A 57,671-nucleotide genomic window follows, 5' to 3' on the forward strand; every position below is an offset into this window, starting at 1 on the left:
ACGAGTCGGTCACCCTGGCGCACGGCTGCGTGTCGTGCACCCTGCGCGAGGACGTCCTGCCCACCGTCGCCCGGCTGGCCCGCACCCACCCCCGGCGGGACCTGGTGCTGATGCTGCCCGAGGTGGTCGAACCCGAGGCGGTGGCCGCCGCCTGCGCCCACCACCTGCTCGACGGAGTGCCGTTCGCCGACCTCGTACGCGTCGACTCGTACGCGACCGTGGTCGACGCCGAACACCTGCTCGACGGCCTCGGCAGCACCGACGACCTGGTCACCCTCGGCATCGAGGCCGCCGAGGACGACGACCGTGCACTCGCCGACGTGATCACCCGACAGATCGAGTACGCCGACACCGTCGTGCTCTGGGGACGGTCCCCGGACGGCGCGTACGACAGCGACCGGCTGGCGATCCTGCTGCACCGGATCGCGCCGTGGGCCGTACACGTCACCGCCGCCGAGGACGGACTCGTCGACGCCACCGCGTTGAGCCGGCAACTGCGGCACACCCACCGGCACCGTCCGGAGACGCCCGGCGTACTGGCCCGTGGCATCGAGGGCTATCCGCTCGGCGTACACGAACCACTGGCCGACTCCGGTGTGGTCTCCGCGGTCTTCCGCGCCCGCCGCCCGTTCCACCCGGACCGGCTGCACGACGTGCTGGAGACGGTGACCGGGGAGGCGCTGCGCTCACGGGGCCACCTCTGGCTGGCCAGCCAACCGGAGACCGTGGTCGCGTGGGAGTTCGCCGGCGGTGGCCTGAACCTCGGCACCCTCGGTCGCTGGCTGGTGAACCTGCCGCCGGAACGCTGGACCGGGGCGAGCGACCAGCGCCGGCTCGCCGCCGACCTGGACTGGGACCCCTACTACGGGGACCGGCACAGCCACCTGGTCTTCATCGGGCTCGACCTCGACCCGGTGGAGATCCACCGGCTGCTCGCCGGCTGCCTGCTCAGCGACACCGAGTTGGCCGACGGGGAGTTGGAATGGATGACCTATCCCGACCCGTTCGCCGGCTGCTTCCCGCTCCCCGACGAGGAACGGGAACTCGAATCACCTTCGGAAGGAACCGAACCACAGTGAAGCCCAACATCCACCCCGAGTACCGCTACGTCGTCTACCGCGACCGCAGCGCCGACTTCGCCTTCCTCACCCGCTCCACCGGGAACAGCGACCGGACCATCGAGTGGACCGACGGCAACACGTACCCCGTGATCGACGTCGAGATCTCCTCCGCCAGCCACCCCTTCTGGACCGGCCGCCAACGCCTCCTGGACACCGCCGGCCGAGTAGAAAAATTCCGCGCCAAATACGCCCGCCACAACCAGTAACCCCCACCCCACCCCACCCCCACCCCCCGCGACCCTTCCGTTGATCATGAAGTTAGCGACGAGATCTGGCGCTTGGCGGGTCGCTAACTTCATGATCAACGCGGTGGGGGCGGGTGTGGTGGGGGGAAAGGTTCGGGGGTGGGGAACTAAAGGTGGGTGGGGGGCGACTATCGGTGCGGGCGTCCATTGCGGTACGTCCGCGCACGGCCCGAGCCGCCACGCCGACGGTTGGCTCCGGGTCCGGGGTCCCGTCCGGCGGCGCGTGGGATCACGGAGTGCGCACCTGAGTCGATCGACGACAGGAGCCGACCCGTGTCCACCGCTGCCGACCTCCAACCACCCGCCGGACCGGATGACAGACCACCGCACGAGTTGTCGAAAGAGCTGTTTGACGGGCTGCCGACCGTGCTGGCCGACGAGCCAGCGCACGAGCTGGCAGACGATCCGTCGGACGGGGCGGGCGGCGGAACGCGGCGGACCCGGGAGCGGGCCTGGTTCGCCGTACCGCTGCTGCGACGGTTGCACTTCTACGCCGGGGTGCTGGTCGCCCCGTTCCTGGTCGTGGCCGCGCTGACCGGCCTGGCGTACGTGTTCACCCCGCAACTCGACAGCCTCGTCTACGCCGACGAACTGCGGGTCGCCGCCGTCGCCGGACCGGCCCGGCCGTTGGCCGAACAGGTGGCCTCGGCACGGGCGGCACATCCCACGGGCACGCTCACCACGGTCATCCCGGCCACCGCGCCGGACACCACCACGCAGGTGGTCTTCGCACTGCCCGAACTCGGCGACAGACAACACACCGTGTACGTCGACCCGTACACCGCGCGGGTCCGGGGCACCCTGGTCACCTGGTTCGGCTCGACCCCGCTCACCACCTGGCTCGACGACCTGCACCGCAACCTGCACCTCGGTTGGTTCGGTCGGATGTACTCCGAACTGGCGGCGAGCTGGCTCTGGGTGCTGGTCGCCGGTGGACTGGTGCTCTGGCTCCGGCAACACCGACGGGGTCGGTCCCGCCTGCGGCGCGCACTGCTGCCGGACCTGGCCGCGCGCAACGTACGCCGTACCCGGGGTTTGCATGCCGCCACCGGGGTCTGGCTCAGCGTCGGCCTGCTGGTCCTCTCCGCGACCGGTCTGACCTGGTCCCGCTGGGCCGGCGCCCACTTCGACACCGCGCTGACCGCGCTCGACGCGAAATCCCCGACGCTCGACCTGGCCCTGCCCGAGGGTGCGCCGGGTCCGCACGGGCAGCACCATTCGGCCGGGGCGGACCCGACGGCAATCGACCCGGCCACGGTGGAGCGGGTCCTCGGACACGCCCGCCAGGCCGGGCTCACCGGGCCGGTCGAGATCATCACGCCGGCCGAGCCGGGTCTGGCCTGGACCGTGACCCAGGCGGACTACACCTGGCCGGTACGGCTCGACCAGCTCGCCGTCGACCCGGTCACCGGACCGGTCGCCCGCAGCGACTTCGCCGACTGGCCGCTGCTCGCCCAGCTCAGCAAGCTGGGCATCCAGGCGCACATGGGCCGGCTCTTCGGCTGGGTCAACCAGGTGCTGCTCGGCGCGCTCGCGATCGGTCTGCTCTGCGTCATCGTCTGGGGGTACCGGATGTGGTGGCAGCGTCGACCCACCCGGTCCGACCGGCGTACGTTCGTCGGCCCGCCACCGGAACGCGGGACCTGGCGCCTCCTGCCCCGTCCCCTGCTCGTCCTCGCCCTGCTCCTCGTGGCCGCCCTCGCCTGGGCGCTGCCCACCTTCGGCGCGACCCTGCTCGCCTTCCTGGTCCTGGACGCCCTCCTCGCCAGGAGACGCGCCACCGTGACACCCGCGCCGCCCGCGCCACCCGCCGGCCGGGAGTGAACGGTCTCGATCAGGCACGCATCGCCCCAGCGCAGCGGAGAGAGCGGGAGAGCGCAGCGGAGAAAGCAGGAGGTAAGGGGCATGAGGGGGTGGGGAGGGGGTAAGTGGGGGCGTGGATTGGTGGAGGACGGCTGGTGGGGGGCTCGAGGCGGGCCCGGCGGCGGTTGACTCCGGGCCCGGTGCCACCCCCGGGCCCGGCGGGCCGACGGCATGAACGGTGGTCAGCGCCGGTCGGGGCGGCGGGCGGCGCTGATGGCCACGCTCGGCGCGGTGGCGAACGCCGTACCGGCGGTCACCGTGCTGCCGAGCCTGCGCCTGCGGCTCTTCCCCCGGCTCAGCGGATTCGGAACCACCGACCATGTGGCGCTGACCTTCGACGACGGGCCGGACCCGGCCTCCACGCCACGGTTCGCCGAGGCACTCGCCGCCCACCGGGTACGGGCGACGTTCTTCCTGCTCGGTTCCACCCTGGCCGACGCGCCGTCGGTGGGGCGGGACCTCGCCGCAGCCGGTCACGAGGTGGCCGTGCACGGGTGGGCGCACCGGAACCTGCTGCTGCGCGGGCCGTACTCGACCCATCATGACCTGCTGCGGGCGCGGGACCTGGTCCAGGAAACCACCGGCCAGACGCCCCGTTTCTACCGCCCGCCGTACGGGGTGCTCAGCGCGGCGGCCCTGCTGGCGGCTCGCCGGCTGGCCCTGAGCCCGGTGCTCTGGACCTGCTGGGGGCGGGACTGGACCCGTACCGCCACACCGGCTTCGGTGCTCGCCACGCTGCGTACCGGGCTGAACGGAGGCGGGACGATCCTGTTGCACGACTCCGACTGCGCCTCCGCCCCCGGTGCCTGGCGGTCGAGTCTGGCGGCGCTGCCGTACCTGCTGGACGAGTGCGCCCGGCGGGGGTGGCGGGTCGGTCCGCTGGGCGAGCACGGGCTGCCCCCACGTCGGCCGGGGCGGGACCGGACGGGACGTACCGCAGGCTCGGACGGGCGGCGAGATGGTCGCTTCAGCGCACCCGGTCCGGCAGCTCCCCGGGATTGACCTTCTTCCGGGGTACGACCACCTCGCCCGGAATGGAGACCTCACCTGCCGGCCAGACCCGGGACGTCGCCGCCGGATGTACGCCCGCACCGCTGCGCACCGGCGTACGCCGACGGGCCAGTACGCCGCCGACCCGGTTCGCCCGGCGCAACGCCTCGAACAGCCGGTACGCCCCACCCGCGACGAGCCGGTGCTTGATCCCGGCCGCGCCCGGCGGCACCTGGTACCCGGTCACCGGCCGGTGCTTGCGGAACCGTACGACCATGCCGGTGAAGAACTCCCGGCGGCGGGCTGCCGGCACCCGCTGGGCGTGCCCGAGCACCTGCAGGAAGTGCCAGATCATCCGCTGGAAGATCTGTCCGCGCAGCTCGGCGGGGATCTCCGGGCGCTCGGCCAGGAATGCGAAGACCCGGTCCCAGTGCGGGAAGAGTTCGAAGTGGCGACCGCTGACCGTGTGGGTGATCCCGCCGGTACGGCGCTGCCGGTAGACGTAGCAGTCCCGGTCGAGCAGGCTGATCCGCTCGGCCGCGATCATCAGCGGGAAGCTGAACGAGACGTCCTCGTACCAGCCGTCGGCGAAGGTGAGCCCCAGGTCGGTGAGGAACCGGCGCCGAACGATCTTGTTGCAGGCGATGTGCAGCACCGAGAGCAGGGCGGGTCGGTCCCGCAGCGCGAACACCGGTGGCGAGCCGGGCGGCCCGGCGGCCCTCGACACCGACTCGATCCGGACCCGGCCGTCCCAGTAGACCCGGCTGAACCCGGTGACCAGCAGGTCGGGGCGGGTCTGGGTGAGCCGGTTGGCGACCGCGGTCAGGGTGCCGTCCGGCAGCCAGTCGTCGCTGTCCACGAACCAGACGTACGTTCCGGTCGCGCTCGCCAGACCGGCGTTGCGGGCGGCTCCCAGCCCCTGGTTGTGATCGAGGGTGACCACCCGGAGTCGGGGCTCGGTGGCCGCGTACCGGGCCAGGATCTCGGCGCAGCCGTCGTCCGAGGCGTCGTCGACGGCGACCACCTCGAGGTCGGTGAACGGTTGCCGCAGGACCGAATCCAGACACCGGGTGAGGTACTCCTCGACCCGGTACACCGGGATGATCACACTGAGCAGAACCACCGGTCTCGACCTCCGGGGAGCACGGGCCGGGATGGTCAGACCCCGACTGGCCTGGAATCAGGCACATGCTTAACGACCGGCACGCCCACAACGTTGCGCGGTCGTCCGGTTGCCGACAGCGTATTGATCGGACCCCGTCGCCGCTGTCCCGTCGATCCGCTCGGGCGGATCCGCCCAACGCGGTGCTACTTCACCGGAGGATGTCGACCGGTCAACCGCTCCCCGTCCGACGGCGGGGTACCTTCATGGTCATCGGCAGCCACGACGGGGAACCGGAGATGAGACGACATGGGCGAGGTAGCGCGCAGGCTCGAATCCCTGGGACTTGTCCTGCCGCCGGCGATGCAACCCCCACCCGGGGTGCAGTTGCCGTTCCAGCCCGTACGGGTCCTCGGTGACCGGGCGCTGATCTCCGGGCACTCGCCGCAGAATCCGGACGGTTCGATCGGCGGCAAGCTCGGCCGGTTGGGCCTCGACCTCGACGTGCCGGACGGTTACGAGGCCGCCCGGATGACCGCGCTGTCGATGCTGGGCAGCCTGCAACGCGCCCTCGGCGACCTGGACCGGATCCGGGCCTGGGTACGGATCTTCGGCATGGTCCGCAGCGCCCCGGAGTTCAACCAGCAGCCGGCCGTGATCAACGGTTGCTCCGACCTGATCCTGGAACTCTTCGGACCGGAGGTCGGGGCGCACGCGCGCAGCGCGGTCGGTATGGCGGAACTGCCGTTCGGCATCCCGGTCGAGATCGAGGCCGAGGTGGCCCTGCACGTCTGAGCGCGCGGTGACGGCGGGCGCCGGGCGCGGGCCGACTCGAACGATCCTCACCAGCCGGTCGTGCCGCAGACCTTGCAGGCGGGTGGAGCAGCGACCGGGCAGGTCCGTGGGTCAGAGACCCGCCACCCAGTTCCAGGCGTCGACCACCCACTCGGTCTGGCGCAGGTACGCCACCCCCACACCGGTCAGGAACACCCCGGCGACCAGGTGAGCGCCTCGGGCACTGCGCCGTACCCGGCCCAGTTGCCGCTCCAGCACCACCCGGCCGAGCAGCCGGGCCAGGGCGAACAGGCCCACCGCCACCAGCAGCGTCAGCAGGAAGGCCACCACCGGACTGGTGAAGTCTCCACGGGCCGAGATCGCCCAGATGCCCCAGCAGACGAACGCGAAGAGCCCACCGAGGGCACTCCAGTGCCCGCCGATACGCAACTGTCGCAGGTGGTACGCGAGCGGCAGCCGCTGCCGTGGCTCCTCGTCCACCACCGGCCAGCCGGTGCCGGTCTCCTCGTGCGGAGCGACCGGAAACGACTCGGTGCTGCGCTCGGTACGCGGGGCCCGCGGAGCGACCGGGGCCACCCCACGGCGGAAGCCGTCCCGCTGCGGTGGCACCTCGACGGTCTGCTCGGCCCACGGCTGCGTCTGGTCTGCCATCTGTCCCTGTCCTCCCCCATCGGGCCGGTGACCCGTCCCGATTCGAGGGTAACCAGCCCGCGAAGCATCCGCCGCGCCGGCATCGACGAACCACCGCCCCGTAGGGAAGATCGGGCGATCCGGGCGGCCCGCCGACCGTCCGCCTACCGGCTCGGAATCGGGGTTCATGGACCGCCCGGCGCTGGATCGCCCAGGTGGCCCGCCGGACGGGTACGGTCGGCAGATGGCTGATCCCGAGCGTCGGCGTCGCCGGCTCCGACACAATCCCGGCGGTCCCGACGGCAGCGACGAGCCAACCACCGAGGGCCGGACGGCGACCACCTCGGAGGTCCACGACCCGACCCCGGAACAGGACGTCCCCCGCCGCTGGTCCGGCACCGATCGCAGCGGTGGAACCGGCGGCACGGCCCACGGCCCCGGGACCGGCGGAAGCCGCAGCAGCACCGGCGGCCACGGCAGCAGTGGCGGGCACGGCGGCAGTGGCGGGCACGGCGGCAGCGGGCACGGCGGCGACGATCGGGACAGTGAGCGTGGGCTGCGCGGTCTCATCGGTTCGGGTGCCTCCCAGGTGGGCGTCAGCGCCGCGATGCGCGCCCGCGACGCCTCCCGCCCGACGGAAGCCGACCTGGCCGAGGCCGAACAGCGCGTGGTCGTGATCCGCCGCAACTGGGTCCCCCGCGAAGACCTCCCCCGCAACCCCCGCTAGCCCCGTCCCCCGTCCCCTCGCCCTCTGCTCCCCCGTCCCCTGCTCTCCCGTCCCGGCCCGTCGTCGATCTTGCAGTTATGGCTGTTCCCAAAAGCCGTGAAACAGGCGTTACCGGGAACCACAACTGCAAGATCGACGACGGGGCGGGCGGAGGGACGGGGAGGGCGGAGTGGGGTGGGGGGTGCGGCGCGCGGGCGATCGGGTGGGGTGGGGCGGCCGGTTGCCGGAGGGTGGGCGCCGATCGGGTCGGCTGGCTGTCGTAGATCGGTCACTCGTGTTGCCGTACGCGTCGTGACTCTGCGTAAATCCGATCCGTACGTTCCGCACAAAGTGGTGTCCCAAGCCCGTCCGAGCCGGACATTCCGGCGTGCCAATGGTGGTCGCTCTCCGGACCTGACCGGCACCCGCCACCGGCGCTGGGGCCAGGGGCCTCAGGCAGGGGGCACGGATGTCGGCTTCACAACCCAACCCCGGCGGGAACGGCGGTGGACTCTGGCGCTCGTACGCCGTGATGCTTGCCGCCGTACTCGCCGTCACGGCGCTGCCCGCGCAGGCCAGCGCAGAACCGGCCGGCCGTACCGAGGCGGGCGGACGAACGGTGGCCACCGGTACGCGGACAGCGGCGGCCCCGGTCAGCCCGGAGGTGTCGGCCGCGCTGGCGACCCGTACCAGCACCACCTTCCTGGTCTACCTGAGGGAGCGGGCCGATCTGACCGGCGCGGCCCGGCTCGGCAACCCGGACGTGAGGGCCGCCGAGGTGTACCGCCGGCTCACGGACACGGCCCGCAGCGCCCAGGGCGGCCTGCTCGCCGAGCTGGGCAACCGGAAGGCCCGGCACACCGCGTACTGGATCAGCAACACGGTCCGGGTCGAGGGCGACCGGGCGCTGGTCGACGCCATCGCGGCCCGCCCCGAGGTCGAGCGGATCGCCCCGTCGCGCAGCTACGAGCTGGTTGAGCCGAAACCGGCGAAGCCGGTCGCGCGGGCCGGGGTCGACGCCCCCGAGTGGGGTCTGACCAGCATCGAAGCGCCGAGGGTCTGGGACGAGTTGGGCGTACGGGGTGCGGACGTCGTGGTCGCCAACATCGACACGGGGGTGGACTACGAACACCCGGCGCTGGTCGGCAAGTACCGGGGCAACCTCGGCGGCGGCAGCTTCGACCACAACTACAACTGGTACGACCCGGCCAAGGCCTGCCCCGACGCCAACCCCTGCGACAACGATGGGCACGGCAGCCACACCATGGGGACCATGGTCGGCGACGACGGCCCGGAGAACCAGATCGGGGTCGCGCCCGGCGCGAAGTGGATCGCCGCCAAGGGCTGCGAGAGCAGTAGCTGCTCCGACGCCTCGCTGCTCGCCGCCGGTCAGTGGGTGCTCGCCCCGACCGACGCGAACGGACTGAACCCCCGCCCCGACCTGCACGCCGACATCGTCAACAACTCGTGGGGCGGCGGCTCCGGCGACCGCTGGTACGCCGACACCGTCGACGCCTGGCGGGCGGTCGGGATCTTCCCGAACTTCTCCAACGGCAACGCCGGCCCCGAGTGCGGCACCGCCGGCTCCCCCGGCGACTACCCCAACTCCTACTCGGCCGGTGCGTACGCCATCGACAACAGCATCGCCGACTTCTCCAGCCGGGGCGCGTCCACGGTCGACGGCGGCATCAAGCCGAACATCGCCGCCCCCGGGCAGGAGATCCGGTCCAGCGTGCCGGGCAACGCGTACGCCTACTTCAGCGGCACCTCGATGGCGGCCCCGCACGTCGCCGGAACGGTGGCCCTGATCTGGTCGGCGTCGCCGACGCTGCGCGGGGACCTGGCCGCCACCGAGGCGCTGCTCGACAACACCGCCACCGACGTGGACTCGGTCGAGTGCGGCGGGACCGTGGACGACAACAACACCTTCGGCGAGGGCCGGCTGAACGCGTACCAGGCGGTCAAGGCCGCCCCCCGCGGACCGGTCGGCCAGGTCACCGGGACGGTGACCGCGGCGGCCGACGGCGCCCCGATCGCCGGCGCCACGGTCAGCACCGCCGACCACACGGTCACCACCGGCCCCGACGGCCGCTACGTGTTGTCGCTGCCGGCCGGTCAGCACCGGCTGACCGCCGCCGCGTACGGCTTCGTCGCCCGGACCGAGCCGGTGACCGTTCCCGTCGACGGGTCCGTCAACCGCGACTTCGCCCTGGTCGCGGCGCCGACCGTGACCGTCTCGGGCAGGGTCAGCGACGGCTCCGGCCACCGCTGGCCGCTGTACGCCGCGATCGACATCCCCGGCCGTCCCGGCGGCCCGGTCTTCACCGACCCGTTCACCGGCGCGTTCAGCTTCACCGTGCCCGGCAGCACCACCTACCAGCTCACCACCACCGCCCGGTACCCCGGCTACCCGCCGGTCACCACCGCACTCCAGGTGGGCGCCACGGGCCGGACCGCGAACATCGCCGTGCCGGTCGGCGCGGACTGCACCGCCCCCGGTTACCGCGCCGCCGCCGGTGGGTGCGAGCCGGTGCCGGGCGGCCTGGTCGTCGGGTTCACCACCGACCACAACACCGGTACGGCGCTCAACGGCGTCCGGGTGATCCGGGCCGACTGGTTGCCCGGGCACCCGTACGGGCTGTCCGCGGCCACCCCGGACGACCCGAACCTCGCCGACGGGTTCTACTGGCTCTTCTCCGACCGTCTCGGCAGCCTCCAGTTCCGGGCCGGCCGGTCGGCGTACGCCACCGCGGGTGCGGGGGTGACCGTGGTCGCGAACGCCGTCAGGCGGGCCGACTTCGCGCTGCGGGCGGGCCGGCTCACGGTCAGCTCCGGCGGTGTCGAGGTGCACCAGCCGTACGGCAGCACCCGTACCGCCACGGTGACCGTGACCAACACCGGGACCGCCCCGGCGCAGGTGGAACTGTTGGAGCGGCCCGGCACGTTCGACCTGCTCTCCCGGCCCGGCGCCGCACTGGTCGAACGGAAGCTCACCGGCGTCAGTACGGCCTCCCGGATCAGCCGACCGGGCCCGTTCGCCTCCCCGGCCGCGCCCCGAGCCGGGGCGCGAACCGCGCCACGAACCGGAACGGCGGCGGAGGACGAGAGCTGGCAACGGATCGCCGACCTGCCGTCGGCCGGGTTCGACAACGCTGCCGCGGTGCTCGACGGGAAGGTCTATTCAGTCGGCGGTGGCATCGGGATCGGCAACGCCCGCCAGGTGACGGTGTACGACCCGACGGCCGACACCTGGAGTCCCCTGCCGGACCTGCCGATCGGACGGGCCAAGCCGTCGGTGACGGTGTACGGCGACAGGATCTACGTGGTCGGCGGCTGGGAGGAGGACGAGGACGACTGGAACGCACCCCCGCTGCCGGACGTCGTCGTCTACAACCTGAGCACTGGCGGGACCTGGCAGCGGCTTTCCGGGGTGACGAACCCGGCGCCCCGGGCCGCCGCCGGCACGGCGGTCGTCGACGGCCGGGTCTACCTGGTCGGTGGCTGTGTCGACGCGTCCTGCGAAAGATCGGCCGATCTGGTGATCTTCGACCCGGCGACGCAGGAGTTCCGCACCGGTGCCGCCTATCCCCGCGAGGTCTCCTGGGTCTCCTGTGCAGGCGTCGCGGGCAAGGTCTACTGCGCCGGTGGCAGCGCCGACGAACCGACCAACGACGCGTACGTCTACGACCCGGCGACCGACGCCTGGACCCCGTTGCCCGTACCACCGGTGGCCCTCTGGGGCTCCCAGTACGCCGCCGCTGGTGGGCTGCTGGTGATCAACGGTGGGATCCTCGCCGACCAGGACGCGATCACCAACCGCACCATCGCGTACAACCCGGCGCTGGGTAGCTGGCGGGAGCTGCCCTCGTCGCAGTTCGCGCAGTACCGGGGTGCGGGGGCGTGCGGGGCGTACAAGCTCGGCGGGATGCCGCAACCGTGGGAGCCGTCCGGGGAGGCGGAACGGCTCGGCGGGATGGAGTCCTGTGACGAGAACCTCGACGTACCGTGGTTGGCCCTGGCGCCGGGCGCCTTCGCCCTGGCACCGGGCGAGTCGAAGGTGGTGACGGTCGGCCTGACCGCCACCCCGGCGAACGGGGTCGACCAACCGGGCGGCTACGCCGCGGCGGTCGGGATCCGGGCGGACGTCCCCTACCCGACGCCGACCGTGGCGATCCGGACGAACGTCGCGCCGCCACCGAACTGGGGCAAGATCCAGGGCACCGTGCTCGGCCAACCCTGTACGGGCGACCCGGTGCCGGTGCCGGCGACCGTGCAGATCAACCTGGCCAGCGATCCGGGCACCGGCTACACGGTGAGCGCCGACGACCAGGGCCGGTACGCGATCTGGCTGCCCCGGGGCCGGTACGACATGATCGTCGCCCGGGACGGATGGAAGCCGCAGGGCAAGCGGCAGGTGGTGACCGCCGGCCTGGTCTCGACGGTCGACTTCACCCTGGACCCGGTACGCCCCTGCGGAACCCGCGTCGGCGGCCTCTGACGGACCGGGGGGCCTACTCACGGATGCCCATCCCCTCGACCGGCGGCGTACGCAGCACCCGGCCGATCGGCAGCATCGTGGCGACCAGCGCGAGAGTGACTGTGCCGGCGACGATGGTGATCCAGCCGGGGGCCGGCACGTACGGGATGCGCTGCCCGGCGACGGCGTTGACGATCGAGGAGAGGGTGACCGCCGCGATCGCCGCACCGATGGAGATCGCCACGCCGAGCAGGCCGGCCTGTTCGGCGTGGACCATCCGCCTCACCTGGCCTCGGGTCACCCCGACCAGCCGCAGCAGGGACAGCTCGCGGGTACGGGCCAGGGCCGCCATGCTCAGCGTGTTGGCCGCCGCGAGGACCGCGTACCCGACCAGCACGGTGATCAGCAGCTTGTTCAGCCAGGCGCTGATCGCCAGGTCCCGGGCGAGTTCACCGGTGAGCCGGTCGGTGCCGACCACGGTGCTCGCCGGGTATTCACCGGCGAGGTCGGCCAGGGCCGCGCCGACGTCGGCGCCCGGTGCGGTACGGATCAGGACGTGGTCGTCGAGGCCGGTCACGGTGTGGCCGGCGAGCGTCTCGGTGCTCAGGGTGACGTCACCGAATCCCCAGCCCCGGTCGTAGATCGCGACGATCCGCAGGGTGACCGGTGTGCCGTCGCCGAGCCACAGTCGCGCGTCGCCGCCGAGCCGCCAGCCCGACGACTCCGCCTGCGAGCTGGACACCGCCACGGTGTCGGTACGCAGGTCGGCGAGGGTTCCCGACCGTACCCGCAGGTCCATGGTCTGGTCCGCACCCCGGGGGTCGATGCCCTGGGCGACCACCGCCTGGGCCTCGAACGTGTTGGGCACGATCACCGACGTGCGGCGTACCCCGGTCGCGGCGAGCACCCCCGGAATCCGGCGGGCTTCGGCGGCGGCCGACGCGGGCAGACCGCCGCCGCCGATCAGCGCCTGCTGGGCGAGCGTGCCGTCCCGGCTCTGGAGCACCGTCTGGCGTTCCAGGTTGTCCTGGAGGAACCAGACCGTGCCGCCGAACCCGACGGAGAGGACCAACGCGGTCAGCACGGCGACCATGCCGCGCGCGTTCGCCCGCATGTTCGCCGCCGCAAGGTATCCGCTGTTTCCCCAGACGGTTCCCAGGACCGGCGCGAGCAGCCGGGCGGCGGCCTGGTTGATCCACGGGGCGAGGAGCGCGATCGCCAGCACGAACGTGTACAGCATGCCCACCGCGGCGCCCATCGCGGTCTGGCCGTCGGTGGCGCCGGTGAGACCGATCAGGGACACCCCACCGGCCAGGAACACCAGTCCGGACACGAGCCGGGTCCGGCCGCCCCGGGCCGGCTCGACGGCCGCCTCACCCAGCGCCTCGGTGGGCCGGATCCGGGTGGTACGCAGCGCGGCGATCCAGGCGGAGACCAGCGCGACGGCGGCCACCGCCACGGTCACCGCCAGCGCGGACAGGACGCCGCCGCGCACGGTGAAGGTGTCGGGGACGAACCCCCGGGTCACGAGCTGGTCCCTGGTCCAGGCGGTGGCGGCCAAACCGGCGGGTACGCCGACCACGGCGGCAAGCAGGCTGAGCAGGCCCACCTCGCCGAGGATCATGAGCCGTACCTGGCCGGGGGTCGCCGCGATCGCCCGCAGCAGGGCGAGGTCGCGACGGCGGTGCCGGACCGACAGGCCGACCGTCCCGGCGACCACGAAGATGATGATCATCGCGGCGTAGCCGCCGAACGCGGAGCCGGCCTCCACGGTCAGCGCCCGCGCGGCTGCCGCCTCGGGCTGCTCGGCCAGCCCCCGCTCGACCCCCGTGTACGTCTTCGCCTCCGCGTCGGCCGCCACCCGGCGCACCGCCGCGATCACGGCCGACCGGTCGGCGCCCGGCTCGGCGAGCACGCCGATCGCGTCGACCCGGCCCGGGTGCGGGTCGAGCCGGGCCGCCTGCGCATCGGTGAAGAACAGTGCCGCTGTCCGGCCGTCCGCGCCGGCCGTGTCGACAACACCGGTCACCCGGTACTCGTGGGTGCTCCCACCGGTGATGACGGTCGTGGTGTCGCCCGGACCGAGTCCCCCGCCGGCGGCGAGCCGGGCGTCTACGGCGATCTCACCGTCCGACCGTGGTGGCGTGCCGGAGACCACCCGGTACGGGGCAAGGGCGGCACTCCCCCAGCCGTGGCCGGCGGTCGGCAACCCTGGCGACGCCGCCAGCGTGGCCACGATCGAACGATCACCCACGGCACCGGCCACGCCGGGCACCGCCGCGATCGACTCGACCAGCGAGTCCGGGACGCCGCCGCGTTCGGGGAGCGCCACCGTGGTGGGGGGCTCGGTCTCGCCGAACATCTCCGGCCCGGGCACCGTGAGGTCGCGGTGGGCGACGACGGCGACCGTGCCGGCGTACCGCTGGGGCAGGCCGTGGTAGCGCAGCCCCGATTCCACCAGCAGCCCGCACACCATCAGGATCATGATGCCGGCGGCGATCGCGACGAACGTCGCCACGAAACTGCCCTTGCGGAAGCGCAGCATCTGCGCGGCCAGTCCGAACACGACTCAGCCCTCCCGGCTCGCGACGGACTGCCTGCTGACGGCGGGCTGTTGGCCTGCGGCGGGCTGCCGGCTGGCAACGGGCTGTTGGCCCGCGACGGGCTGGCGGCGGCCGAGCAGTGCCAACTGTTCGGCGATCCGCTCGGCGCCGGGCTGCGGCATGTCCTGCACGATCCGGCCGTCGGCGAGGACCACGACCCGGTCGGCGTAGGACGCGGCGACCGGGTCGTGGGTCACCATGATGACGGTCTGCCCGGCCTCGTCGACCACCGCTCGCAGCAATGTCAGGACCTCCGCCGCGGTCTGCGTGTCGAGCGCACCGGTCGGTTCGTCACAGAAGATCACCTCGGGTCGGCCGACCAGGGCCCGGGCGATCGCGACCCGCTGCTGCTGGCCACCGGAGAGCTCCGACGGCCGGTGCCGCAGCCGGTCGCCGAGGCCCACCCGTCCGATCACCTCGTCCAGCCACGCCCGGTCCGGCCGGTGGCCCGACAGCCGCGACGGCAGCAGGATGTTCTGCTCCACGGTCAGCGCACCCACCAGGTTGAACGCCTGGAACACGAACCCGATCCGGCTGCGGCGCAGCTTGGTCAGCTGCTTCTCGGACATGGACGACAGGTCGGTGGCGCCGATCCGTACCCGGCCCGAGGTGGGCCGGTCCAGGCCCGCCGCGCAGTGCAGCAGGGTGCTCTTGCCGGAGCCGGACGGGCCCATCACCGCCGTCGCAGTCCCTCGGAGGAACCGGACGTCGACGTCGGCCAGCGCCACGACCGGCTGCTCACCGCCGTACGTCTTGCTGACACGTTCGATGCTGACCGCATCGTCGGTCGAGGTCGCTGACATGGCGGGTGCCTTCCGGAGAGAGTCTCACTGGGGACTCCCTGACGGTATGGAGGTCAGCGACCCGCCTCAATGAAGCCCACTGCCCATCCGGGGTAGCGCAGGCACCACCAACAAGCGGTGGCCGCCGGAGCGATGCTGCTCCAACGGCCACCGGCCTCGGTTCGGGTGTACGGGCGGGGGTCAGGACGGCAGGTGCGGCAGGGCGCCGGTCTCCTCGTACTCGGTGACCTGTTCGATCCGCCGGGCGTGCCGCTCGTTGCCGGAGAACGGGGTGGTGAGGAACGCCTCCACGATCGCGGTCGCCTCGTCCAGGGTGTGCTGCCGGGCACCGACCGCGACCACGTTCGCGTCGTTGTGCTGCCGGGAGAGCTGAGCCGTCTCGACGCTCCAGGCCAGCGCCGCGCGTACCCCGGCGACCTTGTTCGCGGCGATCTGCTCGCCGTTGCCGGAGCCGCCGATGACCACCCCGAGGCTGTCCGGGTCGTCGACCACGTTGTCGCCGGTGTGCAGGCAGAAGGCCGGGTAGTCGTCGTCCGGGTCGAACACGTGCGGACCCACGTCAACCACCTCGTAGCCCTGCTTGGCCAGGTGGTTGACCAGGTGCACCTTCAACTCGAAGCCGGCGTGGTCGGATCCCAGGTAGACGCGCATGACAGGCAGTCTCTCAGCCCGCACCGGGGTGGCGACGCGCAGGCGCCGACAAGCCGGCGCGGCTCACACCCGCACCCGCCCGGCTCATGCCTTCAGCTCCGCCAGCACCAGGCCACCACGGGCCTTCGGGGTGAACCAGGTGCTCTTGCGGGGCATCTTCTGCCTGGCCAGGTTCACCGCCACGAAGTCGTCCACGGTCACCGGGGCGATCAGGACGGCGAGCTCCGCCCGACCGGAGTCGACCTCGGTGGCCAGCCACTGCGCCGGGTAGTCGCCGCCGACGTACGTGATCCGCTTGTCGCCCGGATCCAGCCCGAGTGCGTCGCGCAGCAGCACCCGCTCGACCAGGGCGTGGTCGAGGTTCTCCACCACGTTGCCCGGACCGGCCGGCAGGGTGACCGTGTAGGCCTGACCGGCGAGGTAGAGCTGGACCGGTTCGCCGGCCGCCGGTACCGCCGGTGGTCCGGCGACCGGTTCGATCCGGGCGCCCGCCTCCCGCAGCCGCCCGAGCAGGTCCTCCGCGCTGCTGGTCAGCTCGCTGACCAGCCGGTTGTAGGGCTGGATCGCCACCGACGCCGGGGTGGTGATCACGCTGAGGAAACGCGGGAGGCCGCCGGTCTGTGCGGCCAGGCTGCGGTGGTTGCCGTCCGCGACGACCAGTTCACCGGCACCGGCCAACGCGCACAGTTCGTCCTGGGCCGGTCCCGGTCCGAGCAGCCAGATGGCGTGCGTCCGCCCGGCCTGGTCGGTGTCGGTCGCCGCGGGCGCCCCGGCCGCGTCGGTCGCCGCCGCGAGCGCGGCGTGCAGCTCGTCGCCACGCCCGGTCTGGAGCAGCAGTACGGGTGAGAGCAGGTGCCCGGTCGCCTCGGCGAGCGCCACCCGCTCCCGGACCTTGGCGATGAAGACGTCCTCGTTACGGATCACCAGCCCCGGCTCGTCCGCGCTGGTGGAGATCTCGTCGGTGTCGACCAGGGCGAACAGCCCGTAACCGGGCTCGTCGACCGGTGAGCTGATCCGGTAGAGCACCACCACCCGGTCGGCCGGGGTGTAGCTGCCGTCGGCCTTCGCCTCGGCCAGCCGGGCGACCGCCTCGGGCAGGGCCTCGGCGAAGGAGCGACCGAGGCTCTCCGGCGCCCGGTGGGGCATCTCGATGGCGAGGGCGCTGTGTGGGTTGGCCTCGATGATCGCGGTGATCTCCGCGTCGTCGGCGAACTCGTCGTAGTTCTGCGCCCCGGTGCCGCCGGTGGTGATCCAGGCCCGGTTGATCGGGTGTACGACCGTCATGCCCGGTGACGCTACCGGGCCACCGGGAGCGCGGAGCGTGGATCCCCCGCGGGTGTCCACCGGCTGGGCGGGCCTCAGCCGGTGGGTGCGGTACGGCGGTGCCGGCCGCCCCGACGACGTGCCACGGGCGACATCGCCACCAGCGCACTGGCCGGTACGGGCGCGGCCCCGACCACGATCGGCGGGGCGACCAGATCCGCCAGGTGCTCGGGCAGTGCCGGCGACCGGAGGTCCACCGACCAGTAGGCGCCGCCCAGGTTCCGGGCCACCACCTCGGGTGTCGGGGCGGTCTGCTGCTCACGATCATGGTCGTGCTTGGGCATCGGGGTCTCTCCGGTGAGTCGGCGTGACCGGGCGGGGCTACCACCGCCACGGACGTTGGGTCCAACGAGTGGAGCCGCCGCCCGGTCACGCCGTACCGCCGAGCCACCCGGTGCCGCCGGGCGGACCGGGCCGTACCGGTCAGTCGAAGATCGGGCCGATGGTGCGGGAGCGCTTCAGCTCGTAGAAGCCGGGGGTGCCGGCGACCAGGAGCACGCCGTCCCAGAGCCGTCCGGCCGCGTCGCCCTTGGGGGCCGGGGTGACAACCGGGCCGAAGAAGGCGACCGTCTCGCCGTCGACCGGGCCGGGGGCGTGAATCACCGGGGTGCCGACGTCGTTGCCGACCGGACGCATGCCGGCCTCGTGGCTGGCGCGCAGCGCCTCGTCGTACTCGGTCGAGTCGGCGGCGGCGGCGAGCGACGGGTCCAGGCCGACGTCGGCGAGGGCGGCCTCGTACAGCGCCGGGCCGCGCTTCTCGCCGCCGGGGTGAATCCGGTTGCCGAGCGCGGTGTAGAGGTCCCGCACCGCCTTCTGGCCGTACTTCTGTTCGACGGCGATGCAGAGACGCACCGGACCCCACGCCGTCTTGAGGAATTCCCGGTAGGTTTCCGGCAGCTCGTCCCGGCCCTCGTTGAGCACGGCCAGGCTCATCACCCGGAATTCGACGTCGACCGGGCGGACCTGCTCCACCTCCAGCAGCCAGCGGGAGGTCATCCAGGCCCAGGGGCAGGCCGGATCGAAGTACATCGTGACGCTCGCGCGCTCGGGCACGGCGACCTCCTTCACTATTCAAAAAAGGCGGATTGCCTCCCACCTGAACAAATCTTCACCCCGGGGGTACCGGAACAGCACCGAGATGAGACCGTGAGTTGGACCACCCCCGCCCGCTCCCCTACGTGAAACACTCGACGGGAGCCACCGGGGGTGGATCTTCGCTGTCAGTGGGGACAGCGGGCGAACTGCGGATGGAGACTAAACGTGCCGGGAGTGCGCAACCTTACCCAGGTCGAGGCGACCGAGCGGGCCCGCCTGCTCGACGTCACCGGGTATGACATCAGCCTGGATCTGACCTCCGGCGGCCAGGCCGCCGACAATCGCACCTTCCGTTCGGTGACCGAGGTCAGGTTCCGTTGCGCCGAGCCGGGTGCCGGCACCTTCATCGAGGTGGCCGCGGACTCGGTCCGCACCGCCACCCTGAACGGCACGCCCGTCGACCTGGGCACCTGGTCCGCCGAGACGGGCCTCACCCTGACCGACCTGGCGGCCGAGAACACCCTGGTCGTCGACGCCGACTTCCTCTACTCCGCGAGCGGGCAGGGTCTGCACCGCAGCGTCGACCCGGTGGACGGCGAGACCTACCTCTACAGCCAGTTCGAGACGGCCGACGCCCAGCGGGTGTTCGCCTGCTTCGACCAGCCCGACCTGAAGAGCGTCTACACCTGGCACGCCACCGTCCCGGTGCACTGGCGGGCCATCTCGAACATGCCGGTGACCGCCGAGGAGACCGACGGCGGCGCGACGAAGACCGTCCACTTTGCCGAGTCGGCCCGGATGAGCACCTACATCACCGCGCTCTGCGCCGGCCCGTACCACGAGGTCCGGTACAGCCACGACGGCATCAGCATGGGTTACTACTGCCGGGCCAGCATGGCCGAGCACATGGACGCCGACGACCTGCACCTGATCACCACGCAGGGCTTCGACTTCTTCCACGAGCAGTTCGGGGTCCGCTACCCGCTGCCCAAGTACGACCAGCTCTGGGTGCCCGACTTCAACGCCGGTGCGATGGAGAACTTCGGCTGCGTCACCCACTCGGAGACGCACTACATCTTCCGCTCCCAGGTCACCGACTTCGAGTACGAGCAGCGGGCGAACACGATCCTGCACGAGCTGGCCCACATGTGGTTCGGCAACCTGGTCACCATGCGCTGGTGGAACGACCTGTGGCTGAACGAGTCGTTCGCCGAGTGGGCCAGCCACTGGGCCAACACGCACGCCACCCGGTTCTCCGACGCGTGGACCACCTTCCTGTCCATCCGGAAGAACTGGGGCTACCGGCAGGACCAGCTCTCCTCGACCCACCCGGTCTACTGCGAGATGCCCGACCTGGAGGCGGTCGAGGTCAACTTCGACGGAATCACGTACGCCAAGGGCGCCAGCGTGCTCAAGCAGCTCGTCGCGTACGTGGGCGAGGAGCCGTTCCGGGCCGGTCTGCGCAGCTACTTCGGCCGGTACGCCTGGGGCAACGCCACCTTCGACGACCTGCTCTCCGAACTGGAGACGGCCTCCGGCCGGGAGCTGCGCAAGTTCGCCGCCCAGTGGTTGGAGACGGCGCAGGTCAACACGCTGCGCCCCGAGGTGGAGATCGCCACCGACGGCACCTACCAGCGGGTCGTCGTACGCCAGGAGGCCCCCGCCGACTACCCGACCCTGCGTACGCACCGGATCGGGGTCGGCCTGTACGACCTGCGCGACGGCCGGCTGGTCCGGCGGGACCGGCTCGAGGTCGACGTGTCCGGTGAGGCCACCGAGCTGACCCAGCTCGCCGGGGTGGCGGCGCCGGACGTGCTGCTGCTCAACGACGACGACCTGACCTACGCCAAGCTGCGCCTCGACGAGCGCTCGATGGCAACCGTGGTGCAGCACGTCAGCGCGTTCGAGTCGTCCCTGCCCCGGGCGCTGTGCTGGGCCGCCGCCTGGGACATGGTGCGCGACGCCGAGTTGTCCGGCCGCGACTACGTCGCGCTGGTGCTGGCCGGGCTGCCCGCCGAGAGCGACATCAACCTGGTCACCCAGACCCTGCGTCAGGCCGCCAGCACGCTTGCCATGTACGCCGACCCGGACTGGGCACCCACCGGTTGGGCGGACCTGGCGCGTACGGCCAGGACCGCGGTCCGGCTGGCCGAACCGGGCAGCGGACTCCAGCTCGCCTGGGCCCGGGCCTACGCCTCCGCGGCCCGGTCCGAGGAGGACCTGGCCACGCTGCGCGGCTGGCTCGACGGCACCGACGTGCCGCAGGGGCTGGCCATCGACACCGAGCTGCGGTGGACCCTGCTGCGGGCCCTGGTCGCCACCGGTGCCGCCGGCATCCCCGAGATCGACGCCGAGCTGGCCGGTGACCGGACCGCGAGCGGTGAGCGCGAGGCCGCGCTGACCCGTGCGCTGGTGCCGACCCCGGAGCACAAGGCCGAGGTCTGGGCGTCGCTGACCGGCGACGAGATCCTGCCGAACTGGCGCAGCCGGGCACTGTTGCAGGGCTTCCAGCACCCGGCGCAGGTGGAGCTGAGTGCGGCGTACACCAGCAGGTACTTCGAGGCGCTCGGTCGGGTGTGGGCGAGCCGGGACAGCGAGCCCGCCCAGGAGTTCGTCATCCTGGCCTACCCGGCCTACCAGGTCAGCGCGGACACCGTTGCCGCCACCGACGAGTGGTTGGCCCAGGAGGGCCACCCGGCACCGTTGCGCCGGCTGGTGTCCGAGGGCCGCGACGGTGTGGTCCGGGCGATCAAGGCTCGGGCCCGCGACGCCGCGACCGCCTGAGCAGACGGAAGAGACCCGGCCTCGGCACCGATTCGATTCGGTGCCGAGGCCGGGTCTTCTGTCTACGGTGTAGCGGGTCTGCCCTACGCCTTGCCGGCGCGGCTGGCGAGCTGGTCGAGGCCGCTGATGATGCCGCCGGCCAGGTCGCCGCCACCGAAGGCGGCCACCATGGACAGTGCGGCCAGCTTGGCGTCCCGGTCCGGGATCCGCTTGCGGGCCTCGGCGCCGGTGACCACCTCCAGCAACCGCTGGTTCGGCGAGACGGCGATCAGGACCGACCGGTCCGGCTCGGCGAGCTGGTCCAGCAGCCGCACCGCGTGTTCGCGTACGGGCTCGTCGAGGGCGCCGACGTAGACCGTGAAGGTCAACTCGCTGCCCTGGTCGGCGAGGCGGAGGGCCTCGTCGATGCGGAGCAGTTGGCGGGTCGAGAACGGGCCGTCGAGCACGTCCGGGTGACCGGTCTGCTCCGGCTGCGCCGGGCTGTACTCCGTCATGGTCTGCTCACCAGCGGTCACTTGCGCCTCCCGTTGTGCCCGCCTGACTCGGCGTACCCGTGGTCTCGGTCTCCGCGCCGGTCAGCTCGGCGGTCCGGCCGCTGGCCCGCAGGGCCGCGGCGGCCGATCCGGCCAGGTTCTCCGGCGCGGACAGGAACCAGACCGGGGTGAAGTCGAATGGCCGTCCCGGCCGATACCGTCGAGCACTCCGTCCGCCGCTACCGGCGAGCGCCAGCACGGCGATCACCAGCACCACGGCGGCCGGGATCCCGACGAAATACAGCAAGGTGTCGGTAACCGTCCACTGCTCGGTAGCAGACAACCTCAACGCTCCCAGGCGTGATAGGGACCAAACACCCGGCCCAGGGTTGGGCGGCCAGGCTGCCGGTCCGCTCCGACTCAGACGTTGTCAACGGTATCGGAGTGCGGCGCGCCGTGTATCTCGGGGTGGCGATCCCACCCGCCGCTGACCTGCGTGCGGTACGGCGGCGAGAGCGTGGATCGGCCCTCGTCGCCGTACCGTGGACGGGTTTTGCGCGGATAGCGGGCAACCGGACACCGCCCGGCAGGCGAGGCGATACCGCCCGGCCGGTCTACTCCCCGACCGTACGGGCGAGCGCGTCGGCAAGCCGCCAGCAGTCGTGGTACGTCGAGTAGAGCGGAACCGGTGCGGCCCGGATCACGTCCGGCTCGCGTGAGTCGGTGAACACACCGTGCTCGAACCGGAGCCGTCGGGCCAGGTCGGCGGCGCTGCCCCGGCCGATCCGCAGGGAGAGCTGGGCGCCGCGTCGTTGCGGGTCGCGCGGGGTCAGGACGCTGATCGGCCGGGTCGCGACCACCTCGTCGAGCAGGCGTTCGGCGTACGCGGTCAACCGGATGCTCCGTTCGCGCAGCGCGGCCATGCCGACGGAGTCGAAGAGTTCCAGCGAGGTCCGGACCGGGCCCATGGCGAGGATCGGCGGGTTGGAGATCTGCCAGGCGTCGGCGGTGGCCGGCGGCCGGATCTCCGCCGTCATCTCGAACCGGGTCGCCGGCTCGTTGCCCCACCAGCCGTCGAACCGGGGCAGGTCGGTTTTGCCGAGGTGCCGTTCGTGGACGAACGCGGCGCCCACCGACCCCGGCCCCGAGTTCAGGTACTTGTACGTGCACCAGGCGGCGAAGTCCACCTCCCAGTCGTGCAGGTGCAGCGGCACGTTGCCGGCGGCGTGGGCGAGGTCCCAGCCCACCACCGCACCGGCGGCGTGACCGGCCCGGGTGATCGCCTCGATGTCCATCAGCTCGCCGGTGAGGTAGTTCACCCCGCCGAGCAGCACCAGGGCGACCCGGTCACCCTCCCGGTCGAGGTAGTCGAGCACGTCGGAGGTGCGCAGGTTCTCCTCGCCCGGTCGGGCCCGCAGCCGTACCACCGTGTCGTCGGGGTCGAGGCCGTGGAAGGCGGCCTGGCTGCGGACCGCGTAGCTGTCCGAGGGGAACGCGGTGTCCTCGATGACGATCCGGGTGCGGGCGCCGGAAGGCCGGTAGAACGAGACCATCAGCAGGTGCAGGTTGACCGTGAGGGTGTTCATCACCACGGTCTCCGCCGGGAGCGCGCCGACCAGTCGCGCGGCCGGGCCGGTGAGCAGACCGACGTACGGCGTCCAGGGGCGGGCCCCCTCGAAGTGGCCCTCGATCGCCAACCCCGCCCACTTGTCCAGCTCCTCCAGCAGCTCGGTACGGGTCGCCCGGGGCTGCAGACCGAGGGAGTTGCCAACCAGGTACGCGCTGTCGGCGTACCGGCCGCCCTCGGCCGGCGGGATCAGGAACAGGTCCCGGTGCCCCGGATCGGCGGCGTCGAGACGGTGGGCTTCTTCTTCGGCAGCGTGCATCTGTGCGTCCACTTCACGAAAGGGGTGGTTCCGGTACCCGGTCGGTCGGGCGCTCGTCACATCAGCGTCCGGGCCGACCACAGCTCGGGAAAGACCGTACGGGCCATGCTCCGTTGCAGCCAGGCCACGCCGCCCGAGCCGCCGGTGCCGGCCTTCGCGCCCATCGCCCGCTGGGTCGCCTTCAGGTGCTGGTAACGCCAGTCGCCGAACTGCTCGCCGACCTCGGCCAGCGCCTCGCCGAGCATCCGCAGGTGGTTGTCCGGGCCGGTGTCCCGGTAGATCTCGACCCAGGCCAACTCGACCGCCGGGTCCGGCTCGGCCGGCTCGGTGAGGTCCCGGTCGAGCAACGCCGCCGGCAGGTCGAAGCCGCGGCGGTCGAGCAGCACCAGGACCTCGTCCCAGAGGCTCGGGGCGTGCAGGGCGTCGACCAGGGCCTCGTACACGGCCGGCTGGCGGCGGAACGGGCGGACCAGCGAGGCGGTCTTCAGGCCGAGCAGGAACTCCAGTTGGCGGTACATCGCGGACTGGAAACCGGAGCCCTCGCCGAGCAGGTCGCGGAACTTGTTGAAGTCGGCCGGGGTCATCCAGCGCAGGCCGTGCCAGGCCGCGTTCAGCCCCTCCAGGTGCAGCGCCGCCCGGCGCAGCGAGGGCAGGGCGCCCCAGACGTCGTCGTCGCGCAGCCGCTCCCGGGTCTCGCGCAGTTCGAAGCAGGTCAGCCCGAAGTAGAGCTCCATGATCTGGCTGATCATCAGGAACGACATCTCGCCCGGGTCCTTGCTCAGCGTCTGCTGCAACGTGTGCAGGGTGCTGGCGTGCACGTACGCGTCGTACGGCGTCCGGTCGGCGAACTCCAGCGTCGGCTCGCCCGCGTTGGCAACCGCCCGGGCGGCCCGCTCGTCGGCGTTCACCGTACGGATCACCGCGCCGGTCGGTACCGGGTCCCCGGTCGTCGCCACCGCCGCTGCCCCGCTCTCCGTGTGCCCCATCGCCAGTCCCCTTTCCGTCCGTCGGCATCGCGTCCCGTCGGCCCAGCGTCATGATCTCTCCGGCGAGGGCTCGTACGGAATGCCGAACAAACGGCACCTGAGCGTTCCGACCCTCCGGATCAGCGGCTAGTTTGAGAAATCACCTCACGAAGGAAAGGTCGGTCGCGTGGACGACATGGACTGGGCGCTGCTGCGCGAGTTGCAGGCCGACGCCCGGCTCTCGTACAGCGAGCTGTCCCGGCGGGTGCACCTGTCCCCACCGGCGGTCGCCGAGCGGGTCCGCCGGCTGGAGGAGGCCGGGGTGGTGACCGGCTACCACGCCCATGTCGACCTGGCCCGTGCCGGTCGCAGCGTGGTGGCACTGATCCGGATGTCCTGTTACGGCCCCCGGTGCATCCTGCGCGACCCGTCCGTGACCGGTTGGCCGGAAGTGCTGGAGATCCACCGGATCACCGGCGACGCGTGCAGTGTGCTGAAGGTCGCGGCCGGGTCGATCGACGCGTTCGAGCAGGTGATCGACCGGCTCGCCCCGTACGGCCAGCCGTCGAGCACGATGGTGCTCTCGTCCCCGCTGAACTGGCACCCGGTGACACCTCTGCCGGAGCAGTCCACCCCCTGAGCAGGAGCGTCCGCCGCCGGAGCCGACCGACCTCGCGATCGGGCGTGATTCGCGGAGCCGGGTGGGAACACCCTGAGCGACGCGGACCACGCGGTGGCCGGCCGGATGGCCGGAAGGGGGAGGTCATGCAGGGTCGATCAGCAGTGCGTCGAGCGCTCCTCTCGACGGCCGGGGTGATCGCGCTGGCCGCGCCGGCGACGCCGGCCGCAGCGGCGCCGACCCCGACGCCGATGCAGAGCAGCAACGCCTTCGTGGAGGTCACCCCGAACACCGCCCAACCGGGCACCCGGGTGAACATCCGGGCCAGTTGCGACCAGACCAACAACAACCAGGCGACGGTGGAGTCGCAGGCGTTCGGCCGGGTGGTCGTACGACCGAACAACGGCTTCCTCACCGGGGCGGTCACCATTCCGGGCAACCGGGCGCCGGGCACCTTCGACGTGAACCTGACCTGCCCGAACGGTAATACCGCGCACACCACCCTGACCGTGGTGAACATGAGCAAGCCGACCCAGGGTCCGGCCACCGGCGGTGGCGGTACGGCCGGCGGCTTCGGCGGCCCCGTGGTGCTGGCCGGCGGCCTGGCCGTGATCCTGCTCGGCGGCGGCCTCTGGCTGTTCAGCGCCCGTCGTCGGCCCTCGACGGGCCCCTGAGTCAGCCGGGCCGATGGGCGGTCGCCTCGCGCCGGTCCGGGCGGCGCACAGCCGGGTGTGCCGCCTCGCCGCGCGGCTCGCCACCGAGGCGTCGGCGGCGAGCATCGTCACCCCGGACACCGCCGACCGGGTCGCCCCCGGAATGCTCCGCCCCGACCGGGCCCGGGCGGCCGGATCGGGTCACGCCGTCGGGACGGCCCGTGCGGTCGGCACCGTCCGGCCGCCCGGCCAGCGGGTCACCCGGACCCGTCAGGTACGCCGACGCCCCGGACCGATACCGATCATCATCGTGCTGATGGGCCTGATCATCACCGGGTTCGGGGTGCAGTACGTGACCGGCACCAACTTCCTGCCCGGTTTCAGCTCCGGCAGCCGGCCACCCCCGCGCAAGTTCCCGGTCATGGAGCCGAGCCCGCCGACCGCCGTCGCGATCCACTCGCTCGACGTCCGGGCCCGGGTGCACCGGGTCGGGATCGCACCGGACGGTTCGATCGCCGTACCGCCGCCCGACCGTTACCAGGAGGCCGGCTGGTACGACCAGAGCCCCACCCCGGGCCAGTACGGACCGTCCGTCATCGTCGGCCACGTGGACACCCGTACCGGTCCGGCGGTCTTCCACGACCTGGCCGACATCCGGCCCGGCGCCGAGATCGAGGTCACCCGGATGGACCGCTCGGTGGCCGTCTTCGAGGTGAACTCCGTCAAGCGGTACGACAAGTCGGAACTCCCCACCGAGCAGGTGTTCGACGACTTCGACCGCCCCGGCCTGCGCCTGATCACCTGCGGTGGTCGGTGGGTGGGCGGCACGACCGGGTACGCCGACAACGTGGTGGTGTTCGCCTCACTGGTCTCCGCCCGACCGCCCAAGTGAGCCGGCCGACCGGGTGGGTGATGATTCAGGCGGCTATTTCGGCGTCGCGCAGGTCGAGCCAGTCGGCCCAGCGCGGGTCGGGCGCCCGGTGGCCGAGGACCCGCCAGGCCGTGCCCTTGGGCGGGGCCGGCAGGGCGTGCAGCCGCCATCCCAGCTCGGCCGGGGTCTTGTCACCCTTGCTGTGGTTGCACTTGGCGCAGGCCGCGACGACGTTCTCCCAGGCGTGCCGGCCGCCCCGGCTGCGCGGGAAGACGTGGTCGATGGTCTCGGCCGGACCCCGGCAGTAGGCGCACCGCCAGCCGTCCCGGGCGAAGATCGCCCGACGGGAGAGACCGACGTGGCTGCGGTACGGCACCCGGACGAAGCGGGTCAGGCGGACCACCGAGGGAACGGGCAGGGAGTTGCGGGCGCTGTGCAGCATGCCCTCGCCGTCGGCGACGCAGACTGCCTTCGCGGAGAGCACGAGAATCGCTGCTCGACGCACCGAAACGACACACAGTGGCTCATACGTAGCGTTGAGCACCAACGAGCCGGAGCCCACCGTGGGTCGTATGTCAGGCATCGCGATCACCCTCCCGCGTTCTGTCTTGCGCCCCGCTCCTGTCATCTGCCGTGTGTCGACCGACGGCGCGGATCGTCACCGACCGCGGCCGACGCCGGCAGATCACCGGCGTCCGTGCGCCAATAGTCCCCGATGGGACCCCCGATTGCACGTACTAATCCGGGGTCCCTCATGAAGCTTTTGTGTCGCGTGGCAGGATGACCGGTTCCGTCCGGTTAACCCGAGGGCCTTCCGGCGTACGCGCGCGCGGCGGACACACCTCCCGGCGGCCTTCTGCGGCGGGGCGCCCGGCGGCCACGGCCGGCGGTGCGGTACGAAAGCAGGCGTGAATCTCGCGATCCTGTCCGTCGTGCCGACACCGAGCCCCTCGGTCACCTCGACCTCGACCCCCGGCCCCAGCCAGAGCTGCCTGGACAGCTTCCTGTGCCGGGCGGTGCTGGACGCGACCGACACCCCCTGGTTCGCCGAGGGCAGCTACTACATCCTGATCAAGCCGCTGCGGATCATCGCGATCGTGCTGGTCGCGATGCTGATCCGGTGGCTGCTGCACCGGACCATCAGCCGCCTGGTCGACGCCACCGCCGAGGGGGTGCCGACCGTACTCAAGCCGCTGCGGGAGCGGATCCCGACCGCCGCGGTCGATCCGGCCCTGGTGGTTCCGGAGCGGCGGCGGCAACGGGCCGCGGCGATCGGCTCGGTGCTGCGCAGCCTGGTCACGGCGGTGGTCTTCGGGATCGCCGTACTGCTCGTGCTGAGCGAGCTGAGTTTCAACCTGGCTCCCCTGCTGGCCAGCGCCGGTATCGCCGGGGTGGCGCTCGGCTTCGGCGCCCAGACGCTGGTCAAGGACCTGATCGCCGGTCTGTTCATGCTGCTGGAGGACCAGTACGGGGTGGGCGACACGGTCGACCTCGGCGAGGCCACCGGTGTGGTGGAGGCGGTCGGGTTGCGGATCACCACGATCCGGGACGGCCGGGGCGTGCTCTGGTACATCCGCAACGGCGAGATCATCCGGGTCGGCAACAAGAGCCAGGGCTGGGCCATGGTCGTGGTCGACATGCCGATCGGCTTCGCCGGTACGGAGGAGGCGACCGCGGTGCTGCGTACGGCGGCGGCATCGGTGGCGATGGACCCGGAACTCGCACCGGAGATCGTCGAGGCGCCGGAGGTGCTCGGCGTCGAACAGGTGACGGTGGACGGTGCGGTGATCCGTACGGTGATCAAGACGACGGCGGACGGCCAGTTGCCGGTCGGGCGGGAGCTGCGCCGGCGACTCGCCGAGGCCCTGGAGAACTCCGGCATCACCGCCCAGATCGCGGCCTCCCGGATGTACGTGCGGTCGCCGTCGCCGCCGCCCGAGGGGCACGAGACCGGCCAGGGCGGGGCCACCTGAGCGGGGCCGGAGACGGGCACGAACGCGGGATCGGGCGGCGGAATCCCGGGTCGCCGGCCCGCAGGGGTCGCGGACCACACGGGTGGTCAGGTATCGTCCGTTCGTTCAGTCAACCATGCGACGATCTACCCTTTCGCACTAGCCAGATGTCTGACGATCGGGCAGAATCCGGGACAAGCTCCTCTCACAGCGTGACGAAGACAACGTTGCCCCCTACGTCTGACAAACGTTTCCCGACGGCTCCATCTTGAGTGGTCAGCGGTCGAGAACGATGGAGGCCCCCGTGTCCGACGCGACACGTACGCCCGAAGGGCCGGCTACCTTCCGCGAGGTGTTCGCACAGCCGGAGTTCCGGGCGCTGTACACGGCCAACGCGTTCTCCTGGCTCGGCGATTACCTGGCCCGGGCCGCCGTCACCGTACTCGTCTTCCAGGAGACCCGGTCGGTGACGCTCTCCGCCGCCGCGTTCGCGGTGAGCTTCCTGCCCTGGCTGGTCGGTGGTCCGCTGCTCGCCACGCTGGCGGAGCGTCACCCGTACCGGACCGTGATGGTGGTCTGCGATCTGACCCGGATGGTGCTGATCGGCATCATCGCGATCCCCGGCCTGCCGATCCCGGTCATCCTGTTGCTGCTCTTCGCCGTGACCCTGGCCAACCCGCCCAGTCAGGCGGCCCGGTCGGCGTTGCTCCCGATGCTGCTCACCGGTGACCGCCTGGTGGTCGGCCTGGCGGTCAGCACCAGCACCGGCCAGGCCGCGCAGATCGTCGGGTACGTGCTCGGCGCCTCCGTCGCCACGCTGAACCCGAGCGTCGCACTGCTGATCAACACCGGCACCTTCGCGCTCTCGGCCGTGCTGATCCGGTTCCGGATCCACCAGCGCCCGGCCGCGATGACCGAGGCGCACCGCAGTCACCTGCTCCGGGAGACCGCCGAGGGCTTCCGGCTGGTCTTCGGCACGCCGGTGCTGCGCGCGATCGCCATCGTGGTCTTCGCCTCGATGCTCTTCGCCATCGTGCCGGAGGGCCTGGCCGCCGGTTGGGCGGCCAAGTTCGCCGCGATCTCGGATCCCGACCATCCCGGACGCGGGCTCACCCAGGCGATGATCATGATCGCCAGTCCGGTCGGCTTCATCCTCGGTGGCCTGACGATCGGGCGGGGCCTGCGGCCGGAGCTGCGCCGGACGTTGATCCGCCCGTTCGCGGTCCTGGCCCCCCTCGCCCTGGTGCCGGCACTGCTCAACCCGACCCCACCCCTGGTCGCACTGATGGCGCTGGTCAGCGGCTTCGCCGTGGCCGGCCTGCTGCCGGTCGCGAACGGGCTGTTCGTGCAGGCGCTGCCGCCCGGTTTCCGGGCTCGGGCGTTCGGCGTGATGAGCAGCGGGATGCAGGTCCTCCAGGGCGGGGCCGTACTGGTCACCGGGGTCCTGGCGGGGCGGTTCGACATCCCGACCGTGGTGGGGCTCTGGAGCGCCGGTGGCGTACTGCTGATGCTGGTCGTCGCGACCCAGTGGCCCAGCACCGCCGAGTTCAACACCGCCATCGCCGAGGCCACCAGGCAGGCCAGGGCGGGTGAGGGCCTCACACCGCCGCAACGGTCGACGGACGAGCCGGTCGGCGAGCGGGCGCCCGGCTCACCCGGCGCGCCGACCGGCGTCAGCACCCTGTGATCAAGGCCGCGCCGCCCACACCGCGCCCGATCGATGCGCACCTGGCAGGATGGAACGGTGACGTCTCCAGGTGAGGGCGACCAGGCGGGTACGCCGACGACCCTGTTCGAAGCGATCGGCGGCGAGCCGACCTTCCGCAAGCTGGTCGACGAGTTCTACGTCGGCGTCGCCACCGATCCGCTGCTCCGCCCGCTCTATCCGGAGGAGGATCTCGGGCCGGCGGCCGACCGGATGACCCTGTTCCTGATGCAGTACTGGGGCGGGCCGAACACCTATTCCCAGCAGCGGGGACACCCGCGGCTACGGATGCGGCACGCGCCGTTCCGGGTCGGGCCGGCCGAGCGGGACGCCTGGCTGCGGGCGATGCGCCGGGCGGTGGACAGCCTGGACCTGCCCCGGGAGTACGAGCAGACGCTCTGGGACTACCTGGAGCGCGCCGCGTACTTCATGGTGAACACCGACGACGGCGAGCCCGCCACCCCGCCCCGAATCGGCTGACCGGCGCGGGCCGGGGCGACCTCTACAGCAGGGCGCCCTCGTCGTGCAGCCAGTCGACGAAGGTGGTCGCCATCGCCGCGCCGCAGTCGAGCACCTCGACCAGCAGGGCGTCGTGGGCGCCGGCCCGCATCGGCACCTGCATTTCGGCGTAGATCGGCAACTGGCCGCGCTCGGTGGGGTCACCCACGTACGCCTTGGCGAAGCGCTGGGCGTGATTCCACTCGTTGACCACCCGGTAGGCCCGGTCGGCCCAGTCCGGCGGCACGGTGGAGTACGGCCGGGCGCGCATCACCAGGATCTCGTCCTCGGGACCTTCGAGCGTGAACAGCACCGCGTGCCGCTCCCACATCGCGAGCAGGCTGCCGTCGCCGTCGGCGAGGTAGCGCACGTCGAGCAGGTCGAGTGCGTCCCCGAGCCGGCGCAGGGTCACCGGCGCGACGATGGCCGGCACAACCGGCGTGGGTCGTTCGGTTACCGCGGGTGGTTCCGCGGAATCGGAGTCGTGTTCCGGTTCTCGTGGTGCGGGCGGTCCGACCCGGACGGCCTCGTCCACGGAGATCCTGCTTCGAGTCTCCGGCTCACCGCTCGCGGCGGTGTGACCGGGGCGCCATGACCACCACGGCATTGCTCGCACACCTCGCTCCCCAGCGGATCCAGTCGCCTACGGTGCGTTGGATCCGAGGGACGACGGTACCCGGATAGCCGTTCCGAAGCATCCCCCCACCGGATGCCCATGACCAGAGGAACTATATAGCATCAACCGTTCAGGCGATCTCAAACCGGCATGATCGACAATTGACTCGCTTTTAGTGACCATGCAGCTCCGTAGGGTGCCGAAAGCCCGGTCCACCGGCCGGTCACCCGAACCTGGACCAGGTCCGGCCCGCCCGCCCCGGTCCGACCCGATTCGACCGGGCCCTCGTGCTCCGGTCCGGCCGCCTCACCCGAACCGAGAAAGCCCATCCGGACCACCGCCTGCACCAGGCGCTGCGACACCTCGGTCCGCTCCCCCGGCCCGGCCGGCGTCGACCCGGTGACCACCACGGCCACGTGGTCGAGCAGCGCGTCCCGCAGCACCCGCTGACCCACCGCCCGGCCACCCACCCCGTGGTCGGCCGCGTCGCGCAGGGTGCCGGCCGCGGCGACGGCGATCCGGCGTACGTCCGCGCCCGGCATCGTCTCCACGAGCTGACCGGTCGACCCGGGCAGCGGCCACTTCCAGTCCGCGTCCCGGCGGGGCGGCAGAGCCGTGCCACCCCGCGCCAGCTCGGCCAGGAGCGCGTCCGCGGCGACCGTGACATCACCCGGACCGGCCCCGGCCACCGTCCGGCCGACCAGCACCGCCCACGGCAGGCGGGCCCAGAGCGTGGTACGACCGGCCGGCCCGGCCGGACGCAGTCGTACCACCGCCGCCGGGTCCAGCCGGGTCAGCCGGGCCAGGAAGGCGCCCGCGTCGGCCACCCCGGTCAGCCCGTGCCCGCCCGACACCGGCGCGGCCGGCACCGGAGCGGGCTCGGCGGGCCCGGTCACGGCAGCAGGTACGGCCGCAGGAAGGCCCGTTCGTCCTCGGTCAACCGGCGCGGTCGCCCGTGTTCGAGGTCGTACGGCACCAGCACCGAGCGGGCCTTGCTGGCCAGCACCTCGCCGTCGAACAGCTCGTACCCGATGGTGAACCGGGAGGCCTTGATCTCCTCCACCCACAGCTCCACCCGGACCGTCGGCGCCTGCTCGGCGGTGGCCCGGCCCAGGGCGTAGTCGACCGGACGCAGGTAGTCCACCTCGTGCCGGGCGATCACCACCCCCTCGACGAACGAGCTGAGCCCCCAGGCCCGGCCGCCGACGAACATCAACGCCACCCGGGCCTCCTCGTACAGGGTGAGGAAGCGGGCGTTGTTGACGTGCCCGTACGCGTCCAGGTCCGACCAGCGCAGGGCGCAGTGGTAGACGTACCGGGCCGCCGGGGGGTGCTCGGCCACGGTCGGACTAGTCACGGGTGAGCTTGCGGTAGGTCACCCGGTGGGGTCGGGCCGCCTCCGCACCGAGCCGGTCGATCTTGTTCTTCTCGTACGCGTCGAAGTTGCCCTCGAACCAGAACCACTTCGCCATGTTCTCGTCGTCGCCCTCCCAGGCCAGGATGTGCGTCGCCACCCGGTCCAGGAACATCCGGTCGTGGGAGATGACCACGGCGCAGCCGGGGAACTCGAGCAGGGCGTTCTCCAGCGAGGAGAGCGTCTCGACGTCGAGGTCGTTGGTCGGCTCGTCGAGCAGGATCACGTTCCCGCCGATCTTCAACGTGAGCGCGAGGTTGAGCCGGTTGCGCTCGCCACCGGAGAGCACCTTGGTCGGCTTCTGCTGGTCCGGGCCCTTGAACCCGAACGCGGCCACGTACGCCCGGGACGGCATCTCGACCTTGCCGACCATCAGGTAGTCCAGACCGTCGGAGACGACCTCCCAGACGGTCTTGTCGCCGTCCAGGCCTTCCCGGTTCTGGTCGACGTACGACAGCTTGACGGTCTCGCCGACCTTCACCCCGCCGTCGGTCGGCTGCTCCAGCCCGACGATGGTCTTGAACAGGGTGGTCTTGCCGACGCCGTTGGGGCCGATGATGCCGACGATGCCGTTGCGCGGGAGGCTGAAGCTGAGGTGCTCGATCAGGGTCCGGTCGCCGAAGCCCTTGGTCAGGTCGTTCGCCTCGATCACCGTGTTGCCCAGGCGCGGGCCCGGCGGGATCTGGATCTCCTCGAAGTCGAGCTTGCGGGTCTTCTCCGCCTCGGTGGCCATCTCCTCGTAGCGGTCCAGCCGCGCCTTGGACTTGGTCTGCCGGGCCTTGGCGTTGGACCGGACCCACTCGAGTTCCTCGGTGAGCCGCTTCTTCATCTTGGCGTCCCGGCGACCCTCGACGGCGAGCCGGGCGGCCTTCTTCTCCAGGTAGGTGGAGTAGTTGCCCTCGTACCCGATGGCCCGGCCGCGGTCCAGCTCCAGGATCCAGCCGGCGACCTTGTCCAGGAAGTACCGGTCGTGGGTGATCGCCATGACGGTGCCGGCGTACTTGGCCAGGTGCTGTTCGAGCCACTGCACGCTCTCCGCGTCCAGGTGGTTGGTCGGCTCGTCGAGCAGGAGCAGGTCCGGCGCCTCCAGGAGCAGCTTGCAGAGCGCGACCCGGCGGCGCTCACCACCCGAGAGCTGGACGACGTCGGCGTCCGGCGGCGGGCACCGCAGGGCGTCCATGGCGAGTTCGAGCTTGGAGTCGATGTCCCAGGCGTCCTCGTTGTCCAACTCCTCCTGGAGCCGACCCATCTCCTCCATCAGCTCGTCGGAGTAGTCGGTGGCCATCTGCTCGGCGATCTTGTTGAACCGCTCCAGCTTGGCCTTGGTCTCCGCGACCGCCTCCTCGATGTTGCCGAGGACGGTCTTGGCGTCGTTGAGCGGCGGCTCCTGCGCGAGCATGCCGACGGTGTAGCCGGGCATCAGCCGGGCCTCGCCGTTGCTCGGCCGGTCCAGCCCCGCCATGATCTTGAACAGGCTGGACTTACCGGCGCCGTTCGGGCCGACCACACCGATCTTGGCCCCGGGCAGGAAGCTCAGCGTCACGTTGTCGAGCACGACCTTGTCGCCGTGCGCCTTGCGCGCCTTTTCCAGAACGTAGATGTACTGGGCCACGGTGCGGCCTACCTCCAGAGTCTGCGGAACAGGGAGCTTTGCCCGGGCCCGGAAGCCTGCGAGCGCGAGGCGCGAGCCGGGGTCGACTCCGCGCGGGCCGTCGTCAATCCTGACAGGTGGAGCCCGGTACGCCCACATCACCCCGCCGGAGCACCCGAGGTGGGACGAAAGGGAACGATATCGCCAAGATCACTTGTCGGTTTGCCCCGGCCGTCCCGCAGGGCAGTAAGAGTGGCACCGCGAGGTAGGAGCCACAGCTACGCTCAGTACGCTCAGCGGTGGACTGCGGAATCACCGGAGGTGCACAGATCGTGACGGAACGTAGCTCGTTCGTGGTCGTGGCGAATCGTCTGCCGGTTGACGAGGTGACCACCCCAGAAGGTCGGCAATGGCGCCGGAGTCCGGGAGGCCTGGTCACCGCCCTGCACCCGGTCCTCGTGCAGCACCAGGGCACCTGGGTGGGGTGGGCGGGTGGTGTCGGCGCGGCCCCGGAACCGTTCGACCTCGAGGGCATCGGGCTGCACCCGGTCCCGCTCAGCTCCGAGGAACTCGAGCGGTACTACGAGGGCCAGTCGAACGCCACCATCTGGCCCCTCTACCACGACGCGGTGGAGACCCCTGCCTACAAACGTCGCTGGCGGGAGGCGTACCGGCTGGTCAACGCCCGGTTCGCGGAGGCCGCCGCCGAGGTGGCCGCGGAGGGCGCCACGGTCTGGGTGCAGGACTACCAGCTCCAGCTCGTGCCGGCGATGCTGCGGGAACTCCGTCCGGATCTACGGATAGGTTTCTTCCTCCATATCCCATTCCCGCCGATCGAACTGTTCATGCAGATGCCGCTACGCGCCGAGGTCCTGCGCGGACTGCTCGGCGCCGACCTGGTCGGTTTCCAGCAGCGGCTGGCCGCCCAGAACTTCGTCCGGCTGGCCCGGCACCTGCTCGGCCTGCGGTACGAGGGCCAGATGATCCAGGTCGACGGGCGGCAGGTGAAGGCCGGCGCGTTCCCCATCTCCATCGATGTCGCGGAGATGGAGCGGATGGCCGCCGACCCGGCGGTGCAGGCGCGGGCCAAGCAGATCCGGGCCGAACTCGGCGACCCGAAGACCGTCGTGCTCGGCGTCGACCGGCTCGACTACACCAAGGGCATCGAGCTTCGCCTCAAGGCCTTCCGCGAGCTCCTGGCTGACGGAAAGTTGACAGTTCCCGACGCCGTTATGGTGCAGGTCGCCACCCCGAGCCGCGAACGGGTCGAGCACTACCAGGCACTACGCGTGAAGGTCGAGCGCGAAGTTGGCCGGATTAATGGTGAATTTGGCCGGGTCGGCGTGCCTGCTGTTCACTATCTGCACCAGTCGTACAGTCGCAGTGAACTTGCCGCGCTCTACTGCGCGGCTGATGTGATGATGGTGACCCCACTGCGAGACGGAATGAACCTGGTGGCCAAGGAGTACGTTGCATCGCGCGCCGACTCTGGCGGCGCGCTCGTGCTCAGTGAGTTTGCCGGCGCCGCCACCGAGTTGCGCCAGGCCTTCCTCTGTAACCCGCACGACCCCGACGGGGTGAAGGACGCGCTGTTGCGCGCGGTCCACGTCGACAAGGTGGAAGCACGGCGGCGCATGCGGATCATGCAGCGCCACCTGCGTACCCACGATGTCGAACACTGGGCCCGGTCTTTCCTGAACGAGCTGGGCGTGCCCGAAACGGAGGCAGTGTGAGCACGTCCGTACTGGACACCGGGGCGATGGCCCTGGACTCGATCGATCCCGTGCTGCGGGACGCGATCGGGAGGATCGCCCGCTCACCCCAGTTACTCGTCGCCTGCGACTACGACGGCACCCTGGCGCCGATCGTCGAGGACCCGAGCAAGGCGGTACCGCTGCCCGAGTCGGTTGCCGCCGTACGCGCCCTGGCCGCCCTGCCGCAGACCACGGTCGCCGTGGTCTCCGGTCGGGCGCTGCGGGACCTGGCCACGCTCTCCCGGCTGCCGAGCGAGGTGCACCTGGTCGGCAGCCACGGATCCGAGTTCGACATCGGCTTCGTGGAGCGGCTCGCCCCCGAACTGGTCGAGGTACGCACCCGGCTGCGCAACGAGCTGCGCCGGATCGCCGCCGGTCAGCCCGGGGTACGCCTGGAGAGCAAGCCGGCCAGCATCGCCGTACACACCCGGGGGGCCAAGCCCGAGGTGGCGAAGCAGGTCGTCGAGGCGGTGACGAACGGTCCGGCGAGTTGGACCGGGGTGACCGTGACCCAGGGCAAGGAGGTCATCGAGCTGTCCGTGATCCCCACCCACAAGGGGACCGCGGTCGACCAGTTGCGTACCCAGATCTCGGCCAGCGCGGTGCTCTTCATGGGCGACGACGTGACCGACGAGAACGCCTTCGCGAACCTGCACGGACCCGACGTCGGTATCAAGATCGGCAGCGGGGAGACCCAGGCGGCCTACCGGGTCGCGGACCCGATCGAGGCGGCCCGGGTGCTCGGCCTGCTGCTCCAGGTCCGCCGCACCTGGCTGTTCGGCGAGCGGGCGGTGCCGATCGAGCGGCACTCGATGCTGGCCAACGGCCGTACGGTCGCGTTGCTCACACCCGAGGCGAAGGTCACCTGGCTCTGCCACCCCAAGCCGGACGCTTCGGCGATCTTCGCCGACCTGGTCGGCGGCCCGCCGGCCGGTCACTTCAGCGTCGCCCCCGACCGGGGCGGCCTGCCGCTGGGACAGCGCTACCGGCCCGGCACGATGACGGTGGAGACCCGCTGGTCGGGGCTGACCGTCACCGACTGGCTGGACCGGCCCTCGTCGGACAACGTCCCCAGCGGGTCGGCTGTCATCTCCGGCGACTCGACCCTGGTCCGGGTCCTCACCGGCTCCGGCCGGGTCCGGCTGGAGTTCGCTCCCCGGCCCGAGTTCGGCCAGGTAGCGGTCCAGCTCCAACCCCTCGCCGACGGGCTGCTGGTGCTCGGCTCCAACGAGCCGATCGCCCTCTACGCCCCCGGGATCGAGTGGAAGGTGGTCGCCGACGGCGGCTACGAGACCGCCCGTGCCGTGGTCGACCTCGCCGCCGCCGGCGGGTCGCTCACCCTCGAACTCCGCTTCGGCTCGCACAGCCTGGCCCACCACCGGGTACCGGTCGCCGAACGGCAGGCCGCCGCCGAACAGCCGTGGCGGGACTGGGTGGCCAGCCTGAAGCTCCCCACCCACGACCGCGAACTGGTCGCCCGCAGCGCACTCACCCTGCGTGGGCTCTGCCACGAGGCCACCGGTTCGATCCTCGCCGCCGCGACCACCTCGCTGCCCGAGGAACTGGGCGGCGTACGCAACTGGGACTACCGGTACTGCTGGCTGCGGGACGCGGCGATGACCGCACGCGCCCTGGTCGACCTCGGCTCACTCGGCGAGGCCGAGGCGTTCCTGCGCTGGGTCGACGGCTGCGTCGAGCGCACCGGCGGCCACCCGGAACGGCTGCACCCGCTCTACACGGTCGACGGCTACGAACTCGGCGCCGAAGCCGTGATCGACACCCTGCCCGGCTACGCCGGCTCCCGCCCGGTCCGGGTCGGTAACCTGGCCAACCACCAGCTCCAGCTCGACGTGTTCGGACCGATCGCGGACCTGCTCGCGGCCGTGGCCGACCTGCGCGGCTCGGTGCTGGAGACCGAGTGGCGGGTGCTCGAATCGATGGTCGAGGCGGTCAGCCGCCGCTGGCACGAACCCGACCACGGCCTCTGGGAGGCCCGCCTCCCCCCGAGGCACCACGTCTACTCCAAGGTCATGTGTTGGATGACCGTGGACCGGGCGCTGCACATCGTGCGTCGGCACGGCGGCGAGGAGCGGCCCGACTGGGTCGAGCTGCGCGACCGGATCGGGCACAACGTGCTCGAGTACGGCTGGCACGAGGGCGTCAGCGCCTACAGCGTCGCGTACGGTGACGAGGAGATGGACGCCTCCTCGCTCTGGATCGGCCTGTCCGGGCTGCTCCCCGACGACGACCCGCGCTTCCTGTCGACGGTGCTGAAGATCGAGGCCGACCTGCGCAGCGGACCGGTGGTGTACCGCTACCACTGGGACGACGGGCTGCCGGGGCGTGAGGGCGGCTTCCACATCTGCACGGCGTGGCTGATCGAGGCGTACCTGCGTACCGGGCGGCGGTCGGATGCCGAGGAGCTGTTCCGGCAGATGGTCGACACCGCCGGGCCGACCGGGTTGCTGCCGGAGCAGTACGACCCGTTGGTCGAGCGGGGGTTGGGTAACCACCCGCAGGCGTACAGCCATCTCGGGTTGATCCGGTGTGCGTTGTTGTTGGATTCTTCGGTCTGAGATTTGATGTGGGGTTGGGCCCCACCGTGCCCGGCGAGGGCCGTCAAGCTTGATCCCCTCGCCAGGCACGGTGGGGCCCAACCTTGACCCGTTGGGGTTTTGCTTCAGTGGTGACGCCTTGGGTTTGTGCTCCGGTCGGGTGGTCTGGCCGGAGCTTCTGCGTCTGGGTTCCGGTAGTCCTGGCGGAAGAATCGACGGGTACGGCGGTTTAGCCGGCGTTCGCGGAACGGTGGCCGGTACGGTCGGGCGTCGCGGTGAGTTCGGCCTCGATCAGGTTGGCGGCGCGGTCGGCGCCCCCGGCCTCGCGGGCCTGCCGCTTCAGGTCGGCGCTGCGAGCCACCACGTCGGGGTCTGCGGTGAGGGCGAGCAGCGTCTCGCGGAGCTCCACTGCGGTCACGGTCGCCGAGTCGACGACCCGGGCGACGCCGAGGGAGGCCAGTTGCTCGGCGTTCGCGAATTGGTCGGCCGCCTGCGGAACGGCGATCATCGGGGTCCCGCAGTAGATGCCTTCGCTGCTGCCGCCCATGCCGGCGTGGGTGACGAAGGCGTCCGCCTGCTCCAGCACTGCCAGCTGCGGCACCCATGGGCGGACCTCGACGCTGTCCGGGACGGGACCGAGTTCGGCGGGATCGACGTGGCTGCCGATCTGCAGAACGGTGTGCCAGCCGGGCAGGTCACCGAACGCGACGATGCAGCGGCGGTAGAACTCGGGCTGCCGGGTGAAGGCGGAGCCGAGGGAGACGAGCAGCACTTTCTCGACGCCGTCCGGACGGACCCAGGGACCCTGGTGGGAGCGGTCACCCAGGACCGGGCCGACGAAGCTGTAGACCGACCGGTCCACCCGGTCGGCGTTCGGCTGGAGCGCCTCCGGCGGCAGAACGAGGCTCCGCACCGGTCGGCCCTGGAACGCCATGCTGTCGGTGACCGACGAACCCTCCATGGTCAGCCACTTCTCGAACCGCTGGTAGTAGTCGGCGCCGCGCGGATCAGCCCGCATCGACTCGACGACGGGCGCCATCTCCTGCTCGTAGCCGTCCCAGGCCACGAACGTCGAGGACAGCTGGATGGCCGGAATCCCCCACTGCTCGCCGAGTAACCGAGCCGGCGCCCCGGCGATGTCGTAGAGGAACAGATCGGGCCGATCGCCGGCATAGGCGGCCCGCAACTGCGGCAGCATGGCGATGGCATCGTCGAGGAAGAGCGTGAGCTGCTCGATCGGATCGTCGGTTCCCGAGCCACCGTCGCTGGGCAGCGTGGATCCGTACGGTTTCAGCTCGGCGCCGGTGCCCTCGATGACCTCGGCGAAGGCGGGGTCATTGGCGTAGGTGACCCGGTGACCGCGCTGCACGAGGGTCCGGATGATCTCCAAGCTCGGGTTGACGTGGCCGTGGAACGGAATGCTGACCATGGCGATGTGCGGCACGGAATCTCCTGGGGTCTTTAAAGAGTCGAGACGTTTCGTCTCGCGACAAGGAGACCACGGCACCACGGGCGCGTCAAAACGAAACGGTTCGTCTCGTTGTAGGTTGTCGGTGTGACTCCACAGCCCGCCCGTCGCAACGAACAGTCCCGCCGCGCGATCCTCGCCGCCGCCCTGGAGCTGTTGACCGAGACCGGTTACCCGGCCCTGACCATCGAGGCGATCGCCACCCGCGCCGGGGTCGGCAAGCAGACCATCTACCGCTGGTGGCGTGGCAAGGGCGCGGTCATCCTGGACGCGCTCGTCGACAACAACCCGGAGGTCCCCGCCCTGCCCGACACCGGCGACCTGCGGGCCGATCTGGGCCAGGTCCTCCGGGCCACGGTCGCCGAGTTCGCCGATCCGCGGCTGTCCGCCACCACCCGCGCCATCACCATCGAGACACTCGCCGACGAGGAGTTGGCCGACCAGGCGCGCGACCGCCTGCTCCGTCCCCAGCTCGACGCGGTCCGGACCCGCCTGGAGGCCGCCCGCGAGGCCGGCCAGGTCCGCCCCGACGTCCCCTTGGACCAGGTGGTGGAGCTGCTGTTCGGCCCGCTTTACCACCGCTGGCTACTCCGCAACGGCCCACTGACCGACGACTACGCCGACGGCATCGTCGACCTGGCCGTCGCCGCCATCACCCCTCCCGGCACCCGTCCTGGCGGGTGACGCCGGGGCCGTGAACTACCGGAACCCGTCCGGGGTCAGGCGGTGGGGAGGGTGGTTACCACGTTGCCGATGATTACCACGGCTGGGGGGCGGATGTTGGCGGTGCGGGTGGCTTCGGCGACGGTGTCGAGGGTCGCTCGCAGGGAGCGCTGGGTGCCGGTCGTACCCTCCTGGACCACCGCCGTCGGCGTGCCCGGCGCCCGCCCGTGTGCCTGGAGGGTGGCGGCGATCGCGGGCAGGTTCTTCAGCCCCATCAGCACCACCAGGGTGCCGCGCAGTCGGGCCAGGGCGGCCCAGTCGACCAGGGATGCGGGGTCGTCGGGGGGCAGGTGACCGGAGACGACGGTGAACTCGTGCGCCACGCCCCGGTGGGTCACCGGGATGCCGGCGAGCGCAGGTGCGGCGATCGAGCTGGTCACACCGGGGACCACGGTGACCGGTACGCCGGCCGCCGCGCAGGCGAGCGCCTCCTCGCCGCCACGGCCGAAGACGTACGGGTCACCGCCCTTGAGCCGGACCACGAACGCCCCGGCCTGTGCCCGCTCGACCAGGATCCGGTTGATCTCCTCCTGGGTACGGGCCGGACCGTAGGGGATCTTGGACGCGTCGACCAGTTCGACGTCGGGTCGGAGCTCGTCCAGGAGCAGTCCGGGCACGAGCCGGTCCGCCACCACGACGTCGGCCTCGGCGAGCAGCCGGCGCCCCTTGACCGTGATCAACTCGGGGTCACCGGGGCCGGAGCCGACCAGGACCACCCGGCCGACCCCCGGTGGGCGCCCGTTGGCCGAGGTCGTGCCCGCGCCCGTGCCGGGCGTCGACTCCCGGCCGGTCTGCGGAAGGGTGCCGTCGGCGAGGCGGTCCCGGATGGCGTCCCGGACGGTCACCGCGCGGTGCGGGTCACCGCCGCCGAGCACGGCCACGGTCACCGCGCCGTGCCGGGCCACCGCCGGCGTCCAGGCGGTCGCCGCGGTCCGGTCGTCGGCGCGTACGCAGAACACCCGGCGCTCGAACGCGGCGGCGCTGACCGCCTCGGCGGCTGCCGGGTCGTCCACGGCCACCTGCACCAGCCAGGCACCGTCCACGTCGGCGGGCTCGAACGGCCGGGCCGTCCACCGCACCCGACCGGCGTCCACCTGTGCCCGCAGGGCGGGTGTCAGCTCCGGGGAGACGACCTCCACCAGGGCGCCCGCGTCCAGCAACGCCGGCACCCGGCGGGTCGCCACCGCTCCCCCACCGACCATGAGCACCCGGTGCCCGGCCAACCGCAGGCCGAGCGGGTAGGGGTTGGCACCGATCTGTTGCGTCACTTCTCCGAAACTCCCGCCGCGTCGAACGTCGCCACCTCGTGCAGTACCCGGACCGAACCGCCGACCACCGGGAGGGCGAGCAGGGCGCCGGTCCCCTCGCCGAGGCGCAGTCCGAGGTCGATCAGCGGCTCCAGACCGAGGGCGCGCAGGCCGGCGGTGGCACCGGGCTCGGCGGACCGGTGCCCGGCGACCATGGCGCCGACGGCGTCCGGCGCGAAGGCGGCGGCGACCAGCGCCGCGGCGACCGTACTGACCCCGTCCAGGATCACCGGGGTACGTCGGGCGGCGGCGCCGAGGATGAACCCGGTCAGCGCGGCGTGCTCCAGCCCACCGACGGCGGCGAGTACGCCGAGCGGGTCGGCCGGGTCGGGCCGGTGCCGGGCCAGCGCGGCCGTGACGACGGCCACCTTGCGGGCGTACGTGTAGTCGTCCACCCCGGTGCCCCGGCCGGTCACCTCGGCCGCGGAAGCCCCCGTGTGTACGGCGATCAGCGCGGCGGCGGCGGTGGTGTTGGCGATGCCCATGTCACCGGTGAGCAGGATGCCGGCGCCCGCGTCGATCAGCTCACCGGCGGTACGGGAGCCGACCTCGATCGCGGCCAGCGCCTCCTCCCGGGTGAGCGCGGGTTCGACGGTCATGTCCCGGGTGCCGGGACGGATCCGGGCCCGGACGAGGACGGGCTCGGTGTCGGGCCGCTGGCCGGCGGAGCCGGGCTGGTCTGCGCCGGTGCGCCGCTGGGGCGGGACGGGCGGGGTGGGGCCGTCGAGGTCGACCAGGGCGTCGGGGGCGGTGAGGTCGTCCAGCGCGGTCAGCTCGTCGTGGGTGGTGGATCCGGGCGTGGTGGTGTCGGTCGGGTCCTCGGGGTCGGTGAGGGGGGTGGCCACGCCGACGTCGACGACGGTGACCGAGGCGCCGGTCTGCCGGGCGAACGCGTTCACCACCGCGCCGCCGGCCAGGAAGTTCCCGACCATCTGGGCGGTCACCTCGCGCGGCCAGGGCGTCACACCCTGGGCGTGTACGCCGTGGTCACCGGCGAAGATCGCCACTGCGGCCGGGGCGGGCAGCGGGGGCGGGCAGACCCCGGCCAGCCCGGCCAGGCGTACGGACAGTTCCTCCAGGGCGCCGAGTGAACCGGCGGGCTTGGTCAGCCGGCTGTGCAGCAGGCGGGCGGCTGCCATCGCCTCGGTGTCCGGTGGGCGGACCGCCGCGATCAACGCCTCCAACATCATGCCTCCAGGATCTCCGCCAGCACGGCGACGAACGCGTCAGTGGTGGCAGTGTCCCGCACCGCCACCCGCAGCCAGTCGGCACCCAGCCCGGGGAAGGTGTCGCCCCGGCGTACCGCGTAGCCACGGGCGCGCAGGGCGAGCCGCAGGTCGGCCGCGCCGGGGTGGTGGATCAGCACGAACGCGCTGGCCGGGGTGCCCGCGACGCGTACGCCGGGCAGGGCCGCCAGGCGGCGGACCAGGTGCTCCCGGTCGGCGGCGAGGCGTACGGCGATCTCCCGTTCGGCGGCGACCGCGACCGGCGTCGCGCAGGCCCGCGCGGCGGCCAGCGCCGGGGTGCCGACCGCCCAGAGCGGCTGTACGGCGGCCAGCCGTTCGATCAGGTCGGCCGGGCCGAGCAGGTAGCCGATCCGGAGCCCGGCCAGCCCCCAGGTCTTGGTGAGGCTGCGGACCACCACGACTCCGGGCAGGTCCCGCCGGGCGGCGAGGGATTCCGGCTCGGCCGCGGTGCCCCCCGGGTCGATGGTGGTGTCGGCGAACGCCTCGTCCACCACCAGCACCCGGCCCGGCCGGGCCAGTTCGGCCAGTACGCCGGCCGGGTGCAGGACCGAGGTGGGATTGGTCGGGTTGCCCACGAAGACCAGGTCGGCGTCGGCCGGTACCAGCGTCGGGTCCAGCCGGAAGCCGGTCCCGGCGGGCAGCAGCACCCGTTCGACCCGGTGCCCGGCGGCCCGCAGCGCCGCCTCGGGCTCGGTGAACTGCGGGTGCACCACGACCGGGCGCCGGGCGTCACCCAGCGCCCGGGCGAGCAGGACGAAGCCCTCCGCGGCTCCGGCGGTGAGCAGCACCTCGGCGCTCGGGCGGCCGTGCCGGGCGGCGACCGCCGCGCGGGCCGGGCCGGGGTCCGGGTAGCTGGCCAAGTCGCCGAGGGATGCGGTGACCGGATCGGCCAGCCAGTCCGGCATCGGCGCCCGGCGGACGTTGACCGCGAGATCGACCAGGCCGGGGACAACCTCCGCGTCGCCGTGGTGCCCCAGATCGACCTCGGTGTCGACCTCGGATGCCGGTGGCGGCGCGGTTACCTGCGGGTGCATGACCGGGATCCTGCCCGGCGGCGGGATCGCTGGCCAACGTGTGTACGCCCGGTGGGCGGAGTTCGACGGCGACGTTCGCGAATTTTTATCGGGTTATTATGGGCCATGTCATAGCTTAAGAGGGTGACGAACCCCACCCTCAAGCGTCCCGAAGGCAACCGCTTCCTTCCCCTCCTGCGGGCCGGGCTGATCGCGGGGGTCATCCTCGCGGCGGCGGCCTACCCACTCGCCGCCATCGGCGGCCTCGGCGCCAAGGCAACCGCCGACCTGGTCCGTGACCGGCCGCGCGACCTGCGCCACACCTCACCCGCGCAGACCACCTACGTGTACGGCGCCGACGGCAAGACGTTGCTCACCACGTTCTACGAGGAGCATCGCAAGTACACCCCGATCGGGGAGATGTCGCCGTACATCCAGCAGGCGATCGTCGCCTCCGAGGACTCCCGGTTCTACAAGCACAACGGCGTCGACGCCAAGGGCGTGGCCCGCGCGTTCGTCGCCAACCAGCAGGCCGGCGGGGTCTCCCAGGGCGCCTCGACGCTGACCATGCAGTACGTCCGGATGGCGCTGCGGGACAGTGCGCAGACGCCACTGGAGGTGCAGGAGGCGACCGAGCAGACCAGCATCCGCAAACTTCGCGAGATGCGGATCGCCCTCGACCTGGAGAAGGAGATGACCAAGTCGGAGATCCTGGAGCGGTACCTCAACTCCGCCTACTTCGGCCACCGCGCGTACGGCATCTACGCCGCCTCGGAGATCTTCTTCTCCAAGACACCCAGGGATCTCAGCCCGGTCGAGGCGGCCACGCTCGCCGGCCTGGTCAAGGCCCCCTCCGAGTACGACCCGGCGGTCAACGACCAGAAGGCCGCGACCGACCGGCGCAACTACGTCATCGACCGGATGCGGACCATGGGCTACATCTCGCCCGACGCGGCGGCGGCGATGGCGGCCGAACCGATCAAACTCAAGCTCAGTACGCCGCCGAACGACTGCGTCTCGGTACCGAAGGAGTACAACAGCTGGGGGTTCTTCTGCGACTACCTGAAATCGTGGTGGTCGGTTCAGCCCGGCTTCGGCGGCAACTCGCTCGAACGGTTGGACAAGCTCCGGCGGGGCGGCTACAAGATCGTGACCAGTATCGACCCGAGGGTCCAGGAGATCGCCGAGAAGAACGTACTGGCGAAGGAGGGCGAGAGCAGCCCGTTCGCGCACGGTCTGGTCGCGGTCGAGCCCGGCACCGGGCGGGTCAAGGCGATGGCGATCAACCGGATCTACTCCCTGGACTCCACGGAGAACGGGCCGCACTCCGACCCGGAGAAACGGTCCCGGATGAAGGGCAACTACCCGAACACGGTCAACCCGCTGCTCGGCGGCGGAGACCTCCCCGGCTACCAGGCCGGATCGACGTTCAAGATGTTCGTCATGCTCGCCGCGCTGGACGCCGGGATGCCGCTGTCGACCGCGTACGACTCACCGTTCAAGATCACCTCGATCTATCCGGGTGGCGGTACGACCAGCAGTTGCGGCGGGTTGTGGTGCCCATCCAACGCCAGTGCCGCGATGACCGGCCGGCAGACCATGTGGTCCGGCTTCGGCAAGTCGGTGAACACCTACTTCGTCCAGTTGGAGCAGGCGGTCGGCGCGGACAAGGCCGTCGCTCTCGCCGAACGGCTCGGCCTCCAGTGGCGTACGGACGTCGACCGGCGGCAGGCGTCCCCGGAGAAACGCAAGGAGTGGGGTGCGTTCGTACTGGGCGTGTCGGACGTGACACCGCTGGAGATGGCCAACGCGTACGCGGCTATCGCCGCCGACGGGCGGTTCTGTGAGGCGATCCCGGTCACCTCGATCACCAATCCGGACGGCACCCCGACGATGATCACCACCCGGAGCGGTGCCCAGATCGAGGCCGCCAAGCCCCGCTGCCACCAGGAGGTGAGCGCGGACGCGGCCCGGGCCGCCACCGACGCGGCCCGCTGCCCGACCGGTGACACCCCGGCCCGTGGCTCGTGCGGAGGCTGGTCCACCGCCGACAGCGTCAAGGGCACCGTCGGTCGCCCGGTCGCCGGCAAGACCGGTACCACGGACAGCACCCGGTCGGCCTGGTTCGTCGGCTACACCCCGGAGTACGCGATGGCGAGCTTCCTCGCCGACCCGGACAACCCGTTCAACGCCGTCGGTGACGCCCAGTCGAACAAACCGGTGAGCACGGTCTCCGACACCCTGAAGGAAGCGCTCAAGGACCAACCCGTACGCCAGTTCGCCCCACCGTCACTCGACATCACCCGCTAGCGGAGGTCGGCCGCCACGAACGACCAGGATTCGAGATCCACCCGGCCGCCCTGGGCGTACCCGGCGTTGCGGAGCAGGCCCTCGTAGCTGAAACCGGCCTTCTCCGCGACCCGGCGGGAGGCGACGTTCCCGGGCGCCACCCGCAGCTCGATCCGCTGGAAACCGTGCTCCAGGATCAACGCGATGGCCAGGGCGAGGACCGACTCGGCGGCCAGCCCGAAGCCGCGCGCCTGCGGGGCGACCGCGTAGCAGACCTCGGTGACCTTGCCGGACCAGTCGGTGCGTTTGGTCCAGAGCGCCCCGACCAACTGGTCGTCCTCGCGCCGGACCACCCCGTAGTGGTCGCCGTTGCCGCTGTCCCGCCGCTCCTTGGCCATCTCCGTGCACCAGGCCTTGGCGTTGATCGGGCCGGACGACTCCGGCAACGGCAACCAGCGCTGGGTCAGCTTGTCGGCGAAGATCTCCGCGACCGCCGCGATGTCGTACGCCAGCAGCGGTCGTACGTGGGCTCTCGGGGTGGAGACGGTCAGGGTCGGGAACCGGCGGACCGCCACCTCGCCGGTCATGCCGACTTCCCACCGGTCGGGCCACCCGGCTGGTCCGGCCCGTTCGGCGACTCCGCCGTGGCCACCGGCCCGCCCGGTCGGGGCACCAGCCCCAGCCGTGGCCCGGCGACCGGCTCCGCACCCGCTCGGGGCGCCAACGGCCCGGCGACGGGTTCCGCACCGGGCCGGGGAGCCAACGGCCCGGTCACCGGTCCGACCCGTGCTCCGGCGACCGGTTCCGCACCGGCGCGGGGCGCCACCGGACCGACCGCAGCCACCGCCCGGACCAGCCGGGCCGCGATCTCCGGCGTACCGGCCCAGTGCAGGATGAGCTGCGAGGCGTGCACCTGACGCCAGACGAAACCCTCGGGCGTACCGCCGCCCCAGGTCCAGGCCGGGGTCTGCCCGGCGCGCGGGGTGAGCACCCCACGATGCTGCTTGTAACCGATCAGCCGGGCGCCGAGCGGGGCGACCACGCTGGCCGCACGGGCGGTCGCCTCCCGGTACCCGACCACTATCCGGTCGGTGCTCTCCCCGGTCGCGTCCAGCACCCCGCACATCGGCCGCCCGTCGAACTCGCGGGACAACCAGAGCACACCCGCCCCCTCGGCGAGCACCGGCCGGCCGGACCGCGCCAGGTCGGCCACCGCGGCGCCGAGCCGCCGGTTGCCGGACAGCTCCTCCGCGTACGACTCGGGCAGCGCGCCACCGATGACCAGCGCGTCGGTCCCCTCGGGCAGTTCCTCGTCCACCAGCGGGTCGACCGGGACCACCTCGGCCCCGGCGGCGGCGAGCAGCTCCGCGGTCTCCGGGTAGGAGTAGGAGAGCGAGGTGGCGCCGGCCAGCGCGATCACCGGACGCCGCCCGCCGTTGGCGCCGTGCGGCGCACCGTTGGGTTGGGCCAGTGCCTCCGCCGCCGACCACGGCTCGACCGCGAGCCGGGGGGCCGAACTGGCCAGCGAGAGCAGCCGGTCGAGGTCCACGGTGCCGCTGATCGCCTCACCCAGCCGGCGCACCCCCCGGTACGCGTCCACCCCCTGCTGGAGCACCGGCACCACGCCGTGCTCGCGGGACGGCAGGACGGCGGGCAGTTGGTGGCGGCGCAGCGCACCGAAGACCGGTACGCCGATGTCGTCGAGGGCGTCCCGGAGCAACTGTTCGTGCCGGTCCGAGGCGACCCGGTTGAGGATCACCCCGCCGAGCCACAGCATCTCGTCGTACGCCCGGAAGCCGTGCACCAGCGCGGCCACCGACTGGCCCATCGCCGCGACGTCGACGACCAGCACGACCGGGGCCCGCAGCTCGGTCGCCACGGCGGCGGTCGAGTCGGTTTCGGAACGCCCGGCGAGGCTGTCGAACAGACCCATGGTCCCCTCGACCACCGCCACGTCCGCGCCCGCGCAACCGTGGGCGAAGATCGGGGCGACCCGGTGCGGACCGACCAGCCGTGGGTCGAGACTGCGCCCCGGTCGCCGGGCGGCGAACCCCAGGTACGCGGCGTCGATCTGGTCCGGGCCGACCTTGAACCCGGCGGCGGCCATCCCCCGGGCGGCGTACGCGGCGAGCAGGCCGACGGCGATCGCGGTCTTACCGTGTCCGGAAGAGGGCGCACTCACCAGTACGCGCGGCACGGCGGTCATGGTCGGCTCCTCGGGGGCGAACGGGGTACCGGGGTGGGACTGGCGGGGCACGGCTACCGGGGCGGCGGGTTCCTGACCCGGACCGTGAGCAACCGTGACGGGGCGGGCCAACCCGGCAACCGGATCGCCGGGCGTGACGATACCGGGCGTCGGAGACACCCGCCGACCGCCGATCCGGGCACCAGCGTAGTGGCTGCCGTCACACGGGTAACCTCATGTCGTGTACCGCTTCCTGCTCACCCCGCGCTGGCTGGGCATCCTCGCCCTGACGCTGGCCGCCGCCGCGGTGATGGTGCTGCTCGGTAACTGGCAGTTGAGCCGCTACCGGGAGCGGTCCGCGATCAACGAACGGATCGACGCCGCCGACCGGATCGCGCCGGTCCCGCTGGCCGGGGTGCTGCCCCCGGCGGGTGGTACGGCCGGTACGGCGGGCAACGCGCCGGCCAAGGAGATGGCCTGGACCAGGGTCACCGTCACCGGGCGCTACGACACCGCCAACACCATCGTCGTACGGGGCCGGACGGTGGACAGCAAGGTCGGCTTCGAGGTGGTCACCCCGCTGCTGCTCGACGACGGCACCGCGGTGCTGGTCGACCACGGGTGGGTACCGCCACCGAACGGTTCCGCCACCGAACAGCCCCGAATCCCGGCGATCCCCACCGGGCAGGTGACCGTGGTCGGCCGGGTGCACATGTCGGAGAGCAAGCCGGGTGCGGTCGACCGCCGCGACGGCAAGCTGGAGACCCGTCGGGTGGCCGTACCCCGGTTGGCGCGGGAGCTGCCGTACCCGCTGTTCGGGGCGTACCTGCTGGTCGGCGAGCAGACCCCGGCGGCGGACCCGACCTTCGCGGCGGTGCCGATCCAGCACGAGAACAACTGGCAGAACGCCGGCTACGTGATCCAGTGGTGGCTGTTCGCCCTGATGACCCTCTACGGGTTCGGCTGGCTGGCCCGCCGCGAGGCGCTCGGCGACACCCTGCCGAAGACCCGTGACGGGGCCCCGCGCAACCGGGACCGGGCCGCCGACCCGACGCCCGCCTAGTTGGACTGCTTCCGGATCATCCGCTGACCCGGCCGGCGTGGACGGCCCGGACCATGTCGATGGTGTCCGCCTCGGCGGCGCTCTTGTCGTCGCGGTAGCGGATCACCCGGGCGAACCGCAACGCCATCCCGCCCGGATACCGGGAGCTGGTCTGCACCCCGTCGAAGGCGATCTCGACCACCTGCTCGGGCCGGACCCGGACCACCCAGTCCCCCCGCTCGACCGCCAGTTCGAGGAAACGGTCGGTCTGCCACCGCAGCAACTCGTCGGTGAGCCCCTTGAAGGTCTTGCCGAGCATCACGAAGCCGCCGTTTTCCGGGTCGCGGGCGCCGAGATGCAGGTTCGACAGCCAGCCCTGACGCCGGCCGCTGCCCCACTCCACCGCGAGCACCACCAGGTCGAGCGTGTGCCGGGGCTTGACCTTGATCCAGCCGGCGCCGCGCCGACCGGCCTCGTACGGCGCGTCCGGCGACTTCACCACCACGCCCTCCTGCCCGGCGTCGAGCGCGGCGGCGAACGCATCGGCGGCGGCCAGCACACTCTCGACGGTCATCCGGCCGACGAGCTGCGGTGCGGCGACCGTGTCGGCCAGCGCCGCCCACCGCTGCCGGCCGGGCGCGTCGAGCAGGTCCGTGCCGTCGAGGTGCAGCAGGTCGAAGAAGTACGGCGTGAGCACGGTCGAGCCGGTGCTTCCGGCGGCTGCGCGTACGGCCGGGGCGGCCTGTTCCGGGCGGGCCGGCACGGGTAGCTGGGCCGGTGTGGGTGGATCGGTCGGTGCGGGTGGTGCGGCCGGGGCGGCGCCGAACGAGCGGACCGGTTCGGTCGCCGACTGCTCGGCGGCCACCTCGGCGGAGAGCCCGGCGGTCGCGCTGCGGCGGGCCCCACGGGTGGCGGCCCGACTGGCGGTCTCCTGGAACGGCCGGGGTCGGCCGGTGGCGTCCAGCGCGATCGCCTCGCCGTCGAGCACGAGTTCGCGGGCGGGCAGTGCGCGTACGGCCGCCACCACCTCGGGCACCCTGGCGGTGATGTCGTCGAGGCTGCGGGTGAAGACCGCGATCTCACCGCCGGAGCGGTGCACCTGGATCCGGATGCCGTCGAGTTTGACGTCGACCACGGCCGGCGTACCGGTCGCCTCGATCGCCTCGTCGACCGAGGGGGCGCTGGAGGCGAGCATCGGGGCGAGCGGCCGACCGACTTGCAGGCTGATCTCGCCGAGCGCGGCGGAGCCGCCGGTCAGGGCCGCCGTCGCGACCGCCTTCAGGTCGCCGGCCAGCAACAACGCCCGGCGTACGGCCGGGAGCGGAACCTGGGCGGCGCGGGCGATCGCGTCGGCCAGCAGGCCCGCCTGGGCGCCCTGGCGCAGTTCGCCGCCGAACAGACCGACCAGGAGTCGTTGCTCGTCGACGGTGGCGGCGCCGAAGAGCCGGCCGACCAGTTCGCGGCGGCGGGCCTGGGAACCGGGACCCGCGACGGCGGAGATGGCGTCGATGGCCGCGTCGACATCGGCCACGGTCAGCGACGGGTGTTCCGCCGGTGGCGGCAGGTCGCGCAGGGCCGCGTAACCGACCCCGGTCTGCCGCTGGCGCAGCTCACCGGCCAGGTAGGCGGCGCCAGCCGGGATCTCGTCCGGGGCGAGGCCCCGCAGGGCGGCGGCCAGTAGCTCGACCTTGGCCCGTCGGGCGGAGGTCGCTGTCACGGCGGCGGAGGTGGCCGCCAGGTCGAGGAACCGCACGTCCCCAATCCTGGCAGCCCCCTGCGACAAACCATAGGCAAAGCTAAACGGAGATCGGCTCCTCGATCCGCATGCCCCGGGCCCGTATCTCGTCGGCGACCCGGGAAAGTACGGCGTCGAGCGCGCAGAGAACGCTGGAAAGTTCGCCGAGCTGGTCCTTCAGCACTTCCTCGGACCACGCGGAGACGTTGACGTCCCCCAGAGCACTGACAGCGGCGTCGAGCCGCACAATGGCCTCGTTCGTACTCATGTTCGAAACCATACTGCACGACTCGGGACGTACGCCGGAACTTCGCCCATTTTCTCCGGCATGGCGAGGGCCCGTGATCGACGATCACGGGCCCGGCGTTCCGGTGCTGGTCAGGCGGTGGCGGCGGCCGCCTCGGCAACCTTCGCCAGGAGCAGCGTCTCGGCCAGGCAGACCCGGGCGAACTCGCCGAGGTGCAGGCTCTCGTTCGGCCCGTGCGCCCGCGCGTGCGGGTCCTCCACCCCGGTCACCAGGATCGCCGCCTGCGGGAACATCTCCTGGAAGGTGGCGATGAACGGGATCGAACCACCGACACCGATGTCGACCGGCTGGACCCCGTCCCAGGCCGACTCGAAGGCGCCCCGCGCCGCGTCGAAGTACGGCCCGGTCGCATCGATCACGCACGGCTCGCCGTCGTGCTCGAAGGTGACCACGGCCGTGGTGCCCCACGGGGCGTGCTTCTCCAGGTGCGCCCGCAGTGCCGCGTACGCCTGCTTGGGGTCGTCGCCCGGCGCCAGCCGTACGCTCAGCTTGGCCTTCGCGGCCGGGACCAGGGCGTTGGGCGCACCGACGGTCGGCGGCGCGTCGATGGCCAGGACGGCCAGCGCCGGCTTGGTCCAGATCCGGTCGGTGAGCCGACCGGTGCCGATGAAGGAGACACCGTCGGACAGGCCGGACTCGCCCCGCAGCCGGTCCTCCGGATAGTCGACGGTCGCGCCGACCCGGCTGACCAGCCCGTCCACCGCCACGTCGCCGGCGTCGTCGTGCAGGGTGGCGAGCAGCCGGGCCAGCGCGGTGAGCGCGTCCGGAACCGCACCGCCGAACATGCCGCTGTGTACGGCGTGGTCGAGCGTACGGATCTCGACGAAGCAGTTGACGATCCCGCGCAACGAGGTGGTCAGCGCCGGTACGCCGATGTCCCAGTTGCCGGAGTCGGCGATCACGATCACGTCGGAGGCGATCTCGTCGCGGTGTTCCCGGAGGAGCTGCTCCAGGGAGTCGGAGCCGAACTCCTCCTCGCCCTCGATGAACAGCACCACGCCCACCGGCAGGTCGTCACCGAACGCGCGCAGCGCGGCGACGTGCGCCATGATGCCGGCCTTGTCGTCGGCCGCGCCCCGGCCGTAGAGGCGCCCGTCGCGCTCCACGGGCTCGAACGGGTCGCTCTCCCAGAGGCTCAGGTCGCCGACGGGTTGGACGTCGTGGTGGGCGTAGAGCAGCACGGTGGGTGCACCGGGCGGCGCGGCCCGCCGACCGATGACCGCCGGCTGCCCGCCGGAACGCACGATTTTTACGTCGAGGGAGCAGGCCCGCAGGAGTTCGGCGACGGCCTCGGCGGAACGTTCCACGTGTGCGTGGTCGAAGCCGTCGAACGCGATGCCGGGGATCCGGACGAGGCGCTCGAGGTCGGCCCGGACGCCCGGCAGCTCCCGCTCGATCGCGGCCCGCAACCCGGCCTCGGTGAAGATCGGTCTGGTCATGACCGGAATCGTAGGCCGACCTTACGCCCCGCTGCTCCCCGAGCCCGCAGAACCGTTCCCGGTCCCCCCGGTGGCATCGGTCCCCGTGCCCCGGCGTGGGCGTCCGGCGGCGCGGGCGGCGGCCTCGCCGGCCGCACCCATCCAGGAGCGGGCCCGCCCGGCACCGCCGCCCACCCAGTCACCCAGGTCGGTGGCACCGTCGCCGAGCCGGCGCAAGAGCCCGACCAGCGGATCCTGGCTGCGCCCGAACGCCTCCCGGTAGGAGTCGGCCGCCGCGCGTACCTCGTCGGTCACCGAGGCGTCCCGGTCGTCCGCCCGCCGGGGGTAGTCACCGGCGAGGACCCGGCCGTACGCGCCGGAGTCGATCCACTGCCGTAGCTGGGCCGCCCGCGCGACCGGCACCGGGTGGGTGCTCCACGCGGTCATCCTGATCTTGTGGAAACTGTCCCGGAGGTCGCCGCCACCGTCGTACTCGGCGGCCTGTTCGAGGAAGGCGGTGGTGTCGACCTGCGACAGGTCACCGCCGCCGGCCATCTTCATCAGCAGCCGCAGCGCGGCGGCCGGATCCTGGCCGGCGAGCAGACCCGCACGGTCGCCGGAGAGTTCGGCCTTGCGCCACCACTCCAGCATCGCCGCGATGATCGCGCGCAGGGCGATCGCACCGACCGGCAGCCAGCTCAGGCTGGCCGCCCAGCGGGTGAGGATCGACAGGATGGTCTTGTAGACCGCGTGCCCGCTGCCGACGTGGCCGAGTTCGTGGCCGAGCAGGCAGCGCAACTCGTCGTCGTCGAGCTGCTGGACACAGGCGGAGCTGACGGTGATGAACGGGCGGTCCAGCCCGATCGCCTCGGCGTTCAGCCACGGCGACTGGGTCACGTACAGCTCGGGGAGTTCGAGTACGTCGAGCGCGCTCGCCGCCTCGGCGTACCGCTGGTAGACCCGTGGGTACTGGCGGTGGTCGACCCGGATGCCGGTGGCCAGGTGCGACAGGCGGAAACCGCGTTCGTTCCACATCCCGAAGAACGACCGGATCACCTCGTCGAACCCGCGCAGCTCCCGCAGGGCGGTGAGCGCGCCCCGGTCGGCCGGATGCTCCCAGGCCCGCGAGCTGATCCCGGTCAGCACCACCCGGGTACGGGCCGGGGCGCCCGCCGCGCCGTCGTCGGCTGAAGTCATCGTGGGCTCCCCGTCCGCAGTCCCTCGTCCTACCCTGCGATCGTGCCGCAGCGGCCCGTTGCCGTCCATGGGCCGGACATGCCAGTCAGGCCAATCGAACGTAGTGGATTTCCGGGTCGTACGCCGTCCCGCCGGTCACCTGCACCGGGCTGCCGGAGCCGGTGGGCGCCGCCCGGTGGGGTGCGCCGTCGACGACCAGATCGGCGCGTTCGGCGGTGGCGTCCGCGCGGAAGTGCCGGCGCTCGCCCTGCCGCCACCGGATCAGGTACGGCAGCAGTTCCGCCCCGTCCCGTTCCACCGCCCGGTCCAGCCGCAGCCGTGGCGACGCGGTCACGAACACCGCCAGGGTCAGCTCGGGCGCGATCCGGATCCGGCCGCTGCTCACCCCTTCCAGGATCACCACCGGCGCGGGTGGCACGGTGACCCTGCCCGGGGTGAACTCCCCGCGTACCCAGCTGTAGCGGTGGTAGTGACCGGGTCGGCCGGCCCGCAGCGGGTCGAGCACCCACTGGTCCAGCCTGGGCCAGAAGGTGAGCTGGTCGTCCCAGCCGGCCAGCAGGTCGTCGGTGTGCACCACCGGCACCTCTTCCGCCCCGGCACCGCCCAACGCCGCCGCGAGGCGACCGGCGAACAGGGTCTTTCCCGCGCCGCTGGGACCGTCGACCGCCACCAGCCGGGTACGCCCGAGCCGCGCCGGCCGCCCCATGACCAACCGGGCGAGTTCCGCGTACGTCTCCACCCGCCCACCCACCCCCGGCACGCTACTGCTCTCCCCGCCCCACCCACCCCGCCACCGACACCGCTGTTTCACTGAAAGAGTGGTTATTCACGGCTGGATAACCACTCTTTCAGTGAAACAGCGCCCGAGCGGGGCGCGAGGTTAGGCGGCGGCGGGGGCGCCGGGTGGGATGAAGGGGAGGTCGGCGGGTGGGCCGGACTCGACCAGGCGCCAGAGCGCGTCCGTGTCGAGGTGCTCCTCAACCAGGTCTCCGAGCAGGTCGAGGGTGCGTTCCCGGGCGGCGGCGAAGGAGGTGTCCGGGGCGACCTCGAAGCCGTGCCGACCGGCCAACCGGGCCGCCTCGGTCAGGAACCGGCGGCGGAACCCGTCGGACTCGAACGCCCCGTGCCAGTGGGTGCCGAGCACCGCCCCGACGCTCGCCCCCTCCGCCCGCCCGTCGGCGTACGTGAGCAGCGGTGGCAGGTCGGCGTCGGTACGGGAGACGTACCCGTGGTGGATCTCGTAGCCGTGCACCGGAAGCGACCCGTAGGCCATGCCCACCGATCGGGTCACGGTCTTGCGCGGGTCGAAGGCGACCTCGATGGGGAGCAGGTCGAGCCCGTCGACCGTCCCGCGCCGGCTCTCCACCTCGTCGTGGATGGTTCGGGAGAGCATCTGGAACCCGCCGCAGATGCCCAGCAGTGGCCGCCCGGCACCGGCGTGTGCGAGCACCGCGTCGGCCAGGCCGGTACGCCGCAGCCAGGCCAGGTCGTCCACGGTCGACTTGGTACCGGGCAGCACCACCAGGTCGGCGGCGGCGACCTCGCTCGGCTCGACGGTGAGCCGGACCCGGACGCCGGGTTCGGTGGCGAGCGCCTCCAGGTCGGTGGCGTTGGAGATCCGGGGCAGCCGGATCACCGCCACGTCCAGCCATTCGGTGCCGCGCGGGGGCGCCGGCCGACCGAGGAGCCGGTCGTACGCGAGCGAGTCCTCGGCGTCGAGCCACAGGTCACGGTCCCAGGGCAGCACCCCGTACGTGGGTCGGCCGGTGACCCGGCCGAGCATGTCGATGCCGGGCTGGAGGAGTCCGAGGTCCCCCCGGAACTTGTTGATCACGAACCCGGCGACGAGTGCCTGGTCGGCCGGGTCGAGCAGGGCCACGGTGCCGAACAGGGAGGCGAAGACCCCGCCCCGGTCGATGTCGGCGACCACGATCGTGGGAAGTGCGGCGTGCCGGGCCAGGCCCATGTTGACGTAGTCGGTGTCCCGCAGGTTGATCTCGGCGGGGCTGCCGGCGCCCTCGCAGACCACCACGTCGTACTCGGCGCGCAACTCGGCCAGGGCGGCGAAGGCGGTCCGGGCCAGCCGGGGCCGCAGCGCCCGGAAGTTCGTCGCCGTGATCGAGGCGGTCCCGGCCTGATCGGTGGCGTCCCCGGCCGGCTCGCGCAGTGCCTCACCGAGCAGGACGACCTGGCTGGACAGGTCGCTGCCCGGCTTCAACAGCACCGGGTTGAACCGCAGGTCGGGCGGGAGCCCGCAGGCGGCGGCCTGCATGGCCTGGGCCCGGCCGATCTCCCCGCCCCGGCCGTCCGGCCCGACCACCACCGCCGAGTTGTTGGACATGTTCTGCGCCTTGAACGGGGCGACGTTGACCCCCCGGCGACGCAGCCACCGGCAGATACCCGCGGTCAGCACGCTCTTGCCGGCGTCCGAGGTGGTGCCGGCGACGAGCAGCCCGCCGCTCATGCCCGCGCCCGCAGCGCCCGGCCGAGACCACGCAGCACGGCCCGTCGGGGTCGGGCGGTGATCGCGTACGCCACGGCGACGCCGAGCGCACCGAGCCCGACGCTGCCGGAGAGCTTGGTCGCCCGGCGGATGTGCCGTGCCTCCGGCCGTGGACCGTCCCCGAGGAAGGGGCGCACCTCGGAGCGCCCGAAGTAGACATTGCGCCCGCCCAGCCGTACCCCGAGTGCGCCGGCCATCGCGGACTCGCACTGCCCGGCGTTGGGGCTGGGGTGGTCGTTGCGGTCCCGGCGCCAGACCCGCCAGGCCCGCGAGCGGTCACCCCGTACGGAGGGTGCGGCGGCGATGGTGAGCAGCGCGGTCAGCCGGGAGGGCACCAGGTTGAGCAGGTCGTCGAGGCGGGCGGCAGGGGTGCCGAAGCGCTCGTAGCGGGGCGAGCGGTGCCCGACCATCGCGTCCAGGGTGTTGACCGCCCGGTAGCCGACCAGTCCGGGCAGGCCGGCGACGGCGCCCCAGACCAGTGGCGCGACCACGGCGTCGGAGGTGTTCTCCGCGACCGACTCGACGGTGGCGCGGGCCAGTTCGGCTTCGTCCAGCGC

At 72.1% G+C, this 57,671-nt stretch carries 47 protein-coding genes and 3 pseudogenes (2 of these 50 cut by a window edge); 19 read left to right on the forward strand and 31 right to left on the reverse strand.

The genetic code is table 11. From position 1 onward, the window contains the following. The 4 genes from ACWEFB_RS26520 to ACWEFB_RS26535 form a co-directional block, all read left to right on the forward strand. Nucleotides 1–1,079: the 3' portion of a CobW family GTP-binding protein gene (locus ACWEFB_RS26520; RefSeq protein ID WP_452289608.1), read on the forward strand. 220 nt of this gene lie to the left of the window's left edge; the window shows 1,079 of its 1,299 coding nt (coding positions 221–1,299); its start codon lies off the left edge, out of view; the stop codon is at nucleotides 1,077–1,079. After that, a complete protein-coding gene (locus ACWEFB_RS26525; RefSeq protein ID WP_452289610.1) occupies nucleotides 1,076–1,327 on the forward strand; it encodes a type B 50S ribosomal protein L31 in 252 nt (83 codons plus the stop codon). Before ACWEFB_RS26520 ends, ACWEFB_RS26525 begins: the two co-directional genes overlap by 4 nt. 312 nt (nucleotides 1,328–1,639) lie before the next feature. Beyond that, on the forward strand, nucleotides 1,640–3,190 hold the full coding sequence (locus tag ACWEFB_RS26530; RefSeq protein ID WP_452289612.1) for a PepSY-associated TM helix domain-containing protein: 1,551 nt from the start codon (nucleotides 1,640–1,642) through the stop codon (nucleotides 3,188–3,190). Nucleotides 3,191–3,400: 210 nt separating this feature from the next. Next, complete coding sequence (locus ACWEFB_RS26535) at nucleotides 3,401–4,231, forward strand: polysaccharide deacetylase family protein (protein ID WP_452289614.1); 831 nt, start codon at nucleotides 3,401–3,403, stop codon at nucleotides 4,229–4,231. Here the strand turns inward: ACWEFB_RS26535 and ACWEFB_RS26540 are convergent. Then, complete coding sequence (locus ACWEFB_RS26540; protein WP_452289616.1) at nucleotides 4,197–5,342, reverse strand: glycosyltransferase family 2 protein; 1,146 nt, start codon at nucleotides 5,340–5,342, stop codon at nucleotides 4,197–4,199. The two genes, ACWEFB_RS26535 and ACWEFB_RS26540, sit on opposite strands and share 35 nt — an antisense overlap. A 288-nt stretch (nucleotides 5,343–5,630) precedes the next feature. On the opposite strand from ACWEFB_RS26540, the gene ACWEFB_RS26545 reads away from it, so the two are divergent. After that, complete coding sequence (locus tag ACWEFB_RS26545) at nucleotides 5,631–6,116, forward strand: RidA family protein (protein WP_326556151.1); 486 nt, start codon at nucleotides 5,631–5,633, stop codon at nucleotides 6,114–6,116. Nucleotides 6,117–6,227: 111 nt separating this feature from the next. On the opposite strand, the gene ACWEFB_RS26550 is transcribed toward ACWEFB_RS26545, so the two are convergent. Further along, nucleotides 6,228–6,767, reverse strand: coding sequence for a hypothetical protein (locus ACWEFB_RS26550; RefSeq protein ID WP_326556150.1), 540 nt, complete (start codon nucleotides 6,765–6,767; stop codon nucleotides 6,228–6,230). Nucleotides 6,768–7,239: 472 nt separating this feature from the next. Between ACWEFB_RS26550 and ACWEFB_RS26555 the strand changes: the two are divergent. Next, nucleotides 7,240–7,473, forward strand: a pseudogene (locus tag ACWEFB_RS26555) (hypothetical protein); the annotation flags it as partial. Between the two features lie 511 nt (nucleotides 7,474–7,984). Further along, nucleotides 7,985–11,950: a S8 family serine peptidase gene (locus ACWEFB_RS26560; protein ID WP_452289692.1), complete on the forward strand. Its 3,966-nt coding sequence runs from the start codon at nucleotides 7,985–7,987 to the stop codon at nucleotides 11,948–11,950. 13 nt (nucleotides 11,951–11,963) lie between these two features. On the opposite strand, the gene ACWEFB_RS26565 is transcribed toward ACWEFB_RS26560, so the two are convergent. From ACWEFB_RS26565 to ACWEFB_RS26590, 6 genes are all read right to left on the reverse strand, one after another. After that, on the reverse strand, nucleotides 11,964–14,495 hold the full coding sequence (locus ACWEFB_RS26565) for an FtsX-like permease family protein (protein ID WP_452289619.1): 2,532 nt from the start codon (nucleotides 14,493–14,495) through the stop codon (nucleotides 11,964–11,966). A gap of 3 nt (nucleotides 14,496–14,498) precedes the next feature. Beyond that, nucleotides 14,499–15,335: an ABC transporter ATP-binding protein gene (locus ACWEFB_RS26570; RefSeq protein WP_452289621.1), complete on the reverse strand. Its 837-nt coding sequence runs from the start codon at nucleotides 15,333–15,335 to the stop codon at nucleotides 14,499–14,501. A gap of 180 nt (nucleotides 15,336–15,515) precedes the next feature. After that, a complete protein-coding gene (locus ACWEFB_RS26575; protein ID WP_326556146.1) occupies nucleotides 15,516–15,986 on the reverse strand; it encodes a ribose-5-phosphate isomerase in 471 nt (156 codons plus the stop codon). Nucleotides 15,987–16,070: 84 nt separating this feature from the next. Beyond that, nucleotides 16,071–17,270, reverse strand: a complete 1,200-nt coding sequence (locus ACWEFB_RS26580; RefSeq protein ID WP_452289624.1) for a DUF1015 family protein — start codon at nucleotides 17,268–17,270, stop codon at nucleotides 16,071–16,073. Nucleotides 17,271–17,344: 74 nt separating this feature from the next. Further along, nucleotides 17,345–17,593 (reverse strand): hypothetical protein, encoded by a 249-nt coding sequence (locus ACWEFB_RS26585; RefSeq protein ID WP_326556144.1) that lies wholly within the window; start codon nucleotides 17,591–17,593, stop codon nucleotides 17,345–17,347. A gap of 139 nt (nucleotides 17,594–17,732) precedes the next feature. Continuing rightward, nucleotides 17,733–18,338, reverse strand: a complete 606-nt coding sequence (locus tag ACWEFB_RS26590) for a DsbA family protein (RefSeq protein WP_326563179.1) — start codon at nucleotides 18,336–18,338, stop codon at nucleotides 17,733–17,735. Between the two features lie 240 nt (nucleotides 18,339–18,578). On the opposite strand from ACWEFB_RS26590, the gene pepN reads away from it, so the two are divergent. Next, entirely contained in the window at nucleotides 18,579–21,128 is a 2,550-nt protein-coding gene (pepN, locus tag ACWEFB_RS26595; RefSeq protein WP_452289626.1) for an aminopeptidase N, read from the forward strand. 83 nt (nucleotides 21,129–21,211) lie between these two features. On the opposite strand, the gene ACWEFB_RS26600 is transcribed toward pepN, so the two are convergent. The 4 genes from ACWEFB_RS26600 to ACWEFB_RS26615 form a co-directional block, all read right to left on the reverse strand. Further along, a complete protein-coding gene (locus tag ACWEFB_RS26600) occupies nucleotides 21,212–21,622 on the reverse strand; it encodes a DUF5130 family protein (RefSeq protein WP_452289694.1) in 411 nt (136 codons plus the stop codon). 7 nt (nucleotides 21,623–21,629) lie between these two features. After that, complete coding sequence (gene ctaJ / locus ACWEFB_RS26605) at nucleotides 21,630–21,944, reverse strand: aa3-type cytochrome oxidase subunit CtaJ (RefSeq protein ID WP_442791972.1); 315 nt, start codon at nucleotides 21,942–21,944, stop codon at nucleotides 21,630–21,632. A 271-nt stretch (nucleotides 21,945–22,215) separates the two neighbouring features. Beyond that, nucleotides 22,216–23,487, reverse strand: coding sequence for a kynureninase (gene kynU, locus ACWEFB_RS26610; protein WP_452289628.1), 1,272 nt, complete (start codon nucleotides 23,485–23,487; stop codon nucleotides 22,216–22,218). A gap of 56 nt (nucleotides 23,488–23,543) precedes the next feature. After that, a complete protein-coding gene (locus ACWEFB_RS26615) occupies nucleotides 23,544–24,473 on the reverse strand; it encodes a tryptophan 2,3-dioxygenase (RefSeq protein WP_452289630.1) in 930 nt (309 codons plus the stop codon). 166 nt (nucleotides 24,474–24,639) lie between these two features. On the opposite strand from ACWEFB_RS26615, the gene ACWEFB_RS26620 reads away from it, so the two are divergent. From ACWEFB_RS26620 to ACWEFB_RS26630, 3 genes are all read left to right on the forward strand, one after another. Beyond that, entirely contained in the window at nucleotides 24,640–25,092 is a 453-nt protein-coding gene (locus ACWEFB_RS26620) for an Lrp/AsnC family transcriptional regulator (protein WP_326556140.1), read from the forward strand. A 125-nt stretch (nucleotides 25,093–25,217) separates the two neighbouring features. Then, nucleotides 25,218–25,745 (forward strand): hypothetical protein, encoded by a 528-nt coding sequence (locus ACWEFB_RS26625; protein ID WP_452289632.1) that lies wholly within the window; start codon nucleotides 25,218–25,220, stop codon nucleotides 25,743–25,745. A 13-nt stretch (nucleotides 25,746–25,758) separates the two neighbouring features. Further along, nucleotides 25,759–26,616, forward strand: coding sequence for a class F sortase (locus ACWEFB_RS26630; RefSeq protein WP_452289634.1), 858 nt, complete (start codon nucleotides 25,759–25,761; stop codon nucleotides 26,614–26,616). A gap of 25 nt (nucleotides 26,617–26,641) precedes the next feature. Here ACWEFB_RS26630 and ACWEFB_RS26635 read toward each other — a convergent pair whose 3' ends face one another. Next, on the reverse strand, nucleotides 26,642–27,178 hold the full coding sequence (locus ACWEFB_RS26635; RefSeq protein WP_326556138.1) for an HNH endonuclease: 537 nt from the start codon (nucleotides 27,176–27,178) through the stop codon (nucleotides 26,642–26,644). Nucleotides 27,179–27,518: 340 nt separating this feature from the next. Between ACWEFB_RS26635 and ACWEFB_RS26640 the strand changes: the two genes are divergently transcribed. The 3 genes from ACWEFB_RS26640 to ACWEFB_RS26650 all read left to right on the forward strand — a co-directional run bounded on the left by ACWEFB_RS26640 (nucleotide 27,519) and on the right by ACWEFB_RS26650 (nucleotide 30,732). Then, complete coding sequence (locus tag ACWEFB_RS26640) at nucleotides 27,519–28,568, forward strand: mechanosensitive ion channel domain-containing protein (protein WP_442792178.1); 1,050 nt, start codon at nucleotides 27,519–27,521, stop codon at nucleotides 28,566–28,568. A gap of 271 nt (nucleotides 28,569–28,839) precedes the next feature. Then, a complete protein-coding gene (locus ACWEFB_RS26645) occupies nucleotides 28,840–30,234 on the forward strand; it encodes an MFS transporter (RefSeq protein WP_452289636.1) in 1,395 nt (464 codons plus the stop codon). A 33-nt stretch (nucleotides 30,235–30,267) separates the two neighbouring features. Further along, complete coding sequence (locus ACWEFB_RS26650) at nucleotides 30,268–30,732, forward strand: globin (RefSeq protein ID WP_452289638.1); 465 nt, start codon at nucleotides 30,268–30,270, stop codon at nucleotides 30,730–30,732. Nucleotides 30,733–30,754: 22 nt separating this feature from the next. On the opposite strand, the gene ACWEFB_RS26655 is transcribed toward ACWEFB_RS26650, so the two are convergent. From ACWEFB_RS26655 to ettA, 4 genes are all read right to left on the reverse strand, one after another. Beyond that, nucleotides 30,755–31,357: a YbjN domain-containing protein gene (locus ACWEFB_RS26655; protein ID WP_452289697.1), complete on the reverse strand. Its 603-nt coding sequence runs from the start codon at nucleotides 31,355–31,357 to the stop codon at nucleotides 30,755–30,757. 149 nt (nucleotides 31,358–31,506) lie between these two features. Beyond that, nucleotides 31,507–32,262 carry a hypothetical protein gene (locus ACWEFB_RS26660; protein WP_452289640.1) on the reverse strand — a complete coding sequence of 252 codons (756 nt, stop codon included), beginning with the start codon at nucleotides 32,260–32,262 and terminating at the stop codon, nucleotides 31,507–31,509. Continuing rightward, nucleotides 32,259–32,723, reverse strand: coding sequence for an acyl-CoA thioesterase (locus ACWEFB_RS26665; RefSeq protein ID WP_452289642.1), 465 nt, complete (start codon nucleotides 32,721–32,723; stop codon nucleotides 32,259–32,261). The genes ACWEFB_RS26660 and ACWEFB_RS26665 overlap by 4 nt, the downstream gene beginning before the upstream one ends. Beyond that, nucleotides 32,716–34,392: an energy-dependent translational throttle protein EttA gene (ettA, locus tag ACWEFB_RS26670; protein WP_452289644.1), complete on the reverse strand. Its 1,677-nt coding sequence runs from the start codon at nucleotides 34,390–34,392 to the stop codon at nucleotides 32,716–32,718. Before ettA ends, ACWEFB_RS26665 begins: the two co-directional genes overlap by 8 nt. Before the next feature lie 311 nt (nucleotides 34,393–34,703). Here ettA and ACWEFB_RS26675 point away from each other — a divergent pair, with 311 nt between their 5' ends. Then, nucleotides 34,704–36,104 (forward strand): alpha,alpha-trehalose-phosphate synthase (UDP-forming), encoded by a 1,401-nt coding sequence (locus tag ACWEFB_RS26675; RefSeq protein ID WP_326556131.1) that lies wholly within the window; start codon nucleotides 34,704–34,706, stop codon nucleotides 36,102–36,104. Nucleotides 36,105–36,130: 26 nt separating this feature from the next. Then, nucleotides 36,131–38,701 carry a trehalose-phosphatase gene (otsB, locus tag ACWEFB_RS26680; RefSeq protein ID WP_452289699.1) on the forward strand — a complete coding sequence of 857 codons (2,571 nt, stop codon included), beginning with the start codon at nucleotides 36,131–36,133 and terminating at the stop codon, nucleotides 38,699–38,701. Between the two features lie 208 nt (nucleotides 38,702–38,909). Here otsB and ACWEFB_RS26685 read toward each other — a convergent pair whose 3' ends face one another. Beyond that, the gene (locus tag ACWEFB_RS26685; RefSeq protein ID WP_452289701.1) at nucleotides 38,910–40,109 is read right to left on the reverse strand and encodes a macrolide family glycosyltransferase; all 1,200 of its coding nucleotides are present in this window, start codon (nucleotides 40,107–40,109) and stop codon (nucleotides 38,910–38,912) included. A 126-nt stretch (nucleotides 40,110–40,235) separates the two neighbouring features. Here ACWEFB_RS26685 and ACWEFB_RS26690 point away from each other — a divergent pair, with 126 nt between their 5' ends. Then, nucleotides 40,236–40,832, forward strand: a complete 597-nt coding sequence (locus ACWEFB_RS26690; RefSeq protein WP_452289646.1) for a TetR/AcrR family transcriptional regulator — start codon at nucleotides 40,236–40,238, stop codon at nucleotides 40,830–40,832. 35 nt (nucleotides 40,833–40,867) lie between these two features. Here the strand turns inward: ACWEFB_RS26690 and cobA are convergent, their stop codons facing one another. The 4 genes and pseudogenes from cobA to cobC all read right to left on the reverse strand — a co-directional run bounded on the left by cobA (nucleotide 40,868) and on the right by cobC (nucleotide 44,459). Next, nucleotides 40,868–42,127, reverse strand: a complete 1,260-nt coding sequence (gene cobA / locus ACWEFB_RS26695; protein WP_452289703.1) for a uroporphyrinogen-III C-methyltransferase — start codon at nucleotides 42,125–42,127, stop codon at nucleotides 40,868–40,870. A gap of 8 nt (nucleotides 42,128–42,135) precedes the next feature. Then, nucleotides 42,136–42,864: pseudogene (locus ACWEFB_RS26700) on the reverse strand (nicotinate-nucleotide--dimethylbenzimidazole phosphoribosyltransferase); the annotation flags it as partial. Between the two features lie 102 nt (nucleotides 42,865–42,966). Further along, nucleotides 42,967–43,365 (reverse strand): annotated as a pseudogene (locus ACWEFB_RS26705) (nicotinate-nucleotide--dimethylbenzimidazole phosphoribosyltransferase); the annotation flags it as partial. Next, complete coding sequence (gene cobC, locus ACWEFB_RS26710; protein ID WP_452289648.1) at nucleotides 43,365–44,459, reverse strand: Rv2231c family pyridoxal phosphate-dependent protein CobC; 1,095 nt, start codon at nucleotides 44,457–44,459, stop codon at nucleotides 43,365–43,367. The pseudogene ACWEFB_RS26705 and the gene cobC, both read right to left, overlap by 1 nt. A 123-nt stretch (nucleotides 44,460–44,582) precedes the next feature. Here cobC and ACWEFB_RS26715 point away from each other — a divergent pair, with 123 nt between their 5' ends. After that, on the forward strand, nucleotides 44,583–46,748 hold the full coding sequence (locus tag ACWEFB_RS26715) for a transglycosylase domain-containing protein (protein WP_452289650.1): 2,166 nt from the start codon (nucleotides 44,583–44,585) through the stop codon (nucleotides 46,746–46,748). Here ACWEFB_RS26715 and ACWEFB_RS26720 read toward each other — a convergent pair. Together ACWEFB_RS26720 and ACWEFB_RS26725 are read right to left on the reverse strand one after the other, a co-directional pair. Continuing rightward, nucleotides 46,745–47,314 (reverse strand): GNAT family N-acetyltransferase, encoded by a 570-nt coding sequence (locus tag ACWEFB_RS26720; RefSeq protein WP_452289652.1) that lies wholly within the window; start codon nucleotides 47,312–47,314, stop codon nucleotides 46,745–46,747. The genes ACWEFB_RS26715 and ACWEFB_RS26720 overlap by 4 nt on opposite strands. Next, nucleotides 47,311–48,933 (reverse strand): cobyrinate a,c-diamide synthase, encoded by a 1,623-nt coding sequence (locus tag ACWEFB_RS26725; protein ID WP_452289654.1) that lies wholly within the window; start codon nucleotides 48,931–48,933, stop codon nucleotides 47,311–47,313. The genes ACWEFB_RS26720 and ACWEFB_RS26725 overlap by 4 nt, the downstream gene beginning before the upstream one ends. 220 nt (nucleotides 48,934–49,153) lie before the next feature. On the opposite strand from ACWEFB_RS26725, the gene ACWEFB_RS26730 reads away from it, so the two are divergent. Then, the gene (locus ACWEFB_RS26730) at nucleotides 49,154–49,975 is read left to right on the forward strand and encodes an SURF1 family cytochrome oxidase biogenesis protein (protein ID WP_452289656.1); all 822 of its coding nucleotides are present in this window, start codon (nucleotides 49,154–49,156) and stop codon (nucleotides 49,973–49,975) included. Nucleotides 49,976–49,991: 16 nt separating this feature from the next. Here ACWEFB_RS26730 and ACWEFB_RS26735 read toward each other — a convergent pair whose 3' ends face one another. The 7 genes from ACWEFB_RS26735 to ACWEFB_RS26765 form a co-directional block, all read right to left on the reverse strand. Next, nucleotides 49,992–51,707 (reverse strand): ATP-dependent DNA ligase, encoded by a 1,716-nt coding sequence (locus ACWEFB_RS26735; protein WP_452289658.1) that lies wholly within the window; start codon nucleotides 51,705–51,707, stop codon nucleotides 49,992–49,994. A gap of 43 nt (nucleotides 51,708–51,750) precedes the next feature. Then, complete coding sequence (locus tag ACWEFB_RS26740; protein WP_326556122.1) at nucleotides 51,751–51,957, reverse strand: hypothetical protein; 207 nt, start codon at nucleotides 51,955–51,957, stop codon at nucleotides 51,751–51,753. A 110-nt stretch (nucleotides 51,958–52,067) separates the two neighbouring features. Beyond that, the gene (locus ACWEFB_RS26745) at nucleotides 52,068–53,435 is read right to left on the reverse strand and encodes a dipeptidase (protein ID WP_326556121.1); all 1,368 of its coding nucleotides are present in this window, start codon (nucleotides 53,433–53,435) and stop codon (nucleotides 52,068–52,070) included. Between the two features lie 21 nt (nucleotides 53,436–53,456). Further along, nucleotides 53,457–54,611 carry a M48 family metallopeptidase gene (locus ACWEFB_RS26750; RefSeq protein ID WP_452289661.1) on the reverse strand — a complete coding sequence of 385 codons (1,155 nt, stop codon included), beginning with the start codon at nucleotides 54,609–54,611 and terminating at the stop codon, nucleotides 53,457–53,459. Nucleotides 54,612–54,696: 85 nt separating this feature from the next. Then, nucleotides 54,697–55,317: a uridine kinase family protein gene (locus tag ACWEFB_RS26755; RefSeq protein WP_452289705.1), complete on the reverse strand. Its 621-nt coding sequence runs from the start codon at nucleotides 55,315–55,317 to the stop codon at nucleotides 54,697–54,699. 174 nt (nucleotides 55,318–55,491) lie between these two features. Beyond that, nucleotides 55,492–57,075 carry a cobyric acid synthase gene (locus ACWEFB_RS26760; RefSeq protein ID WP_452289663.1) on the reverse strand — a complete coding sequence of 528 codons (1,584 nt, stop codon included), beginning with the start codon at nucleotides 57,073–57,075 and terminating at the stop codon, nucleotides 55,492–55,494. Next, nucleotides 57,072–57,671, reverse strand: partial view of a cobalamin biosynthesis protein gene (locus ACWEFB_RS26765; protein ID WP_452289707.1) — the 3' portion only. 390 nt of this gene lie beyond the right edge of the window; only the last 600 of its 990 coding nucleotides appear in the window; its start codon lies beyond the right edge, outside the window; it ends in the stop codon at nucleotides 57,072–57,074. Before ACWEFB_RS26765 ends, ACWEFB_RS26760 begins: the two co-directional genes overlap by 4 nt.

This window comes from Micromonospora sp. NPDC004704 (assembly GCF_053601675.1).

Bases quoted from the DNA above. Each gene is read 5' to 3' on its own strand.
- ACWEFB_RS26570 (WP_452289621.1), bottom strand. From the start codon at position 15,335: ATGTCAGCGACCTCGACCGACGATGCGGTCAGCATCGAACGTGTCAGC.
- ACWEFB_RS26585 (WP_326556144.1), bottom strand. From the start codon at position 17,593: ATGCCCAAGCACGACCATGATCGTGAGCAGCAGACCGCCCCGACACCC.
- cobC (WP_452289648.1), bottom strand. From the start codon at position 44,459: ATGCACCCGCAGGTAACCGCGCCGCCACCGGCATCCGAGGTCGACACC.
- ACWEFB_RS26650 (WP_452289638.1), top strand. From the start codon at position 30,268: ATGCGCACCTGGCAGGATGGAACGGTGACGTCTCCAGGTGAGGGCGAC.
- ACWEFB_RS26760 (WP_452289663.1), bottom strand. From the start codon at position 57,075: ATGAGCGGCGGGCTGCTCGTCGCCGGCACCACCTCGGACGCCGGCAAG.
- ACWEFB_RS26755 (WP_452289705.1), bottom strand. From the start codon at position 55,317: ATGGGGCGGCCGGCGCGGCTCGGGCGTACCCGGCTGGTGGCGGTCGAC.
- otsB (WP_452289699.1), top strand. From the start codon at position 36,131: ATGGCCCTGGACTCGATCGATCCCGTGCTGCGGGACGCGATCGGGAGG.
- kynU (WP_452289628.1), bottom strand. From the start codon at position 23,487: ATGCACGCTGCCGAAGAAGAAGCCCACCGTCTCGACGCCGCCGATCCG.
- ACWEFB_RS26655 (WP_452289697.1), bottom strand. From the start codon at position 31,357: ATGCCGTGGTGGTCATGGCGCCCCGGTCACACCGCCGCGAGCGGTGAG.
- ACWEFB_RS26600 (WP_452289694.1), bottom strand. From the start codon at position 21,622: ATGACGGAGTACAGCCCGGCGCAGCCGGAGCAGACCGGTCACCCGGAC.
- ACWEFB_RS26685 (WP_452289701.1), bottom strand. From the start codon at position 40,109: ATGGTCAGCATTCCGTTCCACGGCCACGTCAACCCGAGCTTGGAGATC.
- ACWEFB_RS26550 (WP_326556150.1), bottom strand. From the start codon at position 6,767: ATGGCAGACCAGACGCAGCCGTGGGCCGAGCAGACCGTCGAGGTGCCA.
- ACWEFB_RS26740 (WP_326556122.1), bottom strand. From the start codon at position 51,957: ATGAGTACGAACGAGGCCATTGTGCGGCTCGACGCCGCTGTCAGTGCT.
- ACWEFB_RS26720 (WP_452289652.1), bottom strand. From the start codon at position 47,314: ATGACCGGCGAGGTGGCGGTCCGCCGGTTCCCGACCCTGACCGTCTCC.
- ACWEFB_RS26630 (WP_452289634.1), top strand. From the start codon at position 25,759: ATGGGCGGTCGCCTCGCGCCGGTCCGGGCGGCGCACAGCCGGGTGTGC.
- ACWEFB_RS26645 (WP_452289636.1), top strand. From the start codon at position 28,840: ATGGAGGCCCCCGTGTCCGACGCGACACGTACGCCCGAAGGGCCGGCT.
- ACWEFB_RS26625 (WP_452289632.1), top strand. From the start codon at position 25,218: ATGCAGGGTCGATCAGCAGTGCGTCGAGCGCTCCTCTCGACGGCCGGG.
- ACWEFB_RS26615 (WP_452289630.1), bottom strand. From the start codon at position 24,473: ATGGGGCACACGGAGAGCGGGGCAGCGGCGGTGGCGACGACCGGGGAC.
- ACWEFB_RS26575 (WP_326556146.1), bottom strand. From the start codon at position 15,986: ATGCGCGTCTACCTGGGATCCGACCACGCCGGCTTCGAGTTGAAGGTG.
- ACWEFB_RS26580 (WP_452289624.1), bottom strand. From the start codon at position 17,270: ATGACGGTCGTACACCCGATCAACCGGGCCTGGATCACCACCGGCGGC.
- ACWEFB_RS26725 (WP_452289654.1), bottom strand. From the start codon at position 48,933: ATGACCGCCGTGCCGCGCGTACTGGTGAGTGCGCCCTCTTCCGGACAC.
- ACWEFB_RS26560 (WP_452289692.1), top strand. From the start codon at position 7,985: ATGCTTGCCGCCGTACTCGCCGTCACGGCGCTGCCCGCGCAGGCCAGC.
- ACWEFB_RS26590 (WP_326563179.1), bottom strand. From the start codon at position 18,338: ATGTACTTCGATCCGGCCTGCCCCTGGGCCTGGATGACCTCCCGCTGG.
- ACWEFB_RS26745 (WP_326556121.1), bottom strand. From the start codon at position 53,435: ATGACCAGACCGATCTTCACCGAGGCCGGGTTGCGGGCCGCGATCGAG.
- ACWEFB_RS26750 (WP_452289661.1), bottom strand. From the start codon at position 54,611: ATGACTTCAGCCGACGACGGCGCGGCGGGCGCCCCGGCCCGTACCCGG.
- ACWEFB_RS26635 (WP_326556138.1), bottom strand. From the start codon at position 27,178: ATGCCTGACATACGACCCACGGTGGGCTCCGGCTCGTTGGTGCTCAAC.
- ACWEFB_RS26545 (WP_326556151.1), top strand. From the start codon at position 5,631: ATGGGCGAGGTAGCGCGCAGGCTCGAATCCCTGGGACTTGTCCTGCCG.
- ACWEFB_RS26535 (WP_452289614.1), top strand. From the start codon at position 3,401: ATGAACGGTGGTCAGCGCCGGTCGGGGCGGCGGGCGGCGCTGATGGCC.